This window comes from Blochmannia endosymbiont of Camponotus sp. (genome assembly GCF_023586365.1).
In the GTDB taxonomy this organism is placed as follows: domain Bacteria; phylum Pseudomonadota; class Gammaproteobacteria; order Enterobacterales; family Enterobacteriaceae; genus Blochmanniella.
In genome coordinates, this window is record NZ_CP097759.1 from 692,056 (window position 1) to 749,726 (window position 57,671).

Here is a 57,671-nt window from a genome sequence, read left to right on the forward strand (position 1 = left end):
ATATGGAAAAAGCGCGATCATGACAAGTAGTGGCATGTCTGCTATTTATTTGATATGTTCTGCTTTGCTTGAACCAAACGATTTATTAATAGCGCCTTATGATTGCTATGGAGGTACTTATCGATTATTGGATGCATTAAACAAAAAAGGTGTATGCAAAGTACTATTTATTGACCAAAATGATACACAGATTTTATTAAAATCGTTAACATATAAACCTAAATTAATTTTCATAGAAACTCCAAGTAACCCTATGCTCCGAATAGTAGATATCCATACTCTTTGCAATTTCCAAAAAGATATCTTATATGTTGTAGATAATACATTTATGACTCCAGTATTTCAAAATCCATTAATTTTAGGTGCAGATTTAGTAGTACATTCTTGTAGTAAGTATTTGAATGGACATTCGGATTTAATAGCAGGAGTAGTAATATCTAAGGATACATACATTTCGGAAAAATTAACTTGGTGGGGCAACACTCTTGGTATTACTGGAAGTGCCTTTGATAGTTATCAGTTGTTGCGTGGTATGCGTACTTTAATGCCGCGTGTTTATCAACAACAAAATAATACCAAAAACATTATTGCTTTTTGTCAAAAACAACCCCAAATCAATGCATTATATTATCCGGGATTACCCACTCACCCTGGGTATAACATTGTTTGTAAGCAACAAAGCGGATTTGGATCGATATTTAGTTTCGAGCTTAAGGGTACTAAAACCGTTTTAATACAATTTTTACGATCATTAAAGTTATTTACATTAGCAGAATCGTTCGGGGGGGTAGAAAGTTTAATTGCTCATCCAGCCACTATGACGCATGCTGCTATGCCAGAGCATGCTAGAAAACGCGCTGGAATCAGTGATATGCTGCTTCGTGTTTCAGTAGGACTAGAAGATAGCGACGATCTTATTACTGATTTAGAACAGGCATTTTCATCAATACAATGATGATCTCGCCATACTATTATGTCTATTGTTAATCAGTTTTATTATTAACAAACATTAATGGACGCGTTATTATAAAGTTTTATTTATTAATTAAGCAATCACAAAGTTCATATATGCAGTTAATATTTTAAATAGCCTTTATGTTTAATTAATGAAACGTTTTCTATCGTGGATCTATCTGCGATAGAAATTGAAATAATAATTTATTGCGCTAATGTAATATATAACGAAATATTTTATCAATGAGTAACATTCGTTAAAATACCCATCATACAGCTTTTTTTAGATTATTAATCTCAATGATTAATTATGTAATGATGATTTTTATTTTAAAAATAGTGTATGGTCTATATAATAGATATATCTCTATAAGCATCTATTTTATAGCTTCAAGAGGGAAACATGAGCATGTTCCATGCCACCCAACAAGCGATATTAAATCAATATCTAGCTGAATTACAAGGAAATATTAATGTTTCATTTGAATTTTTTCCTCCACGTACCGATGAAATGGAACAAATATTATGGAAAACTATAAACAAGTTAAGCACATTGAATCCTATTTTTGTTTCTGTAACATACAGCGCTCACTCTGGAACACGAAATTATACTGATAAAACGATTAAAGACATAAAAAAACGTACTGGATTAATAGCAGCTCCTCATTTAACATGTATTAACGAAACCCCTCAAGCATTACAAATTATTGCTCAAGAATATTGGAATAATGGTATTCATAATATAGTTGCATTAAGAGGCGATCAAATGAAAAAAACCTATCAATCGTCTATGTATGCTGCTGATTTAGTATGTTTATTAAAAAAAATTGGGAATTTTGATATTGCAGTAGCTGCTTATCCAGAAGTACATCCAGAAGCAAAAAACGCGCAATCAGATTTAATTAATTTAAAGAAAAAAATAGATGCCGGTGCGAATCGAGCAATCACTCAATTTTTTTTTGATGTAGAACAATATCTAAGATTTAGAGATCTTTGTGTGTCTGTTGGGATTGATATAGAAATTATTCCTGGAATATTGCCTATCTTTAATTTTCGTCAACTACAGCAGTTTATCACTTTTACTAAAGTGAAGATACCGCATTGGATATATGTAATTTTTCATGGATTAGATCACGACTTAGAAACACAGAAAATGATTGGAACATTTGTAGCAATAGACATGATCAGAGTCTTGCTTAAGGAAGGAGTAAGAAACTTTCATTTCTATACTCTTAATAGATCAGATTTAACATATGCAATATGTCATACTTTGGGAATAAAAAATAAAAAAATATAATATATGAGCAATATTTTAAAAAATTAATTAAATGATTACGTCCATCACAAATCATAATTTAAACATGATAAATTTACTTCTTAGATTCTTTTAAATATATGTATATCGAAGAGCTGAATTTTCAAATAAATAATAAATATTGTATTAGATTCATGATCAGTCAAATATATTATATATGTTTTATGCGCATTGTATAATCAAACTATATACAACATTTTTTGATGGAAAATAATAGAACTTCAAAGAATATATAGTTATAGATGTTATCATTACAATACGAAGGATAAGGATCAACATAGTATTTATAAACATGAAAAGATTTTCGAATAAAAAATATATACTCTATATTAAAAGATAGTATTAAAAATCATAGATTACATTACGTACGTATTCAATTTATGACCATTTTATATATGGTGTATAAATTAAATAATTAATAAAAAATATATGACTTATCTTAAAAATACACACAAACAACCAACAATTTTAATATTAGACTCTGGGGTAGGTGGCTTATCTATTTATACTGCGATACGAAAATTATTACCACATGTACGTTATCTATATTTTTTTGATAATCAAGCCTTTCCTTATGGCGAACACTCCGAATTCTTCATTATAAACCGTGTAATCTCTATAATTAAAGCTGTACAAAAACAACATCAATTAGATCTTATAGTCATCGGTTGTAATACTGCTAGTGTAGTTTCATTAAAAATATTACAGAATCATTTTCTATGTCCCATTGTCGGGGTAATACCCGCAATTAAATTGGCGTCTAAATTAACTAAAAATGGCGTTATTGGTGTCTTAGCAACGCATCGTACTGTCAATCATGATTACACTTGGAGTCTTATAAAACGTTTTGCCAATAAATATAAGGTCATGTTACTGGGTACGTCTGAATTAGTACACTTAGCTGAATCTAAAATGTATGGCAAAAAAATACCAATATCAATTCTTCGTAATATTCTCACCCCTTGGTTAAACATGAAACAACCTCCTGATACTGTAGTGCTTGGATGTACTCATTTTTCTTTATTAAAAACAGAATTAATTACCGCATTGTCTTCAAATAGCTATTTAATAGATTCGAGACACTCAGTCGCTAAACACAGCTTACGTTTGCTACGCAAAAACACAAATAATCCTATAAACAATTTTTGTTTTTACAGACCAAACAAAGTCTATTGTTCTATGAACACAGAAAAAACTATCAAATTAAAATCTATTTTATTATCTCATTATAATTTCTTTTCTTTAGAAATATTATCAATATAAACTGAACACATTATTTTATTTCAACAAGAAACACGCTGTTTGTTAGTTTAATGAGCAATCAAAGAAATTTAATTATTCTATTTCATAGATACAATATATATATATTTACATTTAATAGCAATTTATAGATTTTTATGTCGAATTATTTCATTTAATTTTTATTTTAGCATATATTATTTGATAATAAACATCTATCTAAACCGTACTGTATAGATGCATTTATTAACTTTAAATTAATACTACTAACGAATGTACAACACACTCAAAACAAACTGTAAATTAACTTTTCATCAAAATATGTTTTTATTTAATTAAATTAATAATACATCAGCATTACTCATTTTAATATCAATAAATACAAAATTAATTATATTTTATGCATTTAAATCTTATTCACAACCTATTTAATTGTGGAAAAATCAAATTTTATAATTATATTATTTTTATTTGCATGTTTTTATGAAACTTGTTACAGTGTAATTGATTAATGCGGGGCTATAGCTCAACTGGGAGAGCATCTGTTTTGCACGCAGAAGGTTAGCGGTTCGATTCCGCTTAGCTCCATTATAACGTGCATACAGAATATTATATAGATTGGATTGCTATGTAATATAGGTAAATATAAAAAATGTACATTTAATATTTTCTAATAAATTTAAAATATGTTAGTTGATGACTATCAGTCATCATATAAATTACAACGGTGCGGTAGTTCAGATGGTTAGAACATCGGCCTGTCACGCCGAGGGTCACGGGTTCAAGTCCCGTCCGCACCGCATGCTTTTTATAATACAAAGGGGTGTAGTTCAAATAGGTAGAACGTCGGTCTCCAAAACCGGGTGTTAGGAGTTCAAGTCTCTTCACCCCTGTATAATCCAAACAGTATCAAAGCTTATTTTTTAGTATAAATGTATTTATACTCATTTTTATTTTCAATATTTTCGATTAAACATGATTTTCATATAAAACTGGAGAATCATGTTGTTAGTCAATACTCGTCGCATTGTTTCTGCGGCGTGTATTGACTAAATTTACCCACGTATTTACGTTAAAATTCCATGTTTTTAAACTGTATAAAACCAATATATAATTTAATAAACTGTAATTTTGATTATATTCTATAAGATTTTATTAATTATAATTTACTCACAATTTCACACAATAAAATTAATTTTATTGCCTAAAATTTTAAATATTAAAAATATATATAATATAATAATAAAATTCACACGTTATTTTACTTTATAATAGGCAGATTTGATTAAACAAATTTAAAAAATAGAGATTGATCTTCTTTCATACATTAAATGAAAATTATTACCCCAATAACAAAAACAAATAATGACAAAATTAGATGATGATCATAATCAGCGATTGCACGGAAATAACATTATTTTAAAAACATTATTGCCAAATCTAATTATATGTGATACATAAAAATATAATGAAGTTTCACTATACACTTAAATAAAATGTGTACCATATGATATTAAATTATTTACTAAAAACATTAACAATAAAACAGGTTCGATATTTTTAAATGTCAAGAAAATTAAAAATTTTTACTCTTAACGTGAGTGCGATTGGTTTTAGTATAAAACAAACTCAGAAGCCTAACAAATAATATCAGTAATAATATTATTTGAACTCTCGTATACTTATAAAAACTCGGAAATTACTGTTTTAAAATATTATTGTTAGTTTTTAATACAACATGTAGTAAAATGTTATTTCAAAAGCTAACCATCGACAATTATATGATATATACCATGTAGGAGCAATTTTATATAAGCAGCAATATTTCACTTTACATCGAAAAAATTATCATATTATTTAATTTTAAAAATAAAAAGATTTTTCATAAGGTTAATACGTAATACATAGTCATTTTTAAAAAATAAAATTATTTAAAATATTTTTGCATGCAATATTTACTAATATTCCAAATCTACTTGAATCTAATAAACAATATGTAATTTCCATACACTTTGCAATTGATTCAAAATCGGTTTATCTACATAAGTGACCTGATTAGATTATTATTTCATTCATAAAATCATGCGAGGAAGCAAATATGAACGGAGCTCAGTGGACCATAAAAGCACTGAGAGACAAAGGTGTGGAAATTATTTTTGGTTATCCGGGTGGGGCGATTATGCCTATATATGATGCATTGTTTGACTCTGAAGTAGAGCATTTATTATGTAGACATGAGCAAGGTGCAATTATGTCTGCTATAGGATACGCTCGAGCTACTGGAAAAATTGGTGTATGTTTTGCGACTTCTGGTCCAGGAGCTACTAACCTCATCACTGGATTAGCTGATGCATTATTAGATTCCATCCCTATAGTGGCTATTACTGGGCAAGTGGGATTAGAATTTATTGGTACTGATGCATTTCAAGAAGTAGATGTATTAGGTTTATCTTTAGCATGCACTAAACATAGCTTTTTGGTGCATTCATTAAACATGCTACCTAATGTTATTGATGAAGCATTTTTTATTGCGTCTGAAGGCAGGCCAGGACCAGTATTAATAGATATACCAAAAGACATTCAATTGTCTACTGGCAAATTAATTTCAAACTATTGTATTAACAAAAAAGATATTTGCAGCATTGAAAGTGATATAGAAAAAGCTCGAGTGCTAATGCTGCAAGCATATCAACCGATACTTTATGTAGGTGGAGGTGTAGGTATGGCTGGAGCAGTAACCTCATTACGTACATTTATTTCTAAAACTAAAATACCTACTGTAGTAACGTTAAAAGGGCTAGGTGCCCCAGATTATACAGAAGATTGTTACCTAGGAATGTTAGGAATGCATGGAAATCAAGCGGCTAATTTAGCAGTACAAAAATCTGATTTATTAATCGCGATAGGCGCTCGATTTGATGATAGAGTAACCGGGCGATTACATACTTTTGCTCCGCAAGCAAAAGTAATTCATGTGGATATTGATCCTTCAGAATTTGGTAAACTGCGCTTAGCAAATGTTTCTTTATCTGGCAATTTAAATAATTTGTTATCTGCACTCACACAATCTTTGTCTATTGATCCATGGAGAAAAAAAGTAAAATCTTTAAAATTGAAGTATCGTTGGTCTTATCAATCATCTGATGATAAGATTTATGCTCCAACTTTATTACGAACAATCAGTGAACATGCTCCTTACGATACTGTGGTGACTACAGATGTTGGGCAACATCAAATGTGGGCCGCTCAACATATGCAATTTAGTCGTCCAGAGAATTTTATTACTTCTGGAGGGCTTGGAACCATGGGGTTTGGTACGCCCGCAGCTATTGGGGCTCAAATTGGCCGACCTAATCATATGGTGATATGTATTTCTGGTGATGGATCATTTATGATGAACATACAAGAACTCGCTACTATTAAACGTAAAAATTTGCCTATTAAAATTGTTTTGTTGGATAATCAACGTTTAGGAATGGTGCGTCAATGGCAACAATTATTTTTCAATAAACGTTACAGTGAAACTACATTAACAGATAATCCCAATTTTCTTATTTTGGCTAAAGCATTTGATATTCATGGAATATGTATTACTTATACATCTCAAATTTTAGACGCAATTAATATGTTATTCACACACACAGGACCCTTTTTACTACATGCGCTGATTAATGAACACGAAAATGTTTGGCCATTAGTTCCACCTGGTTCTTCAAATGATGCTATGTTGGAGCAGTGATATGACACATTATTCGTTGTTTATAAAAGCCAGGTTTTGCCCGGAGGTACTTGAACGTATTCTTCGAGTTATTCGTCATCGTGGATTTGAGTTACATACATTAAATATGTTGTCATATAGTAAGTTCAACAAGAAGAAAATAAACATTTTGTTAACTGTTTCTAGCAATAGAGCAATATATTTATTATCCGCACAATTAAACAAATTGATGGATATACATTATATTAAAATTGAATAAATTAAAAAAATCATAATTAAATTCATACTTTCTTCGACTATATTACCGAGGAAGATTTCAGATGAATATATCAAACTTTATTTGGTTTAATGGAGAAATTGTACCATGGAGGGAAGCTAAAGTACATGTAATGTCTCATGCTTTGCACTATGGATCATCAGTATTTGAAGGCATGAGATGTTATAATTCACATAAAGGCCCCGTTATATTTCGTCATCGTGAACATATACAAAGATTATATAATTCCGCAAAAATTTATCGTATGCCTATTTCTTGGAGTATTGATGATCTAATGGAAGCTTGTAGAATTATTATTCGAAAGAATAATTTAATTAATGCATATATCCGTCCTCTCGTATTTCTTGGAAATGTAGGTATGAAAATTAATCCGACCCCTGAATACACCACTGACATTGCTATAGCAGCTTTTTCTTGGTTGCCTTATCTGGGAGAAAATTCCTTGAAACAAGGGATTGATGTCATGGTATCTTCTTGGAATAGAGTTCCAGCAAATACCCTTCCAAGTACAGCGAAGGCTGGCGGGAATTACCTATCATCTATGTTAATTAGTAATGAAGCTCACCGAAATGGTTATCACGAAGGAATAGGTTTAGATATATATGGTTATATTTCAGAAGGTGCCGGTGAAAATTTATTTGAAGTTAAAAATAATATCATTTTAACGCCACCATGTGCTTCTTCTATTTTACCTGGAGTCACACGTGATACTATTATTAAATTAGCAGTAAATATTGGTTTAGAAGTACAAGAACAAGTATTGCCCCGTGAATCTTTATACATAGCTGATGAAATATTTATGTCTGGTACTGCCGCCGAAATAACTCCAGTACGTAGTGTAGATGGAATTAAGGTAAGTGCTGGTACGTGTGGACCTATTACTAAAAAATTGCAGCACTTATTTTTTAACTTATTTACTGGAATCACTAAAGATCAATGGAATTGGTTAGATCCAGTTCATTAGCAATACTAAATTTGCAAATATTAATTCTTAAGATAATCAATATTCAATAATATAAGATACTGGAGTTTAAATATGCCTAAATATCGCTCTACTACTACTACGCACGGGCGTAATATGACTGGTGCTCGAGCATTATGGCGTGCTACAGGTATGACCACTGAAGATTTTGATAAAATGATTATTGCTGTAGTTAATTCATTTACCCAATTTGTTCCTGGTCACATACATTTACGAAACGTAGGAGCATTAGTGTCTGAGCAAATTAATATTACTGGAGGAGTCGCAAGAGAATTTAATACTATTGCAATAGACGATGGAATTGCTATGGGCCATAGCGGCATGCTATATTCCTTGCCATCTAGAGATCTTATTGCTGATTCTGTGGAATATATGATTAATGCCCATTGCGTTGATGCAATGGTATGCATTTCTAATTGCGATAAAATAACACCTGGAATGTTAATGGCGGCATTACGCTTAAATATTCCAGCTATCTTTGTATCAGGTGGGCCAATGGAATCTGGTACAATAACTTTGTCTAATCAAAATGTTAAGTTAAATTTAATTGACGCAATCACATGTTCCGTAGATCCTAATATTTCTGATATTGATCAACAACACATTGAATCAGCAGCGTGTCCTACATGCGGGTCTTGTTCAGGAATGTTTACGGCGAACTCCATGAATTGCTTAACAGAAGCATTGGGATTGGCGCAACCGGGCAATGGATCATTGTTAGCTACTCATTCTGATCGTAAAAAATTATTTTTAAATGCTGGTAAATATATTGTTCACTTAGCTAAAGCTTATTATGAAGAGAATAATTATTCTGTTCTACCGCGTAATATAGCTAACAAGTCTTCTTTTGAAAATGCAATGATGTTGGACATCGCAATGGGTGGCTCTACCAATACTGTATTACACTTACTTGCGGCCGCTCAAGAAGGAGAGATAGATTTCACTATGGCAGATATTGACAAATTATCTCGAAAAGTACCGCATTTATGCAAAGTAGCTCCAAATACTCAACAATATCACATGGAAGATTTTCATCGAGCTGGAGGAGTGATGGGTGTGCTTGGTGAATTACATCGTTGTGGTTTATTACATGAAGATACACGCAATATATTGAATAAATCTTTATTAGAAACGTTATTAAATTATGATATTGTTTCATGTGATAATTTTGAATCAAAAAATATGTATGCTGCAGCACCGGCAGGAATACGTAGCATACAAGCTTTTACTCAAAAAAACAGATGGACTTCGTTAGATATGGATCGTTGCTCTGGATGTATTCGTTCGCGTGAACATGCTTATAGCCAAGATGGAGGTTTAGCGGTATTGTACGGTAATCTTGCTGTAGATGGATGTCTTGTAAAAACAGCTGGAGTTCATATAAACCTTCAAAAATTTAGTGGGCCAGCTAAGGTTTATGAGAGTCAAGAAGAATCTGTTCAAGCAATTTTAACAGGTAATGTGCATTCTGGAGATATTATTGTAATTCGATATGAAGGGCCAAAAGGTGGCCCAGGTATGCAAGAAATGCTATACCCCACATCTTTTCTTAAATCCATGAGGTTGGATTTATGTTGCGCTTTGATTACAGATGGTAGATTTTCAGGGGGGACGTCAGGGCTATCTATTGGTCATGTGTCTCCGGAAGCCGCTAACAAAGGATTAATTGGGCTAGTACATGACGGGGACATAATTAATATCGATATTGGCATGCGTAGTATTACCTTAGAAGTTTCTGAACATATACTAAAAATACGACGTGCAGCAGAAATTGCTCGAGGAACTAAAGCATGGACCCCAACCAACAGAAATAGAAACATATCTATTTCTTTAAAAGCATACGCCCATTTGGTAACAAGCGCAGACAAAGGCGCGGTTCGTGATAAATCTAAATTATTAGGATAACATCCTAAATGAAAACACTTTATTCTTTTTCTCATGCACCATGTCCTGCAGAATATCTACGTACTGCTTTACGTTCTCATGTATATGAAGTAGCTCAAATAACTCCATTACAAATTATGAACAAACTGTCAGAACGTCTTGAAAATACAGTATTAGTTAAACGAGAAGATAGGCAGCCAGTACATAGCTTTAAATTACGTGGAGCCTATGCTATGATCTCAAGTCTTAATAAAACACAAAAATCTTCTGGAGTTATTACTGCTTCAGCAGGTAATCACGCTCAGGGGGTGGCTTTTTCTGCTACTCGTCTAGGTATTACGTCCTTGATTGTAATGCCTATAAATACCGCTGATATAAAAATAGATGCGGTACGTGATTTTGGAGGAAAACCGTTATTATGCGGAGCTAATTTTGATGAGGCTAAAATTAAAGCTATGTATTTAGCTGATAAACACCAATTAACTTTTATTCCTCCATTTGATCATCCAACGGTAATCGCAGGACAAGGGACATTAGCCATGGAATTATTGCAGCAAGATGCTCATTTAGATCGCATTTTTGTTCCAGTAGGAGGGGGGGGTTTAGCTGCAGGTGTTTCTGTATTAATCAAACACCTTATGCCACAAATAAAAGTTATAGGAGTTGAATCAGCAGAATCGGCCTCTTTATGCGCCGCCTTATCGGCTGGTATGCCAGTGTGGTTACATAAAGTAGGTCTATTTGCCGAAGGAGTAGCTGTACGATGTGTTGGCGACGAAACATTTCGTCTATGTCAAGAATACCTAGACGATGTAATTACAGTAGATAATGATGCAATTTGTGCTGCAATAAAAGATTTATTCGAAGACGTACGTGCTATTGCTGAACCTTCAGGTGCGTTAGCATTAGCTGGGCTGAAGAAGTATATTCAAAAATATGCAATTCGAGGTGAAAGATTAGCTCATGTTCTTTCAGGTGCCAATATAAATTTTCATGAACTACGTTATATTTCAGAACGTTGCGAACTAGGAGAACAACGAGAAGCGTTAATGGCAATTACTATCCCAGAAAAAAAGGGTAGTTTTTTAGAATTCTATAAAATATTAGGAAACAGATCAGTAACAGAATTTAATTATCAATTCAATGGATCTAAAAACGTTTGTATTTTTATCGGTATACGTTTGAAGCACGGCCGTTCCGAAAGAAAAACGATAGTTCAAGAAATACTCGCTAATGGTTTTCACGTTGTAGATTTATCTGACGATGAGATGGCTAAATTGCATGTTAGATATATGGTAGGAGCACGTTTATTCCAGCCTTTACAGGAGCGGATTTTTAGTTTTGAGTTCCCAGAAGCTCCGGGAGCATTATTGAAATTTCTTCATACTTTAGGTGCTAATTGGAACATCTCTTTATTTCATTATAGAAATCACGGTACTGATTACGGACGGGTTCTAGCCGGGTTTGAACTATCCAATCAAAAAGAATCAGAATTTAAAAAATATCTATCTAAATTAGGATACGAATGGCACGATGTCACAACTAATCCAGTTTTTGAAATATTTTTAAATTAATAAAACATTTTAATAGAAAATTATTAAATTATTTTTAACATTATTTAAAAGAGATATTTTATGGCTAATTATTTCAATACATTAACTTTCATAGAAAAATTAAAACATTTGGGAAAATGCCGATTTATGAATAACAATGAATTTTCCAATGGAATTCAGGCATTATTATCTAAAAAAGTAGCTATAATAGGCTGTGGATCTCAAGGTTTGAATCAAGGTTTAAATATGAGAGATTCGGGGGTAAATATTACATATGCTTTACGTCGTGAATCTATTCTTAATAAACAGGAATCTTGGGAAAGAGCAACAAGGAACGGATTTCCTGTAGGAACTTATGACGAAATTATTCCCAAATCAGATGTAGTTATTAATTTGACTCCAGATAAATATCACACATCAGTGATACGACAAATAGAACCTTTAATGAAACATGGATCCACATTAGGATATTCACATGGATTTCATATTGTAGAAGTTGGAGAAAAAATTCGTCAAGATATTACTGTTATCATGGTCGCTCCAAAATGTCCCGGGACAGAAGTTCGTCAAGAATATCAACGAGGATTTGGAGTACCTGCTTTACTTGCCATACACGAAGAAAACGATGCGTATGATATGGGTATAACATTAGCAAAATCCTGGGCGTTTGCACTTGGTAGTCATCGTGCCGGGGTATTAGAATCTTCATTTGTAGCAGAAGTTAAATCAGATCTTATGGGAGAACAGACTATTTTATGTGGGATGTTACAAGCCGGATCCATTCTTTGTTTTGATTATATGATTAGCAATGGTGTTAATGCTGCATATGCAGGAAAATTCATTCAATGTGGCTGGGAGGTCATAACTGAAGCATTAAAACAAGGAGGCATTACATTAATGATGGATCGATTATCTAATGCTTCTAAAATACGTGCTTTTATGTTATCTGAAAAACTAAAAAATATATTAAAGCCAGTTTTTGAAAAACATATGGAAAACATACTTAATGGAGTGTTTTCTAAAGAAATGATGTTGGATTGGGAAAATAATGATTCTAAATTACTTAATTGGCGAAAAAAAACTAGTCAACTTCCATTAGAACAAGCTCCAAATTATCAACAAGAAATCCTAGAACAAACATATTTTGATTATGGGATATTAATGGTAGCTATAATCAAATCAGGTGTAGAATTATCCTTTGACACAATGATAAAATCTGGAATAGCACCAGAATCAGCATATTATGAATCATTACATGAGTTACCTTTGATTGCAAATACTATAGCTCGTAAAAAATTGTATGAAATGAATATGGTAATTTCTGACACCGCAGAATACGGTAATTATTTATTTTGTGATACGGTAGTGCCTTTGTTAAAAAATACTGTAATACCTGATTTAAGAACAGGAGATTTAGGTATGTCATCTAAAAATGTTAACGTTGATAATATTGTTTTGCGTAATACTAATGATATGATTCGAAATCACACAATAGAAAAAGTTGGAATTCAATTAAGAAGTTATATGCAAAACATGAAAAGTCTATCGTTTAATTAATGATTAAAATAGAACTAGATTATTGCAATTACAGCTATATTATCATGATGAAAGATCATTGAGTTGATTCCTAAATAAGCATGAATTTATTTTGAATAAAAACGATAAAAAATTATATTACATAACCAATTATGTAAGTAATCTTAAATATTCAACAATATATATAAAATTAAATAAATTAATAATAATGATATATAATGATTAGAAGAAAATAAATTATAAGGAGGATAAATGAATCAAATTATCGTGCACCTGACAGATTCTAATTTCACAGAAACAGTGTCAAACTCTACCAACCTTTTTTTAGTTGATTTTTGGGCCGAATGGTGCAATCCCTGTAAAGCAATGATACCTATTTTAGAAGATATCGCTGTTGAGTTTGATGACATACTAAAAGTAGCAAAATTAAATATAGATGAAAATCCAATAACTACAAAAAACTATGGTATTAAGAGTATCCCAACTTTATTATTGATTCGTCATGGAACAGTGTTATCTACTAAAGTAGGGTTGCTATCTAAACAAAAATTACAAGAATTTTTGAAGGTACATATATAAATGAGCACTTATTTGAAACATTTATAATTTTTAAAATTATTTTATATGTTAGTAGACGTTTCTTTAGGATTACAGTAGAATGACAGCATGTCATATGTGATTAATTATAAATGTTTAATGTATAATTGGAATATAAATATATTGCCACTATATAATAGAGGCAATAACAGGTAATACAATTTGATTGTATAAATTAATTATCAACTATATTTCCAATATGGTTATAAAGATTACCAATGGGTTTTTTATAAATCTATTTTCTGTGATAATCCGATAGTAAATAAACGCTTAAACGCTAATTCATGCTCGATAGTGTAGGCATAGGATAGACAATTAAATATATGTTGTGAAGCAATTATTACATTATGTTACATGTAAGCTTTATCTTTCTGTAATATCAACAGTGTATATAACTCCAATTTAAGAATCCACAATTATGAATCTTACAAAATTAAAAAACATACCAGTTTCTGAATTAGTACATCTCGGAGAAAGCATGGGTCTAGAAAATTTAGCACGTATGCGCAAGCAAGATATTATTTTTGCTATTTTTAAACAACATGCTAAAACTGGAGAAGATATTTTTGGAGATGGTGTATTAGAAATATTACAAGACGGTTTTGGGTTTCTTAGATCTAGTGATAGCTCTTACCTTGCTGGACCAGATGATATATATGTATCTCCAAGCCAGATTCGTCGTTTTAATTTACGCACTGGAGATACTATTTCTGGAAAAATTAGACCCCCAAAAGAAGGTGAACGTTATTTTGCATTGCTTAAAGTAAATGATGTAAATTATGATAAACCAGAAAATGCTCGTAATAAAATTTTGTTTGAAAATCTTACTCCATTGCATGCCAATTCACGATTACGCATGGAAAGAGGAAATGGTTCTACGGAAGACTTAACCGCAAGAGTATTAGACCTAGCATCACCTATTGGGCGCGGACAACGCGGTTTGATTGTAGCGCCTCCTAAGGCCGGAAAAACCATACTTCTTCAAAATATTGCACAAAGTATTAGTCATAATCATCCAGACTGCGTATCAATAGTGCTTTTGATAGATGAACGCCCAGAAGAAGTTACTGAAATGCAACGTTTAGTGCACGGAGAAGTAATTGCATCCACCTTCGATGAGCCGGCATCTCGTCATGTTCAAGTATCTGAAATGGTAATTGAGAAAGCTAAGCGATTAGTAGAACACAAAAAAGATGTTATTATTTTGTTAGACTCCATTACTCGATTAGCAAGAGCCTATAATACGATAGTACCGTCATCTGGAAAAGTATTGACAGGAGGGGTTGATGCTAATGCTTTACATCGTCCAAAACGCTTTTTCGGAGCGGCTCGTAATATGGAAGAAGGAGGAAGCTTAACTATTATAGCTACTGCTTTAATAGATACTGGATCAAAAATGGATGAAGTAATTTATGAAGAATTTAAAGGAACTGGCAATATGGAACTACATTTATCAAGAAAAATAGCTGAAAAGCGTGTTTTCCCGGCTATTGATTATAATCGTTCTGGAACTAGGAAAGAAGAACTATTAACTACTCAAGATGAACTTCAAAAAATATGGATTTTACGAAAGATTATTCATCCAATGAGTGAAATTGATGCAATGGAATTCATGATGAATAAATTATCTATGACTAAAACTAATGATGAATTTTTTGATATGATGAAGCGTTGTTAATTTATTGTAATAATTATTGTTTACTGTATTACCAGATACTTTTCAAATTTTTATATAAACATTTATTTAATAAATTATTAGTATATCAATTTTTAATTGTTGCCCAGCATATTTTGCACAATGGTTTATTTTTATGAATCAAATATTACGGTAGCCTTGTCGAAGACTTATATACCCATATATTTCTAATATCTTCATGTATAAGTAATAAATTTTAATTAATTATTTTGTAATATATATTATATGATAGTATCAACATACGTTGATGTTGAAGATGTGTCCATATTACTTCATTCGCACTGCTATATAGTTTATCGTATATCCTATATCAATATTTATAAATATTGATATAGGATATACGATAAACTATCAAACACTCTTTAATTTTCATAAGAAATTTTTTCTGCATGTTGTTTAAAATAAAATTTAGAGAACAATATATATGTATCAAACAAATTATTAGTTCAAATTAATTAAACCATATCTTGTTGGTATAAGTCTGCATTAAATATATATGTTAATTCAGCGTTCGTAGCTCAACTGGATAGAGCATCGCCCTCCGGAGGCGAAGGTTTCAGGTTCAAATCCTGTCGGACGCATTGATTTATTTAAATTTTTATGAAAAAATTGAATTTAATAATCTATGGTGATTGTAGCTCAGTTGGTAGAGCTCTGGATTGTGGTTCCAGAAGTCGTGGGTTCGAATCCCATCAATCACCCCATTAAAAATAAATAACATACAGCGAAGGTGGCGGAATAGGAAGACGCACTAACTTCAGGAGTTAGTGTCTTGATCAAGACATGAGGGTTCAAATCCCTTCCTTCGCAGAAAAATAATTATTATTATATTGCAAATGCAATGGTTGGTTATTAGTATTTCAATATTCTTCAACAGGAAATATATATAATACAACGCTAAATTATGTGAAAGTTAGTAAAACATCGGCGAGTAGCGCAGCTTGGTAGCGCTCCTGGTTTGGGACCAGGAGGCCGGAGGTTCAAATCCTCTCTCGCCGATTCTCATAAACATATGAGAAAGGTCATGTATTTTTGTTATTGGCATTTTCTAAAACTCTTATATGATTTCATAGGAATGATTATTTGCATCTGGATTAGGGTGCTCATAAATTATGAATGCTTAATCAAAATATGAGTTAGTACTTCATTGCTTGCTGACCGTGCTATAATAATATCTGTCCAACCTAAACGTCTAGCTAATTTAGCTAGACGTAAACTTACCACGATTAATTTACATCGTATTAACCAAGATGTACGATAAAATTTAGGAATTAAACAATATAAGTGTTGTAATATTTCCCCAGAAGTAACTACTACTGTTTTAATATTCAATTCTAATAGTTTATATGATTGTTCTTCTCTGTTATACTGCAACGGTTGTCTTGTATAACATTCGCAGGATACAACAAATACTCCTCTTCTTTGAAGAGTATCATCTAAAATAGTACGTCCATTATTGCCTCTCAAAATAAGAGCACGTTTTCCATAACTATACATTAGTTCAGGTAATCGTAATAAATTTTCACTAGTTTCCTGGATTGTAGGATATTTCACTAATATTCCTGATAACCTATACATCATGACACTAGTCGCATGACCAATGGAATAGTACGCTAATTTGGTAGGCCAAGATATTCCTATGTCAAGTAATTGATTATGAGCATATTTAATTGCATGCTGTGATATAATACACAAAAAATCCCCTTCAGAAAGTAGATTTAATTTCTGTTCTAATGACGATAATTCTTTTCCTGTAGAAAAGCAAATTAATGGCAAATGATATGCAAATTTACCAAAATCAAGTAATTTATTCACCAACTGTTCTCCATATGGAGAAGGACGAGTAATTAAAATATTCATAATTATTAATTTGATACATGATTGCATTAATCAAATAAAAACATGTTATCCTTTAAATTTAATTAATAAATCTTCAGCAAGAATAAAACCTAATTTTTCTGATTGATCTAAAGGCGCTCTTCCTTCAGTACGAATAATCTTGCTACCATCAGGTAATCCAATAAGTGCTCGTAGCCATATTTGATTCTCTTCAATTTCAGCATAACTAGCAATTGGTAAGTGACAATAACTTTCCAAATAAGTAGTAACGGCGCGCTCTGCTCTGACACGAAATGAGGTTTCTTGATGATATAATGGCGATAACAAGGATAAAATATCAGCATCATCCGAACGACATTCAACGGCTATAACACCTTGTCCCATTGCTGGCAATAGATCAGATGGATCAATATAAACACGAATGTACTCATGTAACTGTAATCGTTGTAATCCAGCCACCGCTAAAACTATTGCATCATATTGTCCATATTGTAATTTTTTTAACCTAGTATCTATATTACCTCGCAAGTTACTAACTACTAGATCTGGACGCTGCGCTCGTATTTGACATTGTCTGCGCAAACTTGATGTACCTATTGTACTACCCATAGGTAATGTATCTATGTTAGGGTATTTTAAACTAACAAAAGCATCACGTGGATCATTGCGTTTACATAACACTGGAAGAGTTAATTCATGTGGTAAAGGCACCGTAATATCTTTCATAGAATGCACAGCAATATCGGCACGAAAGTCTATTAATGCATGTTCTAATTCCTTAATAAATGCACCTTTTTTAATTTTATTTTTCGAATCAATATTTAAAAATTTATCTCCTGTTGTTACAATAGGTATTAACTCTATGCGTATAGTTGGATGATAATGTTTTAATTCGTCACGAACATGCTGAGCTTGACAAATAGCAAGCCGACTTTTTCGTGTAGCAATTTTTAAAGTTTTATTTTTCATCAGTATAATTATGTTAAGACATATTGATTGTAATCTTCAATTAATTTCAATGTTTTTTCATATATAATTATATTATAAGGATACCTTTGTTAAAAAATTTGTAAGATAAATGAATGTTTATTACTTTAATCGGTTTTAATTATTTTTTATAATTAAGTAATATGAGTAATATGTTAAGTTCATATTTTAATCTTTATCTAATTAAAACGTTTTTATGTAAATAATCAGTAGGTTTGTAACGATATTGTATATCATATAAAATTATAATGTTTTGATATTTAAAAATTAACACTTAAATAAATTTAATCTTCGATAAATTATATAAAAAAGTTCTCTTTGCATATTACTACTTGTAATATTTTCAATATTACCACATTTAAAATTTTAATTTTATATTGCGTTTTTATAAATGTTGAAAATAAAAAATTCTGTATAAAATGGTTCGATTATTTATGAATTACAAAATTAATCTCATGTATTTATATGTAATACTTTAATAATTGATGAAAATAACAAACTAACAAGTATTAATAATTAAGTATATAGATTACTCATTATTTTTAGTTATTTAAGGTATTATCATTTTTTATCATAGTTTAACAGGATATTTTTTATAAACACTGTACTATTACAAACAATGGCGTTTTTATTTTAAATAAGCACGTACCTGTATTGATCAGTATCAATATAATCATGTTTATGATAATAAAAACAATTTCAATGGATATATTAATTATTATATAAAATTTATAAAATCAAAATAAATAATCAAAAAAGATAAGTATTATAAAATATTATTTTTTTACAAAGATGTTATAATGATCACATGAATGTAATCGTTTTTTATTTATTATCATCCGAAAAGGATATTTTCTAGAAAGAATGGACTATGTCTTTTTTTCTATAAAACATAGCAGTGTTTATTCATGTATTGTACTTTACAATATAACCAACAATATTTGCATTTCTTTCGGATATTACAATAAATATAATAAAATCAATAATAGTTGAGTATAATAAAAAAATTAAAACCATTTCCAAAAATCAGTGATGCATGATGTTATGCGAGGAAGGTATGCGATTTACCAAAATGAATGGGTTGGGCAATGATTTTGTCATCATAGATGCTATCACTCAAAATATACATCTTACTTCTGAAAATATCAGATATCTATCAAATCGATGTTATGGAATTGGCTGCGATCAATTATTAATAGTAGAGCCCCCTTATGATCCAACAATAGATTTTCATTGTCGAATTTATAATGCGGATGGCACGGAAGTAAATCAATGCGGTAACGGCATACGTTGTGTTGCACAATTTGTCTGCTTAAAAAAATTAACTAATAAACAAAACATTCATATTAGCACTCGCTCTAATCATATATTATTATCTATTATGAATGACAATCGTGTATCTGTTAACATGGGGCCGCCTATCTTTGATCCAAAACTTATTCCGTTTTATACATCACAATATCAAAAAACTTATATTTTATTTTTACCCACACAAATAATACTATGTGGTGTAGTATCTATGGGTAATCCTCATTGTATTATTTTAGTAGAAAAAATAGAAAATATCGAAGTTACTTCATTAGGATCATCATTAGAAGATCATCATTGTTTTCCAGAACGTGTCAATGTAAGTTTTATGCAAATCATTAACTGTAATAATGTTCGATTACGAGTATATGAGCGTGGCGTAGGAGAAACTCAAGCTTGTGGAACTGCCGCCTGCGCGGCAGTCGCCGTGGGTATTCAACAGGGATTATTATATGAATCAGTAAACGTAAGCTTGCCTGGAGGCACTGTATCAGTAAATTGGAAAGGAACAAACAATGCATTGCACATGATTGGATCAACGTCTTATGTATATGATGGATACATCAATTTATAAACATATAATAAATCCACCAAAAATAATATTTTTTAACTCACGCATTTTATATTGAAACTTTACTTGGTTATGCATGAAATGAATATAATGCAGTGATCATATAAATATTTAATTGAAGAAATAACAATTATAATTTAATGATATTAAAGGTATAAATTATGCATGTTTACCGTACATTACAGCCTTTTCATGCTATAACTTTAGATTTAGATAACACATTATACGATAATTATCCAGTAATAAATCAAGCCGAAGAAAAGTCAATATTGTTTTTGCAAGAATATCATCCCTTATTGTCTAAAATACAAAACAGAGATTATTATCAGTCACGTAAAATGCTTCAATTTATAGAACCAAATATTTGTCATGATGTAAATTATTGGCGTTGGAAATCTTTAAATATAATTTTATTACAATCAGGGCTAACTAAAAATGAAGCGCAATTAGGCGCTGATTACGCTATGGAAATTATTATACATTGGCGCAATAAAATCGATATTCCTCCTAGTACACATAATGTATTATCGGCATTAAGTTCTAAATGGCCATTAATTGCAATCACTAATGGCAATGCAAATCCGATTTCTTGTGGACTACAACAATATTTTCAAGATGTACTACGTGCTGGAATTAATGGTCGTGCTAAACCTTATAAAGATATGTATTATTTAGCTTCAAAGCGTTTAGGAATATCTTGTAAAAATATTCTGCACGTAGGAGATGACTTGAATACAGATATAAAAGGAGCAATACGTGCTGGGATGCAGGCTTGTTGGATTAATCAATATAATTTAAATCAATTTTGTTCAGTTGATACAACACTGTTACCACATTTGAAAATTTCAAAACTAATATCATTAACATATTTATTATAATGTTAATAGTTGTATTAGATACATATATCAATAAATAATTATTTACTATATGTTGTAATATTTTATGAATATTTATAATATTCTTGATCAACTAAATGATAAACAACGAGAAGCGGTAACTTCTAATGACCAAAATATATTAGTGTTATCTGGAGCTGGTAGCGGAAAAACTCGGGTATTAATTAATCGCATTCTCTGGCTGCAATTAGTAAAAAAATATACACCATGGTCAATAATGGCGATTACTTTTACGAATAAAGCTGCTTCAGTCATGCGAAATCGTATACAATCTTTAATTGGTGTTCAAAAAAAAAGTGATTTATGGATTGGTACTTTTCATGGATTAGCAAATCGGTTACTACGCGCTCATTACATAGATGCAAATTTACCAAAAGATTTTCAAATCCTCGATAACAACGATCAAATTCAACTTTTAAAACAATTAATACGCTCACTCAACCTAAATGAAAATAAGTATGGTGTATATCAAGTTATGCATTATATCAATAGTGAGAAAAATAAAATTCCAGATATTCCAAACATAAGTACTAATAGCAATTCAATAAAAATGACATGGTTCCGAATTTATCAGTCTTATCAAGATATATGTAATCGTTCTGGATTAGTAGATTTTAATGAATTATTGAAACGCGCATATACGTTATGTTTAAATTATCCGAATATTTTACATTATTATCAAAAACGATTTATTAATATTTTAGTGGATGAATTTCAAGATACCAATGCAGTTCAATATGCTTGGTTATGTCTTTTATCAGGAGAAAATAATAATTTAATGATTGTTGGCGACGATGATCAATCTATTTATGGTTGGAGAGGAGCGCAAGTAAAAAATTTTCAACGACTTTTAGAAGATTTTACACATGTACGGATTATTACATTAGAACAGAATTATCGCTCTACTAATAATATTTTGAGAGCAGCCAATGCTCTCATTTGCAAAAATGACACACGTTTCAAGAAAAATTTATGGACATGTAAAAATAAAGGAGATGCTATTTCACTTTATTGTGCTTTTAATGTAATAGATGAAGCTACGTTCGTAGTAAATAATCTAATAGACTGGAAAAAACAACATGGTTTACTAAATGAGTGCGCTGTTTTGTATCGAAATAATTTTCAATCTCGTTTATTAGAAGAAATTTTGTTAAAAAAAAATATACCTTATCGCATATATGGAGGGATAGGATTTTTTGAACGCAAAGAAATTAGAGATATTATAGCTTATTTAAAATTTATTGTTAATCAGAATAATGACACTGCTTATATGCGAATCATTAACACACCTAATAGAGGAATTGGTCAACGTACTTTAGAGGTTATTAACAAATACGCTAATTTAAATCACTTAAGCTTGTGGGAAAGTAGCTTATTTATTTCAAACAAAAAAATTATTAAAGGAAGACCTGCTATCGCTCTAAAACAATTTATTATATTGATAGATTCCTTAAAAAATCAAATGTCCACCACCACATTGCCCTTGCATGAACAAATTTTTTATATTATTAGGCAAATCGGATTATGGAATATGTATGAAAAAAATATATTAACATCAACATATTGCGAACGCATACAAAACATTGAAGAATTTATAGCAATGAGCAATCAATATAGCATTCTGTCAGAATCAACGGTAAATACACATCCATTACAACAATTTTTATCGTATATTTCTTTAGAATTTGAAGAAAATTTATCTAATACTCACCCAGATGCAGTACAACTCATGACGCTACATGCTTCAAAAGGATTAGAATTTTCTCAAGTATTCATTGTAGGCTTAGAAGAAGGGATTTGTCCAAATTATGTTTCTTTAACTAACAAAGAATTATTAGAAGAAGAACGTAGATTAATTTATGTTGGCATCACACGTGCTATGCATAAATTAACAATTAGTTATTCAGAAACTCGTTATATTTATGGAAAAAAAATGGTTATTCAATCACCATCTAGATTTGTTAATGAATTACCAATAGATTGTTTAAAAATATGTTGATGTCATGCTTTAAAAGTGAATCCCTGTTATTCGTATAAACTTATATTTCTATTTTATTGAATTTCCAGAAAGTTATTACTCTAATCTTCATTAGAATTATTATATATACAAATATATCTATTTTAGTATCAAAAACATTTATAAATATTGACAATCTTTTTATTCTAGGCGTAACATGCCCGCTCTAATCTGCAGATTATACTTATGATATCTCAGTGAATAAGATCTAACCGAATATTTAAATAACTATCATAATTGAATTATATTTGTTACCAAATAAATAAAAACTTTACGAATTATTTGTACGTTATAGATATTTGATACGCGATAACGATCGTTTATAACTATTCTATCATGTAATGCATATTATCGAAACGACATGGCATGAAAATAGCTATTTATTATCTAATTTTAGTTATTGTGATCTAATGTAGACTAATTTGTATTTTTTGAGGAATCAATGATATATGTATAATATATTTCAATTAAAAAATAATCATTTATTTCGTATTAATGAAAAAGAAAAAATACCATTTTTAAATAATATTATTTGGATTGATATAATAGATTCGCATGACGATGGTCATAATTATATACCAAACATATTGCTTCACCAAAAAATAAAATTTTTTAAATTGCAAGACATTAAAAAGACTACACGTTTTTTTAAAGATAAAAATGGATTACATATTCATTCTTTTTTCTTTTCATATAACAGTCAAGAACAAATAGATAACTCTAGTGTATTTTTCACCATCCACAATGGATGTCTATATACTTCGCGTAAAAAAGAATTTCCAGTATTTTGTATGTATCAAAAATATTTACATAATCATTTGTTAATTAATGGAAATGTCTATGAATTATTATTAAATTTATTTGAAGTAAAACTTGATGAGCTAGCAAATAAAATAGAACATATTTATTCTACTTTAGAAACATTGAGTTCTGTTATTATGAACGGACAACAAATCGATGAATACGATCATGCGCTTTCTGATTTAGCTATATTGGAGAATATAGGATGGAAAATTCGTGTTAATTTATTAGATACTGAAAGAGCAATAAAATTTTTAATACGTAAAGTGAAATTACCTGTACTACAACAACAATATGCCAACGATATTTTAAGTGAAATCACATTATTATTGCCTCATAATGAATATGTATTTCATCAAATAAGTTCTTTGACCCAATCAGCAATGGGATTTATTAATATTGAACAAAATAGAATTATAAAAATCTTTTCGGTTATTTTTTTGCCTCCAACTCTAATAGCATCTAGCTACGGAATGAATTTTAAATTTATGCCAGAATTACAATGGTCATTTGGTTATCCTAGCGCCATTATTTTAATGATTTTATCAGGACTTGCTCCGTACATCTATTTCAAGTATAAAAATTGGCTATAAATGTTATAAATATAATTACAGAATATATATAATTTTTCTAACAAAAATATTAATTTAATTAAGATTAAATATTTTAAAATCCTATTCTTACATATATCTCTATAATACAAAGATGTAATAAAAACTCAATACATTTAAATATTTAAACTCATTTGCATATAATGCACCTATAAAACATTTGTAATAATAACAATTATATTTTATACTTGAGAAGTTGTTGTGTTTAATATATAGAAAAAATTCATGCAATAAATTATTATCTAAAATAATATCTATGGTGTATCAATTTTTTGTTGATACCATTGTATAATATATTGATATATAATGGGTGTTATTGCTACATTTTAACAAAAAACAAAGCGAGGTAATAAATGTTTCGCATCGTTGCGTCTGATTTAGATGGTACTCTGCTAACACCGGACCATCGATTAACATCTTTTACTAAAAAGATTCTAAAATTGCTGACTACTCGTAATATTCATTTTGTTTTTGCTACTGGCCGGCATCACACAAACGTCATGCAAATACGTGATAATTTGAAAATTAATTCTTATATGATTACTTCTAATGGAGCTAGAATACACAATGCCCACGGGAAATTAATTGCTTCTTACGATTTAGCTACAGAAATCGTAGATGATTTATTACGCATAGTACATCATGATTCTCAAATTATTACTAATATTTTTTATAATGATAAGTGGCTGATCAACCGACCAATATCAAAACAAAATTGTTTTTATAACGGATGTGAATCTAATTATCACATATATCAGAAGGATACATTGCCCTTGAATGGTATCTGTAAGGTGTATTTCACTAGTAACAATTACAAACGACTGTTATCTTTAGAAAAGAAATTACATGCGCGCTGGAATCATCGAATCAATATTAGTTTTTCGCTCCCTACATGTCTTGAGGTGATGCCAGAAGGAGTTTCTAAGGGACATGCTTTAGAAAAAGTAGTTAAATTATTAGGCTGTCAACTAAAAGATTGTATTTCATTTGGAGATGGCATGAATGATCAAGAAATGTTAAAAATGGCAGGAAAAGGCTGTATAATGAGCAATGCACAGAAAAGACTGAAAGATACTCTTCCGTTCTTAGAAATTATTGGCAGCAATAAAGATGATGCAGTACCTCATTATTTACAATGTATTTATCATAATAAATGGTTTGATTCGTCATTAATAAGCAGTGTTTTAAATTAATATTTTTAATAAAAATATTGTGGTTTAATATTTTTTCGTTATTCGCTAAGTAATTTTGTGATTTACTACATGAGTTTTCGTGTTTATATTGATAACTTTCATATATGAATGAAAGTTCATAGCATTGTTTTAATAACTAATAAAGGGTGATTTTGTTGAATTAACAAAATTTTTAAAAAGTTACATTTCAAAACGAAATGCTGTATAAAAATAATCATTAATATATATATATTTTTTAAAATTATAGTATGTGTGTGTAATTTCACTATGGTGAAATTCACTTGTCGCGCCTTAATTGAAATAATAAATAAATGTATAAATTTTTATATTTAATTTTTAAAAAATTACTTATACTAATTAATTTAATAGAATCTACTAAAATTCAATTTAAAACATCTAAATATATTTAAATATGAAATAACTTTTCAATTCAATCATATGCATAAATAACTATGTATCCCATCAAGTAACATTTGAGTAGAGATCATTACTAATAATAAACCCATTAACCTCTCCAATGCCCCGATGCCTTTGCTACCTAATAAACGAGAAAATACATTAGACAACATCAAAATTAACATAGACAATCCCCACGCAACAATTAATGCTAAAATTAAAAAATTAATTTTATGAGGATATTGATGAGACAATAGTAACAATGTTGCTAAAATTGAAGGACCAGCAACTAAAGGAATAGCAAGTGGCACTAAAAAAGGTTCTTCTCCATTCGAAAACCCAGTATTACTTCCTTCTTCTGAAGGAAATATCATTTTTATGGCAATTAAAAATAACACAATACCTCCAGAGATTGAAACTGTTTCTGTGTGTAAATTAAGAAATATTAAAATATATTCGCCAACAAATAAAAACCCTAACATTAATAATAAAGCGATTATCATCTCTCTAATTATTATAATTTGACGTCGTTTTGGTTCTAGATCTTTTAGTATCGACATAAAAATTGGTAAATTTCCGATAGGATCCATAATTAAAAACAATAAAACTGTAGCTGATATCATTTCATTCATTATTATTTTCCTAAAAGTTATTTGTGTTTTATATACACCACGCTTTTTATAAAGTAAATTACAAAATATTATTATAAACGTATTACATCATATTACTTATAATACATGTATGCCACACTATGTACTGAACATTTTTATATAATATATTGTATATTATATAAAAATGTTCAGTATCTCATAATACTCGAGATACATATATTTTTGATACTTAATAACGCCTGTGAGATTGATAATGAAAAATATTGGATTTGTTGGTTGGAGAGGAATGGTAGGTTCAGTATTAATGAATCGTATGAAAGAAGAAGATGATTTTAGCCATTTTCACTCAATATTTCTCTCTACATCACAAATAGGAGAACATGCTCCAAACATTCAAGGATCACAAGAATTATTTTTACAAGACGCTTGTAATGCCGATTTGCTTAATTCTTTAGATATTATTATTACATGTCAAGGTAGTGCATATAGTAAAATTATTTATCCAAAATTAAGAAAAATTGGATGGACAGGATATTGGATTGATAGCGCCTCATTTTTACGCATGAATGATGATGCGATTATTGTTTTGGATCCTGTCAATCAAGTACTGATAGAACAAAGCATAAATAAAGGTATTAAAACATTTGTAGGCGGTAATTGCACTGTAAGTTTAATGTTAATGTCTTTAGGCGGGTTGTTTGCTCATAATTTAATCGAATGGGTTTTTGCTTCCACGTATCAGGCAGCTTCTGGATGTGGAGCGCGCGCCATGCGTGAGTTATTAATACAAATGGGTCAAGTGTATAATATAGTAACTGATTTATTGACGTCCCCTTCAATGGCTATTCTAGATATTGAACATACAATTACTCAATTTAGTAAAACTGATTCCTTGTTAGTAGATTGCTTCAAAGTGCCTTTGATCGGCAACGTCATTCCGTGGATTGGTGATTACATGTATAATGGTCAAACTCAAGAAGAATGGAAAGGTCAAGCAGAAACTAACAAAATTCTCAATACTTCTAAAATTATAACAGTAGATAGTTTATGTGTGCGTGTGGGCTCATTACGTTGTCATAGCCAAGCATTTGTTTTAAAACTTAAAAAGGACATTTGTTTAACAGAAATAGAAGAATTACTCCGGTCTCATAATAAATGGGTAGAAGTCATTTCAAATAATGTTACACAATCATTAAACAAATTAACTCCTGTTATGGTATCCGGAACACTTAAAATACCCATTGGTCGCCTACGCAAATTACATGCGGGTAACCAATATATTTCTGCCTTTAGCGTAGGCGACCAATTACTTTGGGGAGCCGCTGAGCCATTACGCAGGATATTACGTCAATTACTATAAATTTTATTTGTTCTGCAAATTAGATTTACAAATATACAATTTGGGGAGCAGTGCAAATAATAAATGCAACACTGAAAATTTCAAAAAGACTCATTTAATTATACAAGTACACTTATGTTACTTTGCTAAAAATTTTTAAAAATAAAAAATAAAGTCGTTAATAAAAAGAATGCGTCCCGCGGTGATGTTGAGTCACATCTAGTACCCCTTTTAATTCGGGGAAAAGATTCTTTAAGGTAGTTTCTATTCCTTCTGTTATGGTGTAGCTAGCCATTGCACAGCCATTGCATCCTCCGTAAAATTTAATAACAGCTAACAAGTCTTCAGTAATACGTATTAAAGATACACTGCCCCCGTGCAGTTCTAACTGAGGATTAATCTGAAATTGTAATACATGTCTTATCCGATCTTCCAACGAATCATCATTTATCTTGTTTTTTATATTACTGCATGCTTTAGTAGCATTCGGAGCTTTGATAGTAAGTTGAGAATCTAATTCATTAATTATCACGTCAATTTTTGCGTCTTTAAGGAAAGATATATATACTCGATCTACGTGTACAGAAAAGAGATCAAACTCAATGACTATATCCCTAGATTTAAATTCTTCTGGTGGACAAAAACAAACACCACACTCCGCATGAACTGTACCTGGATTAACTACAAACACTCGTATCTGAGTACCTGGTTTCTTATCCACTAGCAGTTTAGCAAAATGTTTTTGTGCAACTGGAGTTATACAAATCATACGATACGATACCTAAATCATTTTTTAAAATGCATTATATTTTATCATGCACATGTTATACAAAACTATTTTGGATAATTTATATATATTTTTATATACTTTCAATATATATTATTTATTTTTTTGTATTTTTGATAAACTGTCTAATGTAATTATATTAGACATAACACAATATGCCCTGTGTATGTAATTTAAAAAAACATTAATTACATTAGTGACAATTTTAATTTATTATAGCAAATTTGCTCTAACATATAAATAATATTAAGATAATAAAATGTATATAAAATTAACTCTGTATATTTAATACTTAAAAATTTGGTATTTGCTAATGAGCAATTAATTATTATATTTTAATTTTCAAAACGAATTAACAAAAAAGAGTTAAACAATAAACATACATAACACTAAAAAGACCAAAAATTATGTCTTTTATTACACAATTATTAATGCATACGATCCTCAGATTCTAATAATAGGATATTTACGAATAGTTACATTCACTAATAAGCAAGTTATGGGATTTACGTATAGGCAATTAAATAACGTTTTTATCATGTAAGGAAACACAGTGTAAATATTAAATATGCAATCATTTATATTCCTAAGAGAAACAATTAATTTCAATAACATATTTACAGTACTACCAATCAGATATTAATAAAATTTTAAATATGCTTAACATTAAATTTCAATTTTTTATCACAAACTTAACGACATCTCTTTTTTTTGTCAACGAGGCTAATGTTATTCAGGATAAAGAAGTTTACAGTTTTAATATTTGTCCAAATGATTTATTGACTGTAATGTTTAACGTGTAAACTCATTACATATTATATATATGTATGTTGAATTTTTCAACGTACTACACTATTTATTATAAAATATAGATAACTTATTATTTTATATATTTAATGCAGTAAAATGCATGGTTCTCAACTACATGAATAGATATTCATACAGATTAATAACGAATATCGAAATTTATATACTTTTATCTAATCATATAAGTGTAATAACAATGACTTAATTATTTTGATAAACATCAATATAAAAATATGTAAAAATCTATAATACGCAGTATTTTTAAAACTTAATTCTATATCTCCTATAAAGAGGAGACGTTCCATAGCCTAAATAATAAAATATTTTAATCCCTGATTAAAATAAACTTATATTTTTAAAAAAAATCATTTTATCTATATAGAACTAAGTGAATCTTGCACCTATATTTGATCATATTCATTTACCCATTGTTAAATTTGTTCTTCACTATGAGAATAAATAAGTTTCTAAGTTGTATCTGGACAAAGATTTGTATTACAATGATAGCATGTTGTTACATGTTAACAATTAATAATACTGTCGCGATCATTATATATATCATATATTGGATGTATATTTATAAAAATAAGATGATTTTAACGCTTCATATTTTTATATCTGTGCGTTTATCGATCAGTTAGGTCTTCATATAAAGTGATGAAACGTATAAAATGAAGAAATCATTTGCATATAATAATAATATGTTAAAAAAAAATAATATTTTTTTAATTGGCCCTATGGGAGCCGGGAAAAGTACCATTGGGCGCCAACTAGCAAATCAATTAAATATGGAATTTTTTGATTCTGATCAAGAAATTGAGACTCGTACCGGAGCAAATATTAGCTGGGTCTTCGATGTAGAAGGAGAAGACAAGTTCCGTGATCGTGAAGAAAAAATTATCGATGAATTAACGAAAAAGCAGGGAATTATATTAGCTACCGGAGGTGGTTCTGTCAAATCTCACATAACACGGAATAATCTTTCCGATCGTGGATTAGTGGTATACTTAGAAACGACTATTGAAAAACAATTAATTCGAACGCAACATGATAAAAGACGTCCATTACTGAGGTCCCCATCAGTATCAGGAAAGACCAGAGAATTACTAGAAGTGTTAGCGAAAGAACGTAATCCGTTGTACGAAGAAATTGCAGATATAAGAATTTCCACTGATGAACAAAATGTCAGGATCGTCGTTAATAAAATCATTATTCTTCGCAAACAAAGTAATGTATGACACTCGTCATTATAAATTAATCGTTGTAATATTAAAAGTTTTCATAATTTTGCTATGGAAAAAATTATCATAAAATTACAAAAAAGAAGCTATCCAGTTATTATTGCAGACAAATTGTTTAATGATTTCTCATCCTGTTGGCCATTAAATATTGGCGACAAAGTAGTATTAATTACCAATGATCGGGTGGCGCCGATTTATTTAAATATACTATGTAATTTATTGACTAGATCAGGCATTGTTACTGATCAACTAATTTTACCAGATGGCGAACAAAACAAATCTCTAACTACATTAAACACAATATTTACTAAATTACTGAAACAAAATTATGATCGTAGTACAATACTTATTGCCCTTGGTGGTGGTGTCATCGGAGATATAACTGGATTTGCAGCTGCTACATACCAACGAGGAATACGTTTTATTCAAGTTCCAACAACACTGCTTGCACAGGTAGATGCATCTATTGGAGGAAAAACTGGGGTTAACCATTTACTTGGTAAAAACATGATTGGAGCTTTTTATCAACCTATTGCGGTTGTTATCAATTTGGATGTCTTGCATACGTTGAGTATGAAAGAGTTTGCCTCTGGATTAGCTGAAATAATCAAGTACGCTATAGCTCTTGACTCTAGTTTTTTTAGGTGGTTGGAATCCCATTTGGATGATTTATTAATTTTACATTCGCCATCTTTAATGTACTGTATCCGTCGTTGTTGTGAATTAAAAGCATCTATAATTACAATTGATGAACGTGATCAAGGTATTAGAAATTTATTAAATCTTGGACATACCTATGGTCATGCCATCGAATCATATTTAGGTTATTCACAATGGTCTCACGGTGAATCTATAGCAGCGGGCATCATGATGGCAGTAAATACTGCGTTACGTTTAAATCAGTTTAATTACAGTGATGCAAAACGTATAAAACTATTATTAACACGAGCAGGTTTACCTGTGCGTGGTCCAAAGGAAATGACATCAAAAAACTATTTGGAATATATGCAACGCGACAAAAAATCAATATCAGGAGAACTGAACTTAGTTTTGCCTATTTCTATAGGAAATGCAAAAACTGTCTTTAACGTAAACCATGAATTAGTGTCTTTATCCATTGAAGACACTAACCACTAATAACTATATTTAGTAATTAATAAGTATTAAAATTTAATATAATCGGTGTATGTGTAATATACATGCGAAGATTACTCTTTAAAGTAAAGTATAATTTAATAAATTATTAACAATAGTATTGATTTAGATTCTTTATTTTAATTATGTGGTGATTCATTTTTTGTATTATACGATATAGAAAATATAAATAATCTGAAAACTTATAGATAAGTACTCCAATATACAAATCATATAAAATATAAATCCTGATTTGAAACAATTCTGTCTTTATAAATTTATGAAAATAAAATTTTTATATAAAAGATTAATAATATAATCCTTATAAATTTATATTATTATTTGATTTGATTAAATTAAAATAGACTATTTATATAGTATATAATCTTTAATGGAAATTATATGAAACGCTTTTTAATAGCTCCATCTATTTTGTCAGCTAATTTTGCTAAATTAGGAGAAGATGTTACAGATGTTATATCTGCTGGCGCAGATATCTTACATTTTGATGTTATGGACAATCATTATGTTCCTAATTTAAGCGTAGGATCTATGGTGTTACGGTCACTACGTAGTTACGGAGTTAGTATTCCTATTGATGTGCATTTAATGGCAAAACCAATAGATCGATTAATCTCAGATTTCGCCGCTGTTGGAGCAAATTATATTAGTTTTCATCCAGAATCAACAAAACATATTGATCGATCATTACAATTAATTAAAGAATACGGATGTAAAGCGGGATTAGTTTTTAATCCTAGCACTACTCTTAATTATTTGGAATATGTAATGGATAAAATTGACCTAATTGTATTAATGTCAGTAAATCCTGGTTTTAGTGGACAATTGTTTATTCCCATGATTTTAAACAAAATACGTCAAACACGCAAATTAATAGATAATACCAACTATAATATTGATTTAGCAGTGGATGGAGGTATTAATATAAAAAACATACATTCAATTTTAAAAGCTGGTGCAAATACGTTTATTATAGGATCAGCTATCTTTGGATCCAAAAATTACTATGAGGTTATGCGTGATTTTCGATCTGTTTTATCAAATCAATAACGAAAAATATTTAGTATTTTATTTGCAGATAAATAATTAAAAGAAATATTATATTAATTACCATAATTATTTTATTTGAAACGCATATTATTTGATATATTATTTATTTTTTATAAAATAATTTTTTTTATAAATTATATAACTTAATATCATACAAACTATATGCTTTGTGTTGTGTAAATTTTAAAGTAATAACATTGTAATGTGTTTTATCATAAACACTATGGAATATATCTGTATGAACAAACCAATCTTATTTAGCGGGGCGCAACCATCAGGCGAACTTACTATTGGCAATTATATTGGAGCGATACGTCAGTGGGTTAAAATGCAACACGATTATCAATGTATATATTGTATCGTAGATTTACATGCAATTGCAAATCAGAATAATTTACATCAATTATACAAAACATCATTAGATACATTAGCTTTATATTTAGCATGTGGTATTGATCCTGATAATAGTACAATATTTATTCAGTCCCATGTTCCAGAGCATAGTCAATTAAATTGGTTATTAAATTGTTATACGTATTTTGGAGAACTAAATCGTATGACTCAATTCAAAGAAAAATTAACACAACAAAAGGAAAATGTTAATATCGGGTTATTTAACTATCCAGTACTAATGGCAGCAGATATTTTATTATATCAAACTAATTTAGTTCCAGTGGGATCTGATCAAAAGCAACATTTAGAATTAACACGTAACATTGCTGAACGTTTTAATCGTACATACGGAACAATTTTTGTTGTTCCTGAAATATTTATTCCTACATGTGGTTCTCGTATTATGTCCTTGTTAGAACCAAATAAAAAAATGTCTAAGTCAGATCGTAGATCCGGTAATATGATTACTCTTTTAGATGATATTAATATGGTATCAAAAAAAATTAAACGCGCTGTTACCGATACCGATCAACCTCCAATAATTAAATACGATCCTATTAATAAACCAGGTATTTCTAATTTATTAGAAATTCTTTCTGGAATAAGTGATCAACCTATTACGTATTTAGAAGAAATTTTTAAAGAAAAAACATATTCCCAGTTAAAAAATGAAATTATTAAATCAATATCATCGGTGTTAATAAAATTTCAAAATCGTTATTATACTGAACGCGTTAATGAAGATAAATTACGTTATATATTATGCGTAGGAGCAAAAAAAGCTCAAAAAAAAGCTAATGTCACTTTAAGAAAAGTGCACAAAGCAATGGGATTGAGTAATTAAATTAAAAATAATTAATATGATTAATATCATTATGTTAATCATATTCATGTATAATAGGCGCATAAGTAAAATAAAGTATTGTTTAAATTTATAAAAATGCACATATGATGACAATGACAGTATCTTCATAGGATGATAATCATTAAATTAATTGCGCTGATTAAAAAATAAACAATTAATCATCCGCACTAATTTATGATTATTAAAATACATAAAACCATGTAACGTATAAATTATAATTGTGTTTAATTGATATTATTTATATGCAAAATAAGTTATATCTTTATCTGTTTATGTTCTTTCTTGTAATGCGATTGATTAATAATCAGGCTTAATTTGAAATTATGTTCCACAAAACTTTTGAATATATGACAGAATTAATTTATTATTATATTTAATTATAGAACTATAATGAACAAAATCCTTATTATCGATAATTATGATTCCTTCACTTGGAATCTTTATCAATACTTTAGAGAAATGGGTGGTATCGTAGAAGTTAAAAGAAACGATACTTTAAATATTATAGATATTAAGCAGTTATCTCCCGAACGTTTAGTAATTTCTCCTGGACCTGGTATACCAGACAATGCAGGTATCACTTTAGATGTAATCCGTTATTTTCATAAAAGAATACCTATTCTTGGGGTATGTCTTGGGCATCAAGCTATAGCTCAATTTTTCGGTGCTAAATTAAAATATGCACAAAAAGTAATGCACGGTAAAATTTCTCTAATCCATCACAATGGCAGAGGAATATTTACTGAAGTAACACAACCTTTAAATGTAGTTCGGTATCATTCTTTAGTAATAGACTCAAACACTATGCCATCATGTTTAGAAATAACTGCATGGAGTACATGCAGTGACAGTGATAAATATATCGAAATAATGGGCATTCGCCATCGTAATCTTTTTGTAGAAGGCGTTCAATTTCACCCAGAAAGTATATTAAGTGAACAAGGATATCAAATGCTAAGTAATTTTATGAAGTATTAACTTAAAATTTGTCAAATGTGTTGAAAATCCTAACGCTTAAAAGTGATTGTTTCTTATTTTTAGTAATTTATGAAATTATGATTTTAATACTTTAAAAGTATTACCCAATGATATATCCACAATGAATTGGATGATTATTTTCATACATTCATCTTATTTTTAAAAATAAGATGAATGTATGACTCAGAATATTAAAATTTAGTGTAACCATATTTAGTGGAAATATGTAGAAATTTTTCTTTATTTTAAAATTAAATTTAATTATGTATTTTGTGCATATTTTTATAATTAGTTTATTTATGAAATTTAAAAATTAATTATGCATGTCTTCATTAATAACAAATATAAAACCAAATTATTATGCCTCATGTAGGGATACCAGTAATTTTATTGGTAATACTAAATATTTTTAAAATATATTCAGATTTATAGTTGCATTGGTCTTGAAATATATTTCATGTTCATACAAATTTATAACTCAGTTTACAAAAACTATATTGATTACAAAAATTAAACAAAATACAATGGCTAAATCAAAAACCTGTAAACAATCAAATCATAAACTTCTAATTCTTTAATAATATAATCGTACCCGATTAATACTTAATTATAACTGATACTAAATTAGTGTGTGATTTTTAACCCAAAATTACCACAGAGCATAATTAAATAATCAAAATTAAAAAATCTTTAATGATTCTTCATGCGTATAAAAATACTTGCAATTAATATTTTTTAATATGTATTTTGAAGAAATTTCAACTCCAAAATTATAAATCATTTAAATTATATGCATTTATAAATATATAAATATAATTATATTAAAATCACCAAATCTCAAAAATCTTTAAAATATTTTCATTGATTTCCATCATAAACTAAAAACTTTTTGAAAAATCTAAATTTATTAGATCATCGATGTGAAACGCTTATATCAGTTTATACAATCTATTACATAAACATTGTCCAGATATGTAAAATTTATGTGTTTAAGCACATATATATATTTGTTATAAATGTATATACTCAAAAAAATAATGGTTATAGGCATATCGTAATCATATACGATAAAAAATTATCTCATAAAAAGGTATAAAACATGAAAGCATTTTTCGTTAAATTCATCTTATTCATTTCTATTATTTCTCTTGCCCTTACTGGCATTATCTGTTAAATTGTCTGAATTAGAAAAAGAGAAATGTTTGGAAGCAATTTATACTAAGGGTTTTACGGACTTTATATTAAAAATGTATTTTCAATTTTATTCATTTCTATTATACTGTCTATAAATTAGACCATCACGGCTTTATAATATCATAAAAATTTTTATAAGAAATTTAATTTGTTAAAAATATATTATTGCTACGATAAATAACAATCATTGTACGATATAGCGAAATAAAAAAGTTTAAACATTAATACAACATGTGCGCCTAACTATCCTTTAAAAACAGGATGCAACATTGTAATAAAATGTTGTATTGTTCTGGCATAATGCGGTAGAATTTAATAGTGTTATGCCGGTCGTAGAATCGTCTTTTTATTTGCAGTAAATAATGAAAATTTATTAAAATACTTATTACATTAAGAGTTTGATTAAAAGACAAATATGTTGAATCATTTTTATTTGATGAGATGATGCATGTTCTACATCAAACTCAGTGGATAAACATATCGCTTCTGTCAATAATTTTTATTGACCTTGCAATCCAATAATGTACAAGGATCGTTGTTTGTTATTAAAGTTGGACGGGATAACAGCAAATAGTATATATTTAGATATGATCTTCTCAAAAAAACGGAGATTTTAATAATGACAACAGTCAATCAGCTTGTTCGTAATGCACGCCCAATAAAAACTTTTAAAAGCAATGTACCGGCATTGGGAGCCTGTCCACAAAAAAGAGGAGTATGTGTGCGAGTATACACTACTACTCCAAAAAAACCAAATTCTGCATTACGAAAAGTATGTCGTGTTCGTTTAACTAATGGATTGGAAGTGACTTCTTATATCGGGGGGGAAGGTCATAATTTACAGGAGCATGCTTCAATTCTGATTCGAGGGGGACGAGTTAAAGATCTTCCAGGTGTTCGGTATCATGTTATTCGTGGTGCTCTTGATTGTGCAGGAGTGAATTCGCGTAAGAAAAGTCGCTCCAAATATGGGACGAAGCAACCAAAATCATAGCTCGAAATATCAGATATTTTTTTTATTTTTTAATTTAAGTCAAATTTAAAAAAGATAATCAAGGTTCAGCTAGTTGAAAATGTAATAATTTTTTTATTAATGGTTTTCATTTTTTCATTTGAAAGAAATATCTATTAGTCAAATAGGAATTATAATTAATGCCACGTCGTCGCATCGCTACTAAACGCAATATTCTTCCGGATCCAAAATTTGGATCTGATCTTTTGGCAAAGTTTATCAATATATTGATGTTAAACGGGAAGAAATCTACTGCAGAATCAATAGTGTACTCTGCCTTAGATAATTTATTCAGACGATCTAACAAAGACCGTTTAGAGGCATTCGAACTAGCTTTAAATAATGTGCGCCCAGTCGTAGAAGTAAAATCTAGACGTGTTGGCGGCTCTACTTATCAGGTGCCAGTAGAAGTGCGTCTCGTGCGTAGAAACACTCTAGCGATGCGGTGGATTATTGAAGCTGCTCGTAAAAGAAATGATAAATCTATGGAATTACGTTTAGCAAGTGAACTTTTAGATGCTATAGAGGGTAAAGGACATGCTGTTAAAAAACGTGAAGAAATACATCGTGTCGCAGAATCTAATAAAGCATTTGCCCATTATCGTTGGTAATAAAATTTTCTGAATGAACATCATCTGATTTTTCAAACTCTAATCATGATTAAGCTATTAAGTGTTATTTATTCAAACATATTTGGATGTTGCTTAAAACAATAATTTATCAAATATAGCAACGTTTTTCGTTAAATTATAACAATATTATTGAGGATATTAATGACTCGTGTAACACCGATCGTACGATACCGTAACATTGGTATAAGCGCGCATATTGACGCTGGAAAAACTACTACCACTGAACGAATTTTGTTTTATACAGGTGTAAATCATAAAATTGGAGAAGTTCATACTGGTTCTGCGACTATGGATTGGATGGAACAAGAACAAGAACGGGGAATCACAATCACTTCTGCAGCTACTACCTGTTTTTGGTCAGGGATGGCCAATCAGTTTGATTCACACCGTATTAATATTATAGATACTCCTGGGCATGTGGATTTCACTATTGAAGTAGAACGTTCTATGCGCATACTTGACGGAGTAGTAATGGTTTATTGTGCTGTAGGAGGCGTACAACCTCAATCTGAAACAGTATGGCGTCAAGCAAATAAATATAAAGTACCACGTATTGCATTTGTAAATAAAATGGATCGAGTAGGCGCAGACTATCTACGAGTTGTGGAACAGTTAAAAACTAAATTATTTGCTAATCCTGTACCTATTCAATTAGCTGTAGGCTCAGAAGATAAATTTACCGGAATTATCGATTTGATCAAGATGAAAGCTATTCAATGGAACGAATCGGATCAAGGCGTTACTTTTAGTTATAGTGAAATACCTGACAATTTAACAGAATTGTCAAGTATTTGGCATAAACATTTGATAGAGTCTGCTGTTGAAGCATCTGAAGAATTAATGGATAAATATTTATCTAATAATGATCAATTGACAGAACAAGAAATTAAACAAGCATTGCGTCAAAGAGTATTAAGTAATGAAATCGTCTTGGTAACATGCGGATCCGCTTTTAAAAATAAGGGGGTACAAGCGATGTTAGATGCTGTTGTAGAATATTTACCATCTCCGAGTGACGTGACATCCATCACAGGTGTGCTAAAAGATGGGTCTACAGAAGTTAAACGTCGTGCTAATGACAACGAGCCGTTTTCAGCTTTAGCATTTAAAATAGCTACTGATCCATTTGTAGGAAACTTAACTTTTTTTCGAGTTTATTCAGGCGTCGTAAGTTCCGGAGATAGTGTTTTAAATCCTATAAAAGAAAAACGTGAGCGATTCGGTCGAATAGTGCAAATGCATGCGAATAAACGGGAAGAAATAAAATCTGTGCATGCAGGTGATATTGCTGCAGCTATTGGTTTAAAAGATGTTGATACTGGAGATACTTTATGCGCTCCATCTTCCCCAATTATACTAGAACGTATGGAATTTCCAGAACCTGTGATTTCTGTGATGGTTGAAGCGAAAACTAAATCAGATCAGGAAAAAATGGGTTTCGCTTTAAATCGTTTAGCTCAAGAAGATCCATCATTTCGTGTATGGATTGATAAAGACTCTGGGCAAACTATCATTGCTGGGATGGGTGAATTGCATTTAGAAATTCTTGTAGAACGTATGAGAAGAGAGTTCAATATTGAGGCTAATGTAGGTAAACCTCAAGTTGCTTATCGTGAAACTATTCGTGATAGCGTAAAACAAGAGGGTAAATTTATTCGTCAATCAGGGGGCCGAGGTCAATTCGGCCACGTTTGGTTACGTATTGAACCTATGCCTATGCATTCACATGAAGAAGGTTATAAATTTTTAAATGAAATTGTAGGAGGAGCCGTACCTAAGGAATATATACCTGCTGTAGATAAAGGTGTACGAGAACAAATAAGTAATGGTATTCTTGCTGGATATCCAATTGTAGATGTTTGTGTAGCTATTTTTGATGGTTCTTATCACGAGGTTGATTCTTCAGAAATAGCATTTAAAATAGCAGGATCTATAGCATTTAAAGAAGGATTCATGAAAGCTCATCCTGTATTATTAGAACCTATTATGAATGTAGAAATTGAAACACCTGAAGATTATATGGGGGATGTTATTGCAGATTTAAATCGTCGAAGAGGTATCATCAGTGGTTTAGAAAATTCTACAATTAGCGGAAAGATAATTTGTGCTCAAGTTCCTTTATCTGAAATGTTTGGTTATGCTACTGGTTTACGTTCACAAACTCAAGGACGCGCTTCTTATTCTATGGAGTTTTTAAAATATAACGAAGTACCTAGTAGTATAGCTCAATTTATTATAAATTCTCGTCAAATTAAGCAATAATAGGTAATATTTGGGGTTCAATTATTTTTGAAAAACCATAAAAAGACCTAAGGAGTTTAGAGGTGTCCAAAGAAAAATTTAAACGCGTAAAGCCACATATTAATGTAGGCACTATTGGCCATGTAGATCATGGAAAAACTACTTTAACTGCCGCTATAACCGCTGTTTTGTCTAAAAAATATGGTGGCTATGCACGTGCTTTTGATCAAATTGACAATGCTCCAGAAGAAAAAGCACGAGGAATTACTATAAATACTTCTCATGTTGAATACGATACTGCATATCGACATTATGCGCATGTTGACTGCCCTGGACATGCCGATTATATAAAAAATATGATAACTGGAGCTGCACAAATGGATGGCGCAATTTTAGTAGTAGCCGCCACTGATGGACCTATGCCGCAAACCCGTGAACATATTTTATTAGCTAGACAAGTAGGAGTACCTCACATCATTGTATTCATGAATAAATGCGACATGGTAAATGATGAAGAATTATTAGAATTGGTTGAGATGGAAATGCGAGAATTACTATCTCAATACGATTTTCCAGGAGACAATACACCAATCATTCGAGGATCTGCTTTAAAAGCATTAGAAAACGATGAAATATGGTCTAATAAAATTTTAGAATTATCAGATGTATTGGATAATTATATCCCAGAACCTAAACGTGTTGTAGACCAACCATTTTTACTACCCATTGAAGATGTATTTTCTATTTCTGGGAGAGGTACAGTTGTAACAGGCCGTATTGAACGTGGTGTTATCAGAGTAGGAGAAGAAATAGAAATTGTTGGTATAAAAGATACAATAAAAACCACATGCACCGGGGTAGAAATGTTTAGGAAATTATTAGACGAAGGACGTGCTGGAGAAAATGTTGGTGTTTTATTACGCGGTACTAAACGAGATGAAGTAGAGCGCGGTCAAGTGCTATCTAGACCTGGATATATCAAGCCTCATTTTCATTTTGAATCAGAAGTGTATATTTTAAATAAAGATGAAGGAGGAAGACATACGCCGTTTTTCAAAGGGTATCGTCCTCAATTTTATTTTCGTACTACAGATATCACTGGCACCATTGAATTACCAGAAGGGGTGGATATGGTGATGCCTGGGGATAATATTAAAATGATCGTTCATTTAATTGCTCCGATAGCTATGGATGACGGTCTTAGATTTGCTATTAGAGAGGGTGGCCGTACTATAGGTGCTGGTATTGTATCTAAAATTATATCCTAATTATATAAATCAATAAATATAATTCTGTAATTATAAAATAGGTGTGTATTATAATAATATGGTAGTGTGTTGATATGTATGTAAAAAATGAAAGTAAAAAAAAAATACATGTATTAGAAATAATTAAATGGATTAGCATTCTAGGATTGATCGCAACATCTATTGTTGGAAATTATTTATGTCGCAATTATAATGCTTTAACCAGAAGCATGGTAATTTTCATTATCGTTACTACTGCTATATACATTTCGTCAACTACAAAAATAGGAAAATTAATAATTATATTTGGAGATGAATCACGTATTGAGTGCCGGAAAGTAGTGTGGCCTACTTATCAAGATGGGCTCAACACTACTTTAGTCGTGACAGGAGTAACAATAGTTATGTCGTTATTATTATGGGGATTAGATACTATTTTAGTTCATGTGATATCATTTGGGTTAAGGTTGTAATATGACTGCCCTTTTAAAGAAACGTTGGTACGTTATTCAAGCGTTTTCTGGATTTGAGAATCGTGTAGCTCATTCTTTACGTGAGCATATTAAACTACACAATATGGATACAATGTTCGGTGAAATCATGGTCCCAACAGAAGAAGTAGTCGAAATGCGAGCTGGACAACGTAGAAAAAGCGAGCGTAAATTTTTTCCTGGTTATGTATTGGTGCAGATGATAATGAATGATTCTAGTTGGCATTTAGTAAAAAGTGTTCCACGTGTTATGGGTTTTGTTGGAGGAACATGCGATAAACCCGCTCCTATTGGGGATAAAGAAGTTGATGATATTATGCATCGATTGCAGCAAATAGGTGATAAACCTCGTCCTAAAACATTATTTGAACCTGGTGAACTTATTCGAGTCAGTGATGGACCTTTTTCTGACTTTAATGCTGTAGTAGAAGAAGTAGATTATGAAAAAAATCGTCTAAAAGTATCAGTTTCTATTTTTGGGCGAGCCACTCCAGTAGAATTAGATTTTTCACAAGTTGAAAAATCTTAATATAAAATTAGTATATAAAATGATATATTTAATTTGCACAGAAAAAGGTAATTATTATTTTGTGGTTATAGTTAGTATGTAGTCAATCAAAATAAAAACCAGAAATATTATTGGCTAGGACGACGAATATGGTAATAAAAAAAGTAAAAGCATATATTAAACTTCAAATTTCTGCTGGAGCTGCTAATCCCAGTCCTCCTATTGGGCCTGCTTTGGGGCAACAAGGCGTTAACATTATGGAATTTTGTAAAGCATTTAATGAAAATACCTCTCAGCTTGAAACAGGATTACCCATCCCAGTTGTCATTACTGTTTATAGTGATCGTTCTTTTTCATTCATTACTAAAACTCCTCCTGCTTCAATTTTATTGAAAAAAGCAGCAAATATTCAATCTGGATCTGAGAAACCAAATGTAATAAATGTTGGTAAAATATCGCGCGCTCAAATTTATGAGATCGCAAAAATTAAAGCTGTTGATATGACAGGAGCTAATATAGAATCAATATCACGTTCTATCATAGGTACAGCTCGTTCTATAGGACTTGAAGTGGAAGAGATTAATTAATATGACGGGTAAATTAAGCAAAAGAATGCGTATGATACGAAATTGCGCGGACGCATCCATCCAATACCACGTATTGGATGGATTAGAGTTATTAAAAAAAATGACAAGAGTTAAATTTATTGAAAGTGTTGATACCGCTATTAATTTAGGTATTGATGCGCGTAAATCCGATCAAAATATACGTAGTAATGTGATTCTACCGCATGGTATTGGTCGTAATATTCATGTTGCTGTTTTCGCTCAAGGTGACAATATAGTGTTGGCTAAAAATGCGGGGGCTGATCTAGTTGGATTAGAAGATTTATATGATCAAATAAAAAATAAGAACTATCTCCCAGATGTAGTGATTGCATCGCCTGATGTCATGAATACAGTAAGTAAATTAGGCCCTATTTTGGGGCCAAGAGGTTTAATGCCTAATCTTAAAATGGGTACTGTATCCCATAATATAGCAGAATCAGTTAAAAATGCTAAATTAGGGCAAGTACGTTATAAAAATGATAAGAACGGTATTATTCATTCTACCATTGGGAAAATTAATTTTGATCTCATACAACTTAAAGAAAATTTAGAAGCGTTAATAGTATCTTTAAAACAAGCTAAACCGGTGCTATATAAAGGAACATACATCAAAAAAGTGACTATTTCCACTACTATGGGTAGATCTATATCTATTGATCGTAATAGTCTGTGTGTTGCAATTAATTAATATTGATTCTTTTTATTAATAATATTCTTTACATGATCTTCAAATTGGTTTAGAATATCCTTGGTATGGTGTGTTCATTGTATTTATATAAATACATTTTGGGCATAAATTGGATTTATGATTAAAAACAATAATAACGTATTTCATGCACATATACGCGGTTGTTAATTCTAACGAATTTAGATTAAATTGTGTTTATTACCTATCTAATGATAGGTAGGCGATTAAAATTGATTAAAACTTTTATTTAACATGACTAAATTAATTTATGAACATGTATAGAAGTTTATGATTGGTGTATTCATGTATCCATTGTGTATTGAATTACAGCACGGTGTTATTAATGGCATTAAATCTTCAAAAAAAAGAAGAGATCATCTGTAAAATTCATGAAACAGCTACAAGAGCTTTATCTGCCGTAGTAGCGTCTTTGGACGGTATTGCTGTTAATGAAGTTACTAAATTGAGAAAGGAAGCACGTGATATTGGTGTAAGCATACATGTTATTCGTAATACACTCATGCGAAGAGTAATTGAAAATACACCTTTAGCGTGTTTACGAGAAATTTTAACAGGACAAAATATTGTTGCATTTTCTGTGAATCAACCTCGCGATTCCGCACGAGTTTTTGTAAAATTTACTAAAAACCATGAGCACTTTAAAATAAAAGGTGCAGTTTTTGAGGGAAAATTTATTCCCGCATCTAAAATAAATCTCTTGTCTGATTTACCTGATCAGAAAGAAGCTATTATTAGATTGATAACAATGATGAAAACAAGTGGTATAGGAAGTTTAATACACATTTTACATATATTATCTAATCAAAAAAAAATATAGTTTATTAAATATATTGTAGATATTTTGAATAAATAGTAATTTGATTATGTAATATTTTTTAATATTTTATATTTTTGGAAATTTTTATGTCTCTTACAAAAGAACAAATTTTAGATGCTATTTCCAATATGTCTGTTATGGAAATAGTTCGGTTAACTTCTATGATGGAAGAAAAATTTGGAGTCTCCGCGGCTTCATTGACTACTGTTGAACCTGATACATCAGAGGCAATCGTAGAAGAGCAAACTGAATTTAATGTTTTTTTAACTGCTATTGGTAATAACAAAATTCCTGTCATTAAAACTGTGCGCAGTATCACTGGTCTAGGGTTAAAAGAAGCTAAAGAATTAGTGGAATCTGCTCCTGTCATTTTGAAAGAATCAATAAACAAAGATGATGCTGAAACTTTAAAAAAAACTCTAGAAACAGTAGGCGCATCTGTCGAAATTAAATGAAGACAAATTAAATAATTTATTATTGATTCGGTTGGCTGTAGGGTTTTATATCATTTATATGGAAGTGATATTTAATATTTAACAAATAGTAGAATTATGGTACTTCTAAATTCTATATGCATTTTAAAAAATAAAAGCACATAAATACTATATGTATCTAAGTCGAAAATAGATATATAAGTTTATTAACTATGTTATATAGCAACTAGCTTATTTCTTTGAAAAAACAATCGCCCATATTAACTATCGAGGAACTTTATGGTGTATTCTTATACTGAAAAGAAACGTATTCGTAAAGACTTTGGAAAACGCCCTCAAGTTTTGGATATTCCATATCTTCTTTCTATTCAGATTGATTCTTTTCAAAAATTTATTAAACAAGATCCAGAAGGACAATGTGGATTGGAAGCAGCTTTTAGATCCGTTTTTCCAATTAAAAGCTATAATGGAAATGCTGAACTACAATACATCAAATATCAGTTAGGAGAACCAACGTTTGATGTGAAAGAATGTCAGACACGCGGCGCTACCTTTTCTGCTCCATTACGCGTACGTCTATGTCTAATTATTTATGAACGAGAGGGATTAAATAACACAATAAAAAATACTAAAGAACAAGAAGTATATATGGGTGAAATTCCTCTCATGACTAATAATGGTACTTTTATTATCAATGGCATTGAACGAGTTATTGTGTCTCAATTGCATAGAAGTCCGGGTGTGTTTTTTGATAGCGATAAAGGCAAAACACATTCATCCGGAAAAGTATTATATAATGCACGTATTATTCCATATCGTGGATCTTGGTTAGATTTTGAATTTGATTTAAAAGATAATTTATTTGTTCGAATTGATCGACGACGCAAGCTACCAGTAACAGTGATATTACGAGCTTTAAATTATACTACCGATCAAATTTTAAACATATTCTTTAACAAAGTAGTATACGAAATTCAGAATAATACATTATATATGCATTTAATCCCTGAAAGATTGCGCGGTGAAACAGCATCTTTTAATATTGCTGTTAATGGTGTTATATATGTAAAAAAAGGACGTCGTATTGCAGCTAAACACATTCGTCAATTAAAAAAGGATAAAATTTCAAAAATTGAAGTACCCATGGATTATATAATTGGTAAAGTTGTTATAAAAGACTATTTCGATAAGAATACAGATATGCCTATTGTTACAGCTAATACAGAAATATCCGCTGACATATTGCATAATTTAATTCAATCGGGATATGAATCTATAGAAACATTATTCAGCAACGATTTAGATTACGGTAACTATATCTCTGAAACTTTGCGTATTGATGCAACTACAAATAAATTTGATGCATTAATAGAAATTTATCGTGTAATGCGTCCAGGGGAACCCCCGACTAAAGAAGCTGCCGAGTATTTATTTGAAAACTTATTTTTTTCAGAAGAGCGCTATGACTTGTCTTCTGTAGGAAGAATGAAATTCAATCGTTCATTACAACGGGCACAAATAGAAGATTTGGGAACATTAAAAAAGGATGATATTGTTGATGTAATAAAAAAATTGATTGATATTAGAAATGGAAAAGGAGAAGTAGATGATATCGATCATTTGGGGAATCGACGTATTCGTTCTGTAGGTGAAATGGCAGAAAATCAATTTAGAATTGGATTAGTTAGAGTAGAACGGGCGGTGAAAGAACGCTTATCTTTAGGTGATTTAGACGTATTAACTCCTCAAGACTTGATTAATGCTAAACCAATTTCAGCCGCAGTAAGAGAATTTTTTACTTCTAGCCAATTATCTCAATTTATGGACCAAAATAATCCATTATCAGAAATTACTCATAAACGTCGCATATCTGCGTTAGGACCAGGAGGTTTAACTAGAGAACGTGCAGGATTTGAAGTGCGTGATGTCCATCCTACACATTACGGTCGAGTCTGCCCAATTGAAACTCCAGAAGGACCAAATATAGGTTTAATTAATTCATTGTCTGTATATGCTCGAGCTAATAAATACGGATTTTTAGAAACTCCATACCGAAAAGTCCAAAATGGTGTTGTCAGCAATGACATTCATTACTTATCTGCAATTGAAGAGGGTGATTTTGTTATTGCTCAAGCAAATACAAACCTAAATTCAACAGGAGAATTTATTGACGATCTGGTAACTTGCAGAAATAAAGGTGAATCCGGTCTTTTTAAAAAAGACCAAGTTGATTATATGGATGTATCTACACAACAAATAGTTTCAGTTGCTGCTTCATTAATTCCTTTTCTTGAACACGACGATGCCAATCGTGCTCTTATGGGTGCAAACATGCAACGCCAAGCTGTTCCTGTTTTATGCAGTGAAAAACCACTAGTGGGTACTGGAATGGAACGTGCAGTAGCTATAGATTCTGGTGTTACCGTGGTAGCTAAACGCGGCGGTGTCGTTAAATATGTGGATGCGTCACGTATTGTCATACATGTTAATGAGAATGAAACACATACTGAAGAATCAGGAATTGATATCTATCACTTAACAAAATATATTCGATCTAACCAAAATACTTGTATCAATCAACGTCCTTGCGTATCTTTAGGAGAACTAGTAGAACGTGGAGATGTTATCGCGGATGGTCCATCTACTGATTTAGGAGAATTAGCTTTAGGTCAAAATATGCGAATTGCATTTATGCCTTGGAATGGATATAATTTTGAAGATTCAATGTTGGTCTCGGAACGTGTAGTACAAGAAGATAAATTTACAAGTATACATATTCAAGAGTTAACTTGTGTATCTCGTGATACTAAATTAGGACCGGAAGAAATCACAGCTGATATTCCAAATGTAGGAGAGACAGCTTTATCTAAATTAGATGAATCTGGAATTATCTATATCGGCGCAGAAGTAATAGGAGGAGATATCCTCGTTGGAAAAGTTACACCTAAAGGAGAAACTCAATTAACACCAGAAGAAAAATTGTTACGTGCTATTTTTGGTGAAAAGGCATCCGATGTAAAAGATTCATCTTTACGTGTTCCTAACGGGGTTTGTGGTACTGTAATTGATGTACAAATATTTACTAGGGATGGCATTAATAAAGATAAACGTTCATTAATAATTGAATCCGAGAAATTAAAACAGGTTAAGAAAGATTTAAGTGAAGAATTACAAATTTTTGAATCAGCTTTATTTGATCGTGTCTACGATGTATTAATGGCCAGTGGAATTGACAAAAAGAAATTGTTTGAAACTAGTCGCAATGCTTGGTTAGATCTGGTGTTATCAGATCCAGAAAAACAATATCAATTATCTCAATTAACTAAACAATATTTTGATTTAAAACGCATTTTTGAAAAAAAATCAGAAGTGCAACATCGTAAAATTACTCAAGGAGATGAATTAGCCCCTGGTATTTTAAAAATAGTTAAAGTATATTTAGCTGTAAAACGCCAGATACAGCCTGGCGACAAAATGGCAGGAAGACATGGAAATAAAGGAGTAATCTCTAAAATTAACCCCATTGAAGATATGCCATATGACCAACATGGAATACCGGTAGATATCGTACTCAATCCTCTTGGAGTGCCATCTCGAATGAATATTGGTCAAATTTTAGAAACACATCTTGGTATGGCGGCAAAAGGTATTGGAGATAAAATAAACTTTATGTTGCAACAACATAAAGAAGCAAATCAATTAAGAAGCTTTATGCAGCAAGCGTATAATTTAGGAGAAGGATCGCGTCAACACATCAATCTTAATTTATTTTCAGATGTAGAAATATTAAAATTAGCTAAAAATTTAAAAAAAGGAATGCCTATTGCTACTCCAGTATTCGATGGAGCTACAGAAAAAGAAATTAAAGATCTTTTAAAATTGTCAGGATTACCTAGCTCTGGTCAGATTACATTATTTGATGGGTGCACAGGGGAAGCATTCGAGAGACAAGTGACTGTGGGCTATATGTATATGTTAAAACTAAATCATTTGGTAGACGATAAAATGCACGCACGTTCTACTGGTTCTTATAGTTTAGTAACCCAACAACCATTGGGTGGAAAAGCTCAGTTTGGAGGTCAACGTTTTGGAGAAATGGAAGTATGGGCATTAGAGGCTTATGGCGCATCATATACTTTACAAGAAATGTTAACTGTAAAATCAGATGATGTAAATGGACGTACTAAAATGTATAAAAATATTGTTGATGGTAATCATACGATGGAACCGGGAATGCCTGAGTCTTTTAATGTTTTATTAAAAGAAATTCGTTCTTTAGCAATTAATATTGAACTAGAAGATTAATATTTTTTAATTAATCTCTCTATATATAGATATATGTTTGTAAAGCATATAGTACTTATATGTTCAAAAGGTATAACTTTTAAAGGCTCATCTGTGAAAGATTTACTTAAATTTTTTAAGATACAACATACTCAAGTAGAAGAATTTAATGCAATCAAAATTGCACTTGCTTCTCCAGATATGATTAGATCCTGGTCTTTTGGTGAAGTAAAAAAACCAGAGACTATTAATTACCGTACTTTTAAGCCTGAACGAGATGGTTTATTTTGTGCACGCATTTTTGGGCCTATTAAAGATTATGAGTGCTTATGCGGTAAATATAAGCGTCTAAAACATCGTGGAGTGGTTTGCGAAAAATGCGGAGTAGAAGTAACACAAAGCAAAGTGCGACGTGAACGCATGGGCCATATCGAATTGGCTTCTCCTACTGCTCATATTTGGTTTCTAAAATCATTACCATCGCGTATTGGTTTGTTATTAGATATGCCATTACGTGATATTGAACGCGTTCTATATTTCGAATCCTATGTAGTAGTCGAAAGCGGTATGACTAGTCTCGAATGTCGTCAGGTCTTAACTGAAGAGGAATATTTAGATGCATTAGAAGAATTTGGAGATGAATTTGAAGCTAAAATGGGAGCCGAAGCCATCCAAATTTTATTAAGAAATACAAATTTAAAAAATGAGTGTGAATACTTACGAGAAATATTAGAAGATAGTAATTCTGAAACTAAACGTAAAAAAATAACAAAACGTATAAAATTAATTGAAGCATTTATATATTCTGAAAATAAACCTGAATGGATGATTTTAAATGTGTTACCAGTACTCCCTCCGGATTTAAGACCATTGGTTCCATTAGATGGAGGGCGTTTTGCTACTTCTGATTTAAATGATTTATACCGTCGTGTTATTAATAGAAACAATAGATTAAAGCGATTATTGGATTTAGCTGCTCCAGAAATCATAGTACGTAATGAAAAAAGAATGCTACAAGAAGCAGTAGATGCATTGCTGGATAACGGACGTAGAGGACGTGCAATTACTGGTTCTAACAAACGTCCTTTGAAATCCTTAGCTGATATGATTAAAGGCAAACAAGGTAGATTTCGTCAAAATCTTTTAGGAAAACGTGTTGATTATTCTGGTCGTTCAGTAATCACTGTTGGACCTTATTTAAAATTACATCAATGTGGATTACCAAAAAAAATGGCTTTAGAATTATTTAAACCATTTATTTATGGAAAATTAGAATTACAAGGTTTTGCTAGTACTATTAAAGCAGCTAAAAAAATGGTAGATCGAGAAGAAGCTGTAGTATGGGATATTCTTGATAACGTAATTCGAGAACATCCAGTAATGTTAAATCGCGCTCCTACATTACATAGGTTAGGAATTCAAGCTTTTGAACCAGTATTAATAGAAGGAAAAGCCATTCAATTACATCCATTAGTCTGTGCTGCTTATAACGCTGATTTTGACGGTGATCAAATGGCAGTACACGTGCCATTAACACTTGAAGCTCAATTAGAAGCTAGAGCTTTAATGATGTCTACTAATAATATTTTATCTCCTGCTAACGGAGAACCTATTATTGTTCCATCGCAGGACGTAGTATTAGGTTTGTATTATATGACTCGAGAACGTTCAAATGCTAAAGGTGAAGGAATGGTATTAACTGGCCCAAAGGAAGCGGAATATCTTTATCGTTTAGGTTTGGCCGATCTACATGCTCGTATTAGGATACGTATTACTGAATATGAATATGATAAAAACGGAGAATGGGCAAAAAAAACAAATCTTGTCAAGAGTACAATAGGACGCTCTATATTTTGGATGATTGTTCCTAAAGGATTACCATTTATCTTGGTCAATCAAGTATTAGGCAAGAAAGCTATATCCATAATGTTAAATAATTGTTATCGTTTGCTCGGGCTGAAAGCTACTGTTATCTTAGCCGATCAAATTATGTATACTGGGTTTGCATATGCTGCTCGTTCTGGAGCTTCTGTCGGTATTGATGATATGATGATTCCTTCGAAAAAAGCGGATATAATCGATGAAGCAGAATCTGAAGTGGTAGAAATACAAGAACAATTTCAAACTGGATTAGTGACAGCAGGAGAACGCTACAACAAGGTTATCGATATTTGGGCTGCGGCTAATGAACGTGTTGCCCAAGCAATGATGGATAATTTAGCTACTGAGACTGTGATGAATCGCGCTGGACAAACAGAAATTCAAGCGTCATTTAATAATATTTTTATGATGGCAGATTCTGGGGCGCGTGGATCAGCGGCACAAATTCGCCAACTTGCCGGAATGCGTGGTTTAATGGCAAAACCGGATGGATCAATTATTGAAACACCTATCACCGCAAATTTTCGGGAAGGATTAAATGTATTACAGTATTTCATTTCTACACATGGAGCGCGTAAAGGATTAGCGGATACTGCTTTAAAAACAGCTAATTCTGGTTATTTAACTCGTCGTTTAGTAGATGTTGCGCAAGATTTAGTAATTACTCAAGACGACTGCAATACATTTTCCGGTATCGTAATGAGCCCTGTTATTGAAGGCGGAGATGTAAAAGAACCTCTACGAGAACGTGTATTAGGTCGAGTTTTAGCAGAAGATATTCTAGAATCTAATACGAATGATAAAGTATTGGTTGTACGTAATACTTTATTAGACGAATACTGGTGTGATATTTTGGATGAACATTCAATTGATACTGTTAAGGTGCGATCTGTTGTGACTTGTGATACTGATTTTGGAGTTTGTTCAAAATGTTATGGTCGAGATTTAGCTCGGGGGCAACTTGTAAATAAAGGAGAAGCAATTGGTGTCATTGCTGCTCAATCTATCGGTGAGCCAGGCACTCAATTAACTATGCGTACCTTCCATATTGGGGGGGCTGCCTCCCGATCTGCTTTAGAATCGAGTATTCAAATTAAAAACACGGGTACTGTCTGTTTAAAAAATATCAAATCCGTGATAAATGGAGAAGGAAAATTAGTGGTTATATCACGTAACACCGAGCTTAAAATTATTGATCAATTTTCTCGTACCAAAGAAAGCTATAAAGTACCGTATGGCGCTATAATAACTAAAAAAAACGAAGAAAAAGTCATACATGGAGAAATAGTAGCTTATTGGGATCCACATACTATGCCAGTGATTGCTGAAGTAAGTGGATTTATCCAGTTTATTGATCTGATAGATGGTCAAAGTATTGTTAAACAAACGGATGAATTAACAGGATTAACCTCTATTGTAGTATTAGATACCTCTGAACGTGTGAGTGGCGCTAAAGATTTAAGACCTACATTGAAAATAGTAGATATTAATGGTTATGATATATTTATTCCAGGTACAGATGTGCCTGTGCAATATTTTTTACCTGGCAGAAGTGTAATTCAATTAGTTGATGGATCCAGAATTATTTGTGGAGATATATTAGCAAGATTACCGTACGAAAGCAGTGGTACTAAAGATATTACCGGGGGTTTACCGCGTGTTGCCGACCTCTTTGAAGCACGGCGTCCAAAAGAATCAGCAATTTTAGCAGAAATTAGCGGGACCGTTTCTTTTGGAAAAGAAACCAAAGGAAAACGCCGTTTAATGATCTCTCCTATTGAAGACGGTGATGTTTATGAAGAAATGATTCCCAAATGGCGTCATCTTAATGTTTTTGAAGGTGAATACGTAGAGCGTGGAGATATCATTTCTGATGGGCCAGAATCTCCACATGATATTCTGAGATTACGTGGAGTACACGCTGTAACTCATTACATTGTAAATGAAGTGCAAGATGTGTATCGTTTACAAGGAGTAAAGATCAACGATAAACATATAGAAGTTATTGTGCGTCAGATGTTGCGTAAAGCCACTGTGATTCGATCAGGCAGTTCTGATTTTTTAGTAGGTGAACAGGTAGAATATTCACGTATTAAAATTGCTAATCGAAAATTAGAAAACGAAGGAAAAGTAAAAATAAGTTTTATACGTAATTTATTAGGCATAACCAAAGCTTCATTAGCGACAGAATCGTTTATTTCTGCAGCATCTTTTCAAGAAACAACACGTGTACTGACAGAATCATCTGTAGCTGGAAAACGCGACGAACTACGTGGTCTTAAAGAAAATGTCATTGTTGGTAGATTAATTCCAGCTGGAACTGGCTACTCTTATCATCAAGAGCGTATACATCACCGTCATTCCAGTAATAAAAAAGAAACAGAAAAATCTGTAATAACAAATGTTTCTTCTCAAATTACAGCAGATGAAGCATCAGCGAATTTAACTGAACTATTAAACGCAACTTCTCCTAAATAAATAGAATTTCAAAAATATGATAACAAGCAAGAGTGAGAACTATATTGTAAAATCACGCTATAAGCATAAATATGATATTATTTGAGCTGATATTATTTAAGTTTATACTAAAATTTTTTACACATATAATTTAAAATATTTATTAACTTAAAAATGGGTGTGCAATTTTTGTTTTTTTTATAATAACCTTCGTGTTCGAAGTGAAATTGACAATTCATGATTATACTGTCGCATAACTTTGCTCATAAAATAAGCTATATTTATAAAATAATAAACACTTATTTATAGTCAAGTATAAATACATAACCTAATTAAATCAATGTTGTCAATAAAACATGTTTGCATTTTTCTTTATATAAAAAGTTAGTCCTTTTCCCTAATTTTTATAGATAAAATAAATTCTGTTCAAAATGTCTTTAAGAAAATTATTACCTACAATTTTTAAATGGTAAAAAATCTATTATTTTGTTGATACATAATTACTGTTATTATCAAAAAATGTCTTAGGACATTTGCATGTTCTCAAGAGAAATACAATAATTTTTTTAAACAATTAATGCCTAAAATGGCGAATATGCGTGAAAATCATCGCAATACCATACCGATCAGCAGTTTTAATAATTTCTTGATCTCGAATAGATCCTCCTGGTTGAATAATACATTTGATACCTATTTCGGACGCAATATGTACCACATCAGAAAAAGGAAAAAAAGCATCAGAAGCCATCACTGACCCTTTAGCATTTAATGTGCCCTGTCGTTCTTGGAAAGAAGTAGCTATTTTTGCTGCATATACCCTATTCATTTGACCGGTTCCAATTCCGATAGTTTGACAATTTTTAGCACAAACGATGGCATTAGATTTAACGAATTTAACCACTTTCCAACAGAACAATGCATCTTTCATTTCTTCTTTTGTTGGTTGCTGAATAGTAACTATTTCTAAATGCTCTAAATTTGTCATTATATCATAATCTTGTATTAATAATCCTCCATTAATTCGTTTGAAATCTACATCTGATGTTCGTGGGGTCCACATACCACACCTCAATATTCGTATATGTTTTTTACTAGATACAATACTAATACAATCTCGATTAATGTTTGGAGCAACGATTGCTTCGACAAATTGTTGACTAATAATAGCTTGAGCCGTGTTTTTATCTAAAGATCTATTAAAAGCAATAATTCCCCCGAACGCAGAAATCGGATCTGATTGATAAGCTTTAGTATACGCAGTGTAAATAGTATCAGATGTCGCTACACCACATGGATTAGTATGTTTAACAATCACACAAGTTGGTTCATCGAACATTTTCGCGCATTCTAACGCCGTATCCATGTCTACTATATTATTATAAGATAATGGTTTGCCTTGTAATTGCTGAGCAGCAGCAATAGATCCTGTTTGTTTCTTAGATGTATCCATATAAAATGCTGCGCGTTGATGCGGATTTTCTCCATAACGCATATCTTGTTTTTTTATAAATTTAAGATTCATAAAAGTTAAATTTTTAGGAAAATAAGGACAAGATTGATCGTAATAATGATCATTAGCAATGGATGTGTGATAGTTGCTTCGTAATTGTTGATTAAAATAATCAGAAATTGTATTATCATATTCAGTAACATATTTAAATGCTTTTACCGCCAAATGAAAACGAGTGTTTAAACTGATCAATCCATCATAACGATTGATTTCATCTAAAATTTTTTTATAGCTATTGCTATTGACTACAATAACTACGTTTTTATAATTTTTTGCTGCTGCCCTTACCATACTTGGACCACTGATATCAATACGATCTAACATTTCTTCTTGAGAATATTTCTTATTTTTTACAAGTAAGGAATTAAATGAATAAAAATTAACTACTACCATGTCAATTGGTGGAATATTATATTGACGCATGATAGGCTCATCTAATCCTCGTCTACCAAGGATTCCGGCATATACTTTATAGTGCAATGTTTTAACGCGTCCGTCCATGATTTCAGGCAATTTAGTATAGTCAGAAATTTTGATTACTGGCAATCCAGCATCAGACAACATTTGAGCCGTACCCCCAGTAGATAATAATTGAATACCCCGTTGAATTAATGCCTGAGCAAATTCTAAAATATTGGATTTATCAAACACACTAATTAATACACGACGAATTAACAATGATGATTGTATCATAATATCCTCGCAACAATAGTTAAACTAAGGTATCAATATAGCTTAATCAATATTAATCAATAATAACATATTTACAGTATTATTATTATATAATATTCCCTAAGACACAAAATGATTTAAATAATTTTTATAATTATAAAAATGTAGTTTAAATATTTTAAATAAAAACTATCAAATTATAAAATAATATAAATACTATTGACATCAGTCAAAATCAATGATAATGATGTGTTTGTTTTATTTTTAAAATAGTATGAAATATATATGATTAGAAATATAGTTCTTTAACAATATGATTTTTAGATAATTGATGTGGGCACTTAAGCGAATATAAGATATAGTACTATCCATTTTAAAACATAAAAAGTTAATTCATTGATAGTTACTGATTAAAATTAACAAATTTAGTTTATAAATGGAAATTAGATTTTAAATTGAAGAGTTTGATCATGGCTCAGATTGAACGCTGACGGTAAGCTTAACACATGCAAGTCGAGCGGCAACAGAGAGTTGTAAATTTATACAGCTCTGCTGGCAAGCGGCAAACGGGTGAGTAAAGTCTGGGGATCTACCCGATGGAGGGGGACAACTATTGGAAACGATAGCTAATACCGCATGAAGTCATTACGACCAAAATAGGGGACTTTTTTATTAATTAATAAAAAAGCCTTATGCCACCGGATGAACCCAGATAGGATTAGCTAGTAGGCGGGGTAATAGCCCACCTAGGCCACGATCCTTAGCTGGTCTGAGAGGATGATCAGCCACACTGGAACTGAGACACGGTCCAGACTCCTACGGGAGGCAGCAGTGGGGAATATTGCACAATGGGGGAAACCCTGATGCAGCTATACCGTGTGTGTGAAGAAGGCCTTAGGGTTGTAAAGCACTTTCAATGGGGAAGAACTTAGTATTGCTAATATCAATACTAATTGACGTTACCCATATAAGAAGCACCGGCTAACTCCGTGCCAGCAGCCGCGGTAATACGGAGGGTGCAAGCGTTAATCGGAATTACTGGGCGTAAAGAGTACGTAGGTGGTTTGTTAAGTCAGATGTGAAATCCCTGAGCTCAACTTAGGAACTGCATTTGAAACTAGCAAGCTAGAGTTTCGTAGAGGGGGGTAGAATTCCAGGTGTAGCGGTGAAATGCGTAGAGATCTGGAGGAATACCAGTGGCGAAGGCGGCCCCCTGGACGAAAACTGACACTCAGGTACGAAAGCATGGGGAGCAAACAGGATTAGATACCCTGGTAGTCCATGCCGTAAACGATGTCGATTTGAAGGTTGTAGACTTTGAGCTGTGACTTTCGGAGCTAACGCGTTAAATCGACCGCCTGGGGAGTACGACCGCAAG

The 57,671-nt window shown here is 31.1% G+C and carries 39 protein-coding genes, 7 tRNA genes and 1 rRNA gene (2 of these 47 only partly in view); 42 read left to right on the top strand and 5 right to left on the bottom strand.

What is annotated here, in order from left to right; translation table 11 throughout:
- The 18 genes from metB to M9407_RS02980 form a co-directional block, all read left to right on the top strand.
- Positions 1 to 955, top strand: the 3' portion of a protein-coding gene (gene metB / locus M9407_RS02895; RefSeq protein ID WP_250236989.1) for a cystathionine gamma-synthase. It extends 194 nt beyond the left edge of the window; the window shows 955 of its 1,149 coding nt (coding positions 195-1,149); the start codon falls outside the window, past its left edge; it ends in the stop codon at positions 953 to 955.
- 402 nt (positions 956 to 1,357) lie between these two features.
- Positions 1,358 to 2,251, top strand: coding sequence for a methylenetetrahydrofolate reductase (gene metF / locus M9407_RS02900; protein ID WP_250236992.1), 894 nt, complete (start codon positions 1,358 to 1,360; stop codon positions 2,249 to 2,251).
- Positions 2,252 to 2,698: 447 nt separating this feature from the next.
- Positions 2,699 to 3,532, top strand: a complete 834-nt coding sequence (murI, locus tag M9407_RS02905; RefSeq protein ID WP_250236993.1) for a glutamate racemase — start codon at positions 2,699 to 2,701, stop codon at positions 3,530 to 3,532.
- Positions 3,533 to 4,023: 491 nt separating this feature from the next.
- Positions 4,024 to 4,096: transfer RNA gene (locus M9407_RS02910), tRNA-Ala, on the top strand.
- Positions 4,097 to 4,234: 138 nt separating this feature from the next.
- Positions 4,235 to 4,308 (top strand) — tRNA-Asp (locus M9407_RS02915).
- Between the two features lie 19 nt (positions 4,309 to 4,327).
- Positions 4,328 to 4,401: transfer RNA gene (locus M9407_RS02920), tRNA-Trp, on the top strand.
- Positions 4,402 to 5,606: 1,205 nt separating this feature from the next.
- A complete protein-coding gene (gene ilvG, locus M9407_RS02925) occupies positions 5,607 to 7,247 on the top strand; it encodes an acetolactate synthase 2 catalytic subunit (RefSeq protein ID WP_250236998.1) in 1,641 nt (546 codons plus the stop codon).
- 1 nt (position 7,248) lies between these two features.
- On the top strand, positions 7,249 to 7,485 hold the full coding sequence (gene ilvM, locus M9407_RS02930; RefSeq protein WP_250231737.1) for an acetolactate synthase 2 small subunit: 237 nt from the start codon (positions 7,249 to 7,251) through the stop codon (positions 7,483 to 7,485).
- A gap of 61 nt (positions 7,486 to 7,546) precedes the next feature.
- Positions 7,547 to 8,467 (top strand): branched-chain amino acid transaminase, encoded by a 921-nt coding sequence (locus M9407_RS02935; RefSeq protein WP_250236999.1) that lies wholly within the window; start codon positions 7,547 to 7,549, stop codon positions 8,465 to 8,467.
- Positions 8,468 to 8,539: 72 nt separating this feature from the next.
- Entirely contained in the window at positions 8,540 to 10,390 is a 1,851-nt protein-coding gene (gene ilvD, locus M9407_RS02940; RefSeq protein ID WP_250237002.1) for a dihydroxy-acid dehydratase, read from the top strand.
- A gap of 8 nt (positions 10,391 to 10,398) precedes the next feature.
- Positions 10,399 to 11,943, top strand: coding sequence for a threonine ammonia-lyase, biosynthetic (gene ilvA, locus M9407_RS02945; protein WP_250237003.1), 1,545 nt, complete (start codon positions 10,399 to 10,401; stop codon positions 11,941 to 11,943).
- 60 nt (positions 11,944 to 12,003) lie between these two features.
- Positions 12,004 to 13,479 (top strand): ketol-acid reductoisomerase, encoded by a 1,476-nt coding sequence (gene ilvC, locus M9407_RS02950; RefSeq protein ID WP_250237005.1) that lies wholly within the window; start codon positions 12,004 to 12,006, stop codon positions 13,477 to 13,479.
- Positions 13,480 to 13,710: 231 nt separating this feature from the next.
- Positions 13,711 to 14,037 carry a thioredoxin gene (gene trxA, locus M9407_RS02955; RefSeq protein WP_250237007.1) on the top strand — a complete coding sequence of 109 codons (327 nt, stop codon included), beginning with the start codon at positions 13,711 to 13,713 and terminating at the stop codon, positions 14,035 to 14,037.
- 436 nt (positions 14,038 to 14,473) lie between these two features.
- On the top strand, positions 14,474 to 15,733 hold the full coding sequence (gene rho, locus M9407_RS02960) for a transcription termination factor Rho (protein WP_011283119.1): 1,260 nt from the start codon (positions 14,474 to 14,476) through the stop codon (positions 15,731 to 15,733).
- A gap of 525 nt (positions 15,734 to 16,258) precedes the next feature.
- Positions 16,259 to 16,332: transfer RNA gene (locus M9407_RS02965), tRNA-Arg, on the top strand.
- Between the two features lie 47 nt (positions 16,333 to 16,379).
- A tRNA-His gene (locus M9407_RS02970) sits at positions 16,380 to 16,455 on the top strand.
- Positions 16,456 to 16,475: 20 nt separating this feature from the next.
- Positions 16,476 to 16,561, top strand: a tRNA-Leu gene (locus M9407_RS02975).
- A 115-nt stretch (positions 16,562 to 16,676) separates the two neighbouring features.
- Positions 16,677 to 16,750: transfer RNA gene (locus M9407_RS02980), tRNA-Pro, on the top strand.
- Positions 16,751 to 16,861: 111 nt separating this feature from the next.
- Here the strand turns inward: M9407_RS02980 and hemD are convergent.
- On the bottom strand, positions 16,862 to 17,611 hold the full coding sequence (gene hemD, locus M9407_RS02985) for a uroporphyrinogen-III synthase (protein ID WP_250237008.1): 750 nt from the start codon (positions 17,609 to 17,611) through the stop codon (positions 16,862 to 16,864).
- A gap of 45 nt (positions 17,612 to 17,656) precedes the next feature.
- On the bottom strand, positions 17,657 to 18,559 hold the full coding sequence (gene hemC, locus M9407_RS02990; RefSeq protein WP_250237009.1) for a hydroxymethylbilane synthase: 903 nt from the start codon (positions 18,557 to 18,559) through the stop codon (positions 17,657 to 17,659).
- Between the two features lie 1,075 nt (positions 18,560 to 19,634).
- On the opposite strand from hemC, the gene dapF reads away from it, so the two are divergent.
- The 5 genes from dapF (at position 19,635) to yigL (ending at position 25,974) form a co-directional block, all read left to right on the top strand.
- Complete coding sequence (gene dapF / locus M9407_RS02995) at positions 19,635 to 20,459, top strand: diaminopimelate epimerase (protein WP_250237425.1); 825 nt, start codon at positions 19,635 to 19,637, stop codon at positions 20,457 to 20,459.
- 158 nt (positions 20,460 to 20,617) lie between these two features.
- Positions 20,618 to 21,334 (top strand): 5-amino-6-(5-phospho-D-ribitylamino)uracil phosphatase YigB, encoded by a 717-nt coding sequence (gene yigB, locus M9407_RS03000; protein ID WP_250237011.1) that lies wholly within the window; start codon positions 20,618 to 20,620, stop codon positions 21,332 to 21,334.
- A 64-nt stretch (positions 21,335 to 21,398) separates the two neighbouring features.
- Positions 21,399 to 23,351: a UvrD-helicase domain-containing protein gene (locus M9407_RS03005; protein ID WP_250237013.1), complete on the top strand. Its 1,953-nt coding sequence runs from the start codon at positions 21,399 to 21,401 to the stop codon at positions 23,349 to 23,351.
- A 467-nt stretch (positions 23,352 to 23,818) separates the two neighbouring features.
- Positions 23,819 to 24,763, top strand: coding sequence for a magnesium/cobalt transporter CorA (corA, locus tag M9407_RS03010; RefSeq protein WP_250237014.1), 945 nt, complete (start codon positions 23,819 to 23,821; stop codon positions 24,761 to 24,763).
- Between the two features lie 371 nt (positions 24,764 to 25,134).
- Positions 25,135 to 25,974: a sugar/pyridoxal phosphate phosphatase YigL gene (yigL, locus tag M9407_RS03015; protein WP_250237016.1), complete on the top strand. Its 840-nt coding sequence runs from the start codon at positions 25,135 to 25,137 to the stop codon at positions 25,972 to 25,974.
- Between the two features lie 434 nt (positions 25,975 to 26,408).
- Here yigL and M9407_RS03020 read toward each other — a convergent pair whose 3' ends face one another.
- Positions 26,409 to 27,002: a YhgN family NAAT transporter gene (locus M9407_RS03020; RefSeq protein ID WP_250237017.1), complete on the bottom strand. Its 594-nt coding sequence runs from the start codon at positions 27,000 to 27,002 to the stop codon at positions 26,409 to 26,411.
- Positions 27,003 to 27,234: 232 nt separating this feature from the next.
- On the opposite strand from M9407_RS03020, the gene asd reads away from it, so the two are divergent.
- Positions 27,235 to 28,341 carry an aspartate-semialdehyde dehydrogenase gene (gene asd / locus M9407_RS03025; RefSeq protein ID WP_250237019.1) on the top strand — a complete coding sequence of 369 codons (1,107 nt, stop codon included), beginning with the start codon at positions 27,235 to 27,237 and terminating at the stop codon, positions 28,339 to 28,341.
- A 157-nt stretch (positions 28,342 to 28,498) separates the two neighbouring features.
- Here asd and M9407_RS03030 read toward each other — a convergent pair whose 3' ends face one another.
- Positions 28,499 to 29,089 carry an NfuA family Fe-S biogenesis protein gene (locus tag M9407_RS03030; protein WP_250237021.1) on the bottom strand — a complete coding sequence of 197 codons (591 nt, stop codon included), beginning with the start codon at positions 29,087 to 29,089 and terminating at the stop codon, positions 28,499 to 28,501.
- Positions 29,090 to 30,615: 1,526 nt separating this feature from the next.
- On the opposite strand from M9407_RS03030, the gene aroK reads away from it, so the two are divergent.
- From aroK to rpoC, 17 genes are all read left to right on the top strand, one after another.
- Positions 30,616 to 31,152, top strand: coding sequence for a shikimate kinase AroK (gene aroK, locus M9407_RS03035; RefSeq protein WP_250237426.1), 537 nt, complete (start codon positions 30,616 to 30,618; stop codon positions 31,150 to 31,152).
- A gap of 54 nt (positions 31,153 to 31,206) precedes the next feature.
- On the top strand, positions 31,207 to 32,292 hold the full coding sequence (aroB, locus tag M9407_RS03040) for a 3-dehydroquinate synthase (RefSeq protein ID WP_250237023.1): 1,086 nt from the start codon (positions 31,207 to 31,209) through the stop codon (positions 32,290 to 32,292).
- Positions 32,293 to 32,691: 399 nt separating this feature from the next.
- Complete coding sequence (rpe, locus tag M9407_RS03045; protein WP_250231768.1) at positions 32,692 to 33,360, top strand: ribulose-phosphate 3-epimerase; 669 nt, start codon at positions 32,692 to 32,694, stop codon at positions 33,358 to 33,360.
- Between the two features lie 238 nt (positions 33,361 to 33,598).
- Entirely contained in the window at positions 33,599 to 34,597 is a 999-nt protein-coding gene (trpS, locus tag M9407_RS03050; protein ID WP_250237025.1) for a tryptophan--tRNA ligase, read from the top strand.
- Positions 34,598 to 35,008: 411 nt separating this feature from the next.
- Entirely contained in the window at positions 35,009 to 35,596 is a 588-nt protein-coding gene (locus M9407_RS03055) for an anthranilate synthase component II (protein WP_250237026.1), read from the top strand.
- Positions 35,597 to 37,409: 1,813 nt separating this feature from the next.
- Positions 37,410 to 37,784: a 30S ribosomal protein S12 gene (rpsL, locus tag M9407_RS03060; protein WP_250237028.1), complete on the top strand. Its 375-nt coding sequence runs from the start codon at positions 37,410 to 37,412 to the stop codon at positions 37,782 to 37,784.
- Between the two features lie 158 nt (positions 37,785 to 37,942).
- Positions 37,943 to 38,413, top strand: a complete 471-nt coding sequence (rpsG, locus tag M9407_RS03065) for a 30S ribosomal protein S7 (RefSeq protein ID WP_250237029.1) — start codon at positions 37,943 to 37,945, stop codon at positions 38,411 to 38,413.
- Between the two features lie 162 nt (positions 38,414 to 38,575).
- On the top strand, positions 38,576 to 40,696 hold the full coding sequence (gene fusA / locus M9407_RS03070; RefSeq protein WP_250237031.1) for an elongation factor G: 2,121 nt from the start codon (positions 38,576 to 38,578) through the stop codon (positions 40,694 to 40,696).
- A gap of 62 nt (positions 40,697 to 40,758) precedes the next feature.
- Entirely contained in the window at positions 40,759 to 41,943 is a 1,185-nt protein-coding gene (gene tuf, locus M9407_RS03075; RefSeq protein ID WP_250231781.1) for an elongation factor Tu, read from the top strand.
- Between the two features lie 74 nt (positions 41,944 to 42,017).
- A complete protein-coding gene (secE, locus tag M9407_RS03080) occupies positions 42,018 to 42,395 on the top strand; it encodes a preprotein translocase subunit SecE (RefSeq protein WP_250237032.1) in 378 nt (125 codons plus the stop codon).
- Position 42,396: 1 nt separating this feature from the next.
- The gene (gene nusG / locus M9407_RS03085) at positions 42,397 to 42,942 is read left to right on the top strand and encodes a transcription termination/antitermination protein NusG (RefSeq protein ID WP_250237034.1); all 546 of its coding nucleotides are present in this window, start codon (positions 42,397 to 42,399) and stop codon (positions 42,940 to 42,942) included.
- 128 nt (positions 42,943 to 43,070) lie between these two features.
- Positions 43,071 to 43,508 (top strand): 50S ribosomal protein L11, encoded by a 438-nt coding sequence (rplK, locus tag M9407_RS03090; RefSeq protein ID WP_250237036.1) that lies wholly within the window; start codon positions 43,071 to 43,073, stop codon positions 43,506 to 43,508.
- Between the two features lies 1 nt (position 43,509).
- Positions 43,510 to 44,217 (top strand): 50S ribosomal protein L1, encoded by a 708-nt coding sequence (gene rplA, locus M9407_RS03095; protein ID WP_250237038.1) that lies wholly within the window; start codon positions 43,510 to 43,512, stop codon positions 44,215 to 44,217.
- A gap of 343 nt (positions 44,218 to 44,560) precedes the next feature.
- Positions 44,561 to 45,055, top strand: coding sequence for a 50S ribosomal protein L10 (gene rplJ / locus M9407_RS03100; protein WP_250237039.1), 495 nt, complete (start codon positions 44,561 to 44,563; stop codon positions 45,053 to 45,055).
- Between the two features lie 86 nt (positions 45,056 to 45,141).
- Entirely contained in the window at positions 45,142 to 45,510 is a 369-nt protein-coding gene (gene rplL, locus M9407_RS03105) for a 50S ribosomal protein L7/L12 (protein ID WP_250231793.1), read from the top strand.
- Positions 45,511 to 45,768: 258 nt separating this feature from the next.
- Positions 45,769 to 49,794: a DNA-directed RNA polymerase subunit beta gene (rpoB, locus tag M9407_RS03110; RefSeq protein WP_250237041.1), complete on the top strand. Its 4,026-nt coding sequence runs from the start codon at positions 45,769 to 45,771 to the stop codon at positions 49,792 to 49,794.
- Between the two features lie 93 nt (positions 49,795 to 49,887).
- A complete protein-coding gene (gene rpoC, locus M9407_RS03115) occupies positions 49,888 to 54,132 on the top strand; it encodes a DNA-directed RNA polymerase subunit beta' (RefSeq protein ID WP_250237042.1) in 4,245 nt (1,414 codons plus the stop codon).
- A 553-nt stretch (positions 54,133 to 54,685) separates the two neighbouring features.
- Here the strand turns inward: rpoC and purH are convergent.
- Positions 54,686 to 56,314, bottom strand: a complete 1,629-nt coding sequence (purH, locus tag M9407_RS03120; RefSeq protein WP_250237044.1) for a bifunctional phosphoribosylaminoimidazolecarboxamide formyltransferase/IMP cyclohydrolase — start codon at positions 56,312 to 56,314, stop codon at positions 54,686 to 54,688.
- Between the two features lie 431 nt (positions 56,315 to 56,745).
- Here purH and M9407_RS03125 point away from each other — a divergent pair.
- Positions 56,746 to 57,671 (top strand): 16S ribosomal RNA (locus M9407_RS03125); it runs 641 nt beyond the window's last position.

Bases quoted from the DNA above. Each gene is read 5' to 3' on its own strand.
- hemC (WP_250237009.1), bottom strand. From the start codon at position 18,559: ATGAAAAATAAAACTTTAAAAATTGCTACACGAAAAAGTCGGCTTGCT.
- ilvD (WP_250237002.1), top strand. From the start codon at position 8,540: ATGCCTAAATATCGCTCTACTACTACTACGCACGGGCGTAATATGACT.
- rho (WP_011283119.1), top strand. From the start codon at position 14,474: ATGAATCTTACAAAATTAAAAAACATACCAGTTTCTGAATTAGTACAT.
- rpsG (WP_250237029.1), top strand. From the start codon at position 37,943: ATGCCACGTCGTCGCATCGCTACTAAACGCAATATTCTTCCGGATCCA.
- M9407_RS03030 (WP_250237021.1), bottom strand. From the start codon at position 29,089: ATGATTTGTATAACTCCAGTTGCACAAAAACATTTTGCTAAACTGCTA.
- rplL (WP_250231793.1), top strand. From the start codon at position 45,142: ATGTCTCTTACAAAAGAACAAATTTTAGATGCTATTTCCAATATGTCT.
- rpsL (WP_250237028.1), top strand. From the start codon at position 37,410: ATGACAACAGTCAATCAGCTTGTTCGTAATGCACGCCCAATAAAAACT.
- nusG (WP_250237034.1), top strand. From the start codon at position 42,397: ATGACTGCCCTTTTAAAGAAACGTTGGTACGTTATTCAAGCGTTTTCT.
- hemD (WP_250237008.1), bottom strand. From the start codon at position 17,611: ATGAATATTTTAATTACTCGTCCTTCTCCATATGGAGAACAGTTGGTG.
- rpe (WP_250231768.1), top strand. From the start codon at position 32,692: ATGAAACGCTTTTTAATAGCTCCATCTATTTTGTCAGCTAATTTTGCT.
- yigL (WP_250237016.1), top strand. From the start codon at position 25,135: ATGTTTCGCATCGTTGCGTCTGATTTAGATGGTACTCTGCTAACACCG.
- yigB (WP_250237011.1), top strand. From the start codon at position 20,618: ATGCATGTTTACCGTACATTACAGCCTTTTCATGCTATAACTTTAGAT.
- purH (WP_250237044.1), bottom strand. From the start codon at position 56,314: ATGATACAATCATCATTGTTAATTCGTCGTGTATTAATTAGTGTGTTT.
- murI (WP_250236993.1), top strand. From the start codon at position 2,699: ATGACTTATCTTAAAAATACACACAAACAACCAACAATTTTAATATTA.
- ilvG (WP_250236998.1), top strand. From the start codon at position 5,607: ATGAACGGAGCTCAGTGGACCATAAAAGCACTGAGAGACAAAGGTGTG.
- rplJ (WP_250237039.1), top strand. From the start codon at position 44,561: ATGGCATTAAATCTTCAAAAAAAAGAAGAGATCATCTGTAAAATTCAT.
- aroK (WP_250237426.1), top strand. From the start codon at position 30,616: ATGTTAAAAAAAAATAATATTTTTTTAATTGGCCCTATGGGAGCCGGG.
- dapF (WP_250237425.1), top strand. From the start codon at position 19,635: ATGCGATTTACCAAAATGAATGGGTTGGGCAATGATTTTGTCATCATA.
- M9407_RS03005 (WP_250237013.1), top strand. From the start codon at position 21,399: ATGAATATTTATAATATTCTTGATCAACTAAATGATAAACAACGAGAA.
- fusA (WP_250237031.1), top strand. From the start codon at position 38,576: ATGACTCGTGTAACACCGATCGTACGATACCGTAACATTGGTATAAGC.
- ilvM (WP_250231737.1), top strand. From the start codon at position 7,249: ATGACACATTATTCGTTGTTTATAAAAGCCAGGTTTTGCCCGGAGGTA.
- trpS (WP_250237025.1), top strand. From the start codon at position 33,599: ATGAACAAACCAATCTTATTTAGCGGGGCGCAACCATCAGGCGAACTT.
- M9407_RS02935 (WP_250236999.1), top strand. From the start codon at position 7,547: ATGAATATATCAAACTTTATTTGGTTTAATGGAGAAATTGTACCATGG.
- metF (WP_250236992.1), top strand. From the start codon at position 1,358: ATGAGCATGTTCCATGCCACCCAACAAGCGATATTAAATCAATATCTA.
- asd (WP_250237019.1), top strand. From the start codon at position 27,235: ATGAAAAATATTGGATTTGTTGGTTGGAGAGGAATGGTAGGTTCAGTA.
- M9407_RS03020 (WP_250237017.1), bottom strand. From the start codon at position 27,002: ATGAATGAAATGATATCAGCTACAGTTTTATTGTTTTTAATTATGGAT.
- secE (WP_250237032.1), top strand. From the start codon at position 42,018: ATGTATGTAAAAAATGAAAGTAAAAAAAAAATACATGTATTAGAAATA.
- rplK (WP_250237036.1), top strand. From the start codon at position 43,071: ATGGTAATAAAAAAAGTAAAAGCATATATTAAACTTCAAATTTCTGCT.
- rplA (WP_250237038.1), top strand. From the start codon at position 43,510: ATGACGGGTAAATTAAGCAAAAGAATGCGTATGATACGAAATTGCGCG.
- ilvC (WP_250237005.1), top strand. From the start codon at position 12,004: ATGGCTAATTATTTCAATACATTAACTTTCATAGAAAAATTAAAACAT.
- aroB (WP_250237023.1), top strand. From the start codon at position 31,207: ATGGAAAAAATTATCATAAAATTACAAAAAAGAAGCTATCCAGTTATT.
- rpoB (WP_250237041.1), top strand. From the start codon at position 45,769: ATGGTGTATTCTTATACTGAAAAGAAACGTATTCGTAAAGACTTTGGA.
- M9407_RS03055 (WP_250237026.1), top strand. From the start codon at position 35,009: ATGAACAAAATCCTTATTATCGATAATTATGATTCCTTCACTTGGAAT.
- corA (WP_250237014.1), top strand. From the start codon at position 23,819: ATGTATAATATATTTCAATTAAAAAATAATCATTTATTTCGTATTAAT.
- ilvA (WP_250237003.1), top strand. From the start codon at position 10,399: ATGAAAACACTTTATTCTTTTTCTCATGCACCATGTCCTGCAGAATAT.
- trxA (WP_250237007.1), top strand. From the start codon at position 13,711: ATGAATCAAATTATCGTGCACCTGACAGATTCTAATTTCACAGAAACA.